This window comes from Niveibacterium microcysteis (genome assembly GCF_017161445.1).
GTDB lineage: Bacteria > Pseudomonadota > Gammaproteobacteria > Burkholderiales > Rhodocyclaceae > Niveibacterium > Niveibacterium microcysteis.
The window spans coordinates 2,235,919-2,293,252 of record NZ_CP071060.1 but is presented as its reverse complement, the minus strand read 5'-3'; the positions used below and the strand labels follow the sequence as shown (position 1 = coordinate 2,293,252).

54 protein-coding genes (2 of these 54 running past the window's edge) are annotated in these 57,334 nt (G+C 62.8%); 30 read left to right on the top strand and 24 right to left on the bottom strand.

Going from position 1 to position 57,334, the window contains the following annotated elements; all coding sequences use genetic code 11:
- The 9 genes from JY500_RS10390 to JY500_RS10350 all read left to right on the top strand — a co-directional run.
- On the top strand, positions 1–1,969 hold the 3' portion of the coding sequence (locus tag JY500_RS10390) for a type VI secretion system Vgr family protein (protein ID WP_206256295.1). Its footprint begins 155 nt before the window's first position; only the last 1,969 of its 2,124 coding nucleotides appear in the window; the start codon falls outside the window, past its left edge; its stop codon occupies positions 1,967–1,969.
- Between the two features lie 128 nt (positions 1,970–2,097).
- On the top strand, positions 2,098–3,111 hold the full coding sequence (locus JY500_RS10385) for a DUF2169 family type VI secretion system accessory protein (protein ID WP_206256294.1): 1,014 nt from the start codon (positions 2,098–2,100) through the stop codon (positions 3,109–3,111).
- Positions 3,027–4,163, top strand: a complete 1,137-nt coding sequence (locus tag JY500_RS10380; protein WP_206256293.1) for a beta-ketoacyl synthase N-terminal-like domain-containing protein — start codon at positions 3,027–3,029, stop codon at positions 4,161–4,163. Before JY500_RS10385 ends, JY500_RS10380 begins: the two co-directional genes overlap by 85 nt.
- A 79-nt stretch (positions 4,164–4,242) precedes the next feature.
- Positions 4,243–4,563 (top strand): DUF4150 domain-containing protein, encoded by a 321-nt coding sequence (locus JY500_RS10375; protein WP_246479868.1) that lies wholly within the window; start codon positions 4,243–4,245, stop codon positions 4,561–4,563.
- Positions 4,564–4,693: 130 nt separating this feature from the next.
- Positions 4,694–5,134 (top strand): hypothetical protein, encoded by a 441-nt coding sequence (locus JY500_RS10370; protein WP_172199753.1) that lies wholly within the window; start codon positions 4,694–4,696, stop codon positions 5,132–5,134.
- Positions 5,135–5,279: 145 nt separating this feature from the next.
- Positions 5,280–6,350 (top strand): hypothetical protein, encoded by a 1,071-nt coding sequence (locus JY500_RS10365; RefSeq protein WP_206256292.1) that lies wholly within the window; start codon positions 5,280–5,282, stop codon positions 6,348–6,350.
- A gap of 39 nt (positions 6,351–6,389) precedes the next feature.
- On the top strand, positions 6,390–8,135 hold the full coding sequence (tagH, locus tag JY500_RS22365) for a type VI secretion system-associated FHA domain protein TagH (protein ID WP_343073481.1): 1,746 nt from the start codon (positions 6,390–6,392) through the stop codon (positions 8,133–8,135).
- A gap of 19 nt (positions 8,136–8,154) precedes the next feature.
- Positions 8,155–8,943, top strand: a complete 789-nt coding sequence (locus tag JY500_RS10355) for a PP2C family protein-serine/threonine phosphatase (RefSeq protein ID WP_206256290.1) — start codon at positions 8,155–8,157, stop codon at positions 8,941–8,943.
- Positions 8,944–8,966: 23 nt separating this feature from the next.
- The gene (locus tag JY500_RS10350) at positions 8,967–9,617 is read left to right on the top strand and encodes a glycine zipper domain-containing protein (RefSeq protein WP_246479867.1); all 651 of its coding nucleotides are present in this window, start codon (positions 8,967–8,969) and stop codon (positions 9,615–9,617) included.
- A 115-nt stretch (positions 9,618–9,732) separates the two neighbouring features.
- On the opposite strand, the gene JY500_RS10345 is transcribed toward JY500_RS10350, so the two are convergent.
- The 6 genes from JY500_RS10345 to tssJ form a co-directional block, all read right to left on the bottom strand.
- Entirely contained in the window at positions 9,733–11,751 is a 2,019-nt protein-coding gene (locus JY500_RS10345) for a serine/threonine-protein kinase (protein WP_246479866.1), read from the bottom strand.
- A 23-nt stretch (positions 11,752–11,774) separates the two neighbouring features.
- Entirely contained in the window at positions 11,775–12,431 is a 657-nt protein-coding gene (gene tagF, locus JY500_RS10340; protein ID WP_206256289.1) for a type VI secretion system-associated protein TagF, read from the bottom strand.
- A 2-nt stretch (positions 12,432–12,433) separates the two neighbouring features.
- A complete protein-coding gene (gene tssM, locus JY500_RS10335) occupies positions 12,434–15,985 on the bottom strand; it encodes a type VI secretion system membrane subunit TssM (RefSeq protein ID WP_206256288.1) in 3,552 nt (1,183 codons plus the stop codon).
- Between the two features lie 19 nt (positions 15,986–16,004).
- A complete protein-coding gene (locus JY500_RS10330) occupies positions 16,005–17,222 on the bottom strand; it encodes a DotU family type VI secretion system protein (RefSeq protein ID WP_246479863.1) in 1,218 nt (405 codons plus the stop codon).
- 203 nt (positions 17,223–17,425) lie between these two features.
- Positions 17,426–18,763 carry a type VI secretion system baseplate subunit TssK gene (gene tssK, locus JY500_RS10325; RefSeq protein ID WP_206256286.1) on the bottom strand — a complete coding sequence of 446 codons (1,338 nt, stop codon included), beginning with the start codon at positions 18,761–18,763 and terminating at the stop codon, positions 17,426–17,428.
- Positions 18,764–18,784: 21 nt separating this feature from the next.
- On the bottom strand, positions 18,785–19,264 hold the full coding sequence (tssJ, locus tag JY500_RS10320; RefSeq protein ID WP_206256285.1) for a type VI secretion system lipoprotein TssJ: 480 nt from the start codon (positions 19,262–19,264) through the stop codon (positions 18,785–18,787).
- 212 nt (positions 19,265–19,476) lie between these two features.
- Here tssJ and JY500_RS10315 point away from each other — a divergent pair, with 212 nt between their 5' ends.
- The 12 genes from JY500_RS10315 to JY500_RS10260 all read left to right on the top strand — a co-directional run bounded on the left by JY500_RS10315 (position 19,477) and on the right by JY500_RS10260 (position 29,368).
- Complete coding sequence (locus JY500_RS10315; RefSeq protein WP_206256284.1) at positions 19,477–20,757, top strand: OmpA family protein; 1,281 nt, start codon at positions 19,477–19,479, stop codon at positions 20,755–20,757.
- Positions 20,758–20,922: 165 nt separating this feature from the next.
- Positions 20,923–21,228, top strand: a complete 306-nt coding sequence (locus JY500_RS10310) for a BufA1 family periplasmic bufferin-type metallophore (RefSeq protein WP_172199709.1) — start codon at positions 20,923–20,925, stop codon at positions 21,226–21,228.
- A 6-nt stretch (positions 21,229–21,234) separates the two neighbouring features.
- On the top strand, positions 21,235–22,119 hold the full coding sequence (bufB, locus tag JY500_RS10305) for an MNIO family bufferin maturase (protein ID WP_246479861.1): 885 nt from the start codon (positions 21,235–21,237) through the stop codon (positions 22,117–22,119).
- Positions 22,116–22,892, top strand: a complete 777-nt coding sequence (locus tag JY500_RS10300) for an HvfC/BufC N-terminal domain-containing protein (protein WP_206256283.1) — start codon at positions 22,116–22,118, stop codon at positions 22,890–22,892. The genes bufB (JY500_RS10305) and JY500_RS10300 overlap by 4 nt, the downstream gene beginning before the upstream one ends.
- Complete coding sequence (locus JY500_RS10295) at positions 22,889–23,431, top strand: DoxX family protein (RefSeq protein WP_246479859.1); 543 nt, start codon at positions 22,889–22,891, stop codon at positions 23,429–23,431. Before JY500_RS10300 ends, JY500_RS10295 begins: the two co-directional genes overlap by 4 nt.
- A gap of 94 nt (positions 23,432–23,525) precedes the next feature.
- Complete coding sequence (bufA2, locus tag JY500_RS10290) at positions 23,526–23,786, top strand: BufA2 family periplasmic bufferin-type metallophore (protein WP_172199703.1); 261 nt, start codon at positions 23,526–23,528, stop codon at positions 23,784–23,786.
- Positions 23,787–23,858: 72 nt separating this feature from the next.
- Positions 23,859–24,695, top strand: a complete 837-nt coding sequence (bufB, locus tag JY500_RS10285) for an MNIO family bufferin maturase (RefSeq protein WP_206256282.1) — start codon at positions 23,859–23,861, stop codon at positions 24,693–24,695.
- Positions 24,692–25,465 (top strand): HvfC/BufC N-terminal domain-containing protein, encoded by a 774-nt coding sequence (locus tag JY500_RS10280; RefSeq protein ID WP_206256281.1) that lies wholly within the window; start codon positions 24,692–24,694, stop codon positions 25,463–25,465. The genes bufB (JY500_RS10285) and JY500_RS10280 overlap by 4 nt, the downstream gene beginning before the upstream one ends.
- A gap of 74 nt (positions 25,466–25,539) precedes the next feature.
- Entirely contained in the window at positions 25,540–26,127 is a 588-nt protein-coding gene (locus JY500_RS10275; RefSeq protein WP_206256280.1) for an LOG family protein, read from the top strand.
- Positions 26,128–26,202: 75 nt separating this feature from the next.
- Positions 26,203–26,898: an HAD family hydrolase gene (locus JY500_RS10270; protein ID WP_246479857.1), complete on the top strand. Its 696-nt coding sequence runs from the start codon at positions 26,203–26,205 to the stop codon at positions 26,896–26,898.
- 79 nt (positions 26,899–26,977) lie between these two features.
- Positions 26,978–27,790, top strand: a complete 813-nt coding sequence (locus JY500_RS10265; protein ID WP_206256278.1) for an esterase/lipase family protein — start codon at positions 26,978–26,980, stop codon at positions 27,788–27,790.
- A gap of 15 nt (positions 27,791–27,805) precedes the next feature.
- Positions 27,806–29,368, top strand: a complete 1,563-nt coding sequence (locus tag JY500_RS10260) for a wax ester/triacylglycerol synthase family O-acyltransferase (protein WP_206256277.1) — start codon at positions 27,806–27,808, stop codon at positions 29,366–29,368.
- Here the strand turns inward: JY500_RS10260 and JY500_RS10255 are convergent, their stop codons facing one another.
- The 5 genes from JY500_RS10255 to JY500_RS10235 form a co-directional block, all read right to left on the bottom strand.
- Complete coding sequence (locus JY500_RS10255; RefSeq protein ID WP_206256276.1) at positions 29,369–30,574, bottom strand: sodium ion-translocating decarboxylase subunit beta; 1,206 nt, start codon at positions 30,572–30,574, stop codon at positions 29,369–29,371.
- 10 nt (positions 30,575–30,584) lie between these two features.
- A complete protein-coding gene (locus tag JY500_RS10250; RefSeq protein ID WP_206256275.1) occupies positions 30,585–30,965 on the bottom strand; it encodes a biotin/lipoyl-containing protein in 381 nt (126 codons plus the stop codon).
- Between the two features lie 8 nt (positions 30,966–30,973).
- Positions 30,974–31,315 (bottom strand): hypothetical protein, encoded by a 342-nt coding sequence (locus tag JY500_RS10245; protein ID WP_206256274.1) that lies wholly within the window; start codon positions 31,313–31,315, stop codon positions 30,974–30,976.
- Between the two features lie 7 nt (positions 31,316–31,322).
- The gene (locus tag JY500_RS10240) at positions 31,323–32,876 is read right to left on the bottom strand and encodes an acyl-CoA carboxylase subunit beta (RefSeq protein ID WP_206256273.1); all 1,554 of its coding nucleotides are present in this window, start codon (positions 32,874–32,876) and stop codon (positions 31,323–31,325) included.
- Between the two features lie 115 nt (positions 32,877–32,991).
- Complete coding sequence (locus tag JY500_RS10235; RefSeq protein WP_172199670.1) at positions 32,992–33,381, bottom strand: hypothetical protein; 390 nt, start codon at positions 33,379–33,381, stop codon at positions 32,992–32,994.
- A 145-nt stretch (positions 33,382–33,526) separates the two neighbouring features.
- On the opposite strand from JY500_RS10235, the gene ompR reads away from it, so the two are divergent.
- The 6 genes from ompR to JY500_RS10205 are packed head-to-tail and all read left to right on the top strand — an operon-like array spanning position 33,527 to position 37,616.
- Positions 33,527–34,255, top strand: a complete 729-nt coding sequence (gene ompR / locus JY500_RS10230) for an osmolarity response regulator transcription factor OmpR (protein WP_172199667.1) — start codon at positions 33,527–33,529, stop codon at positions 34,253–34,255.
- A 13-nt stretch (positions 34,256–34,268) separates the two neighbouring features.
- Complete coding sequence (locus JY500_RS10225) at positions 34,269–35,621, top strand: ATP-binding protein (protein WP_206256272.1); 1,353 nt, start codon at positions 34,269–34,271, stop codon at positions 35,619–35,621.
- Between the two features lie 29 nt (positions 35,622–35,650).
- Entirely contained in the window at positions 35,651–36,187 is a 537-nt protein-coding gene (locus tag JY500_RS10220; RefSeq protein WP_206256271.1) for a septation protein A, read from the top strand.
- Entirely contained in the window at positions 36,187–36,486 is a 300-nt protein-coding gene (locus JY500_RS10215) for a YciI family protein (RefSeq protein ID WP_206256270.1), read from the top strand. The genes JY500_RS10220 and JY500_RS10215 overlap by 1 nt, the downstream gene beginning before the upstream one ends.
- Positions 36,486–36,767, top strand: coding sequence for a BolA family protein (locus JY500_RS10210; RefSeq protein ID WP_172199639.1), 282 nt, complete (start codon positions 36,486–36,488; stop codon positions 36,765–36,767). Before JY500_RS10215 ends, JY500_RS10210 begins: the two co-directional genes overlap by 1 nt.
- Before the next feature lie 18 nt (positions 36,768–36,785).
- A complete protein-coding gene (locus tag JY500_RS10205) occupies positions 36,786–37,616 on the top strand; it encodes a peptidylprolyl isomerase (protein WP_172199636.1) in 831 nt (276 codons plus the stop codon).
- 56 nt (positions 37,617–37,672) lie between these two features.
- Here the strand turns inward: JY500_RS10205 and yoaA are convergent, their stop codons facing one another.
- The 13 genes from yoaA to JY500_RS10140 all read right to left on the bottom strand — a co-directional run bounded on the left by yoaA (position 37,673) and on the right by JY500_RS10140 (position 52,610).
- A complete protein-coding gene (gene yoaA, locus JY500_RS10200) occupies positions 37,673–39,631 on the bottom strand; it encodes a DNA repair helicase YoaA (protein ID WP_206256269.1) in 1,959 nt (652 codons plus the stop codon).
- 66 nt (positions 39,632–39,697) lie between these two features.
- Positions 39,698–40,810 carry a cell division protein ZapE gene (gene zapE, locus JY500_RS10195; protein WP_206256268.1) on the bottom strand — a complete coding sequence of 371 codons (1,113 nt, stop codon included), beginning with the start codon at positions 40,808–40,810 and terminating at the stop codon, positions 39,698–39,700.
- 75 nt (positions 40,811–40,885) lie between these two features.
- Positions 40,886–42,310: a dihydrolipoyl dehydrogenase gene (gene lpdA / locus JY500_RS10190; RefSeq protein WP_172199627.1), complete on the bottom strand. Its 1,425-nt coding sequence runs from the start codon at positions 42,308–42,310 to the stop codon at positions 40,886–40,888.
- Positions 42,311–42,328: 18 nt separating this feature from the next.
- On the bottom strand, positions 42,329–42,655 hold the full coding sequence (locus JY500_RS10185) for a PspC domain-containing protein (protein WP_206256267.1): 327 nt from the start codon (positions 42,653–42,655) through the stop codon (positions 42,329–42,331).
- Between the two features lie 13 nt (positions 42,656–42,668).
- Entirely contained in the window at positions 42,669–43,922 is a 1,254-nt protein-coding gene (gene odhB / locus JY500_RS10180; RefSeq protein WP_206256266.1) for a 2-oxoglutarate dehydrogenase complex dihydrolipoyllysine-residue succinyltransferase, read from the bottom strand.
- 36 nt (positions 43,923–43,958) lie between these two features.
- Positions 43,959–46,805: a 2-oxoglutarate dehydrogenase E1 component gene (locus tag JY500_RS10175; protein WP_206256265.1), complete on the bottom strand. Its 2,847-nt coding sequence runs from the start codon at positions 46,803–46,805 to the stop codon at positions 43,959–43,961.
- 155 nt (positions 46,806–46,960) lie between these two features.
- Positions 46,961–48,253, bottom strand: coding sequence for a citrate synthase (gene gltA / locus JY500_RS10170; protein WP_172199615.1), 1,293 nt, complete (start codon positions 48,251–48,253; stop codon positions 46,961–46,963).
- Between the two features lie 53 nt (positions 48,254–48,306).
- On the bottom strand, positions 48,307–48,543 hold the full coding sequence (locus JY500_RS10165; protein ID WP_172199612.1) for an FAD assembly factor SdhE: 237 nt from the start codon (positions 48,541–48,543) through the stop codon (positions 48,307–48,309).
- Between the two features lie 7 nt (positions 48,544–48,550).
- On the bottom strand, positions 48,551–49,246 hold the full coding sequence (locus tag JY500_RS10160; RefSeq protein ID WP_172200772.1) for a succinate dehydrogenase iron-sulfur subunit: 696 nt from the start codon (positions 49,244–49,246) through the stop codon (positions 48,551–48,553).
- Positions 49,247–49,283: 37 nt separating this feature from the next.
- Positions 49,284–51,056, bottom strand: coding sequence for a succinate dehydrogenase flavoprotein subunit (sdhA, locus tag JY500_RS10155; RefSeq protein WP_172199609.1), 1,773 nt, complete (start codon positions 51,054–51,056; stop codon positions 49,284–49,286).
- The gene (gene sdhD / locus JY500_RS10150) at positions 51,057–51,404 is read right to left on the bottom strand and encodes a succinate dehydrogenase, hydrophobic membrane anchor protein (protein WP_172199606.1); all 348 of its coding nucleotides are present in this window, start codon (positions 51,402–51,404) and stop codon (positions 51,057–51,059) included.
- 3 nt (positions 51,405–51,407) lie between these two features.
- Positions 51,408–51,803 carry a succinate dehydrogenase, cytochrome b556 subunit gene (gene sdhC, locus JY500_RS10145; RefSeq protein WP_172199603.1) on the bottom strand — a complete coding sequence of 132 codons (396 nt, stop codon included), beginning with the start codon at positions 51,801–51,803 and terminating at the stop codon, positions 51,408–51,410.
- A gap of 78 nt (positions 51,804–51,881) precedes the next feature.
- Entirely contained in the window at positions 51,882–52,610 is a 729-nt protein-coding gene (locus JY500_RS10140) for a GntR family transcriptional regulator (protein WP_172199600.1), read from the bottom strand.
- A 194-nt stretch (positions 52,611–52,804) separates the two neighbouring features.
- Between JY500_RS10140 and JY500_RS10135 the strand changes: the two genes are divergently transcribed.
- The 3 genes in view from JY500_RS10135 to acnB are tightly spaced (at most 45 nt apart) and all read left to right on the top strand, a layout consistent with a single transcriptional unit that may run on beyond the window.
- Positions 52,805–53,797: a malate dehydrogenase gene (locus JY500_RS10135; RefSeq protein WP_172199598.1), complete on the top strand. Its 993-nt coding sequence runs from the start codon at positions 52,805–52,807 to the stop codon at positions 53,795–53,797.
- A gap of 19 nt (positions 53,798–53,816) precedes the next feature.
- Positions 53,817–54,908: an HpcH/HpaI aldolase/citrate lyase family protein gene (locus tag JY500_RS10130; protein ID WP_206256264.1), complete on the top strand. Its 1,092-nt coding sequence runs from the start codon at positions 53,817–53,819 to the stop codon at positions 54,906–54,908.
- 45 nt (positions 54,909–54,953) lie between these two features.
- Positions 54,954–57,334 carry the 5' portion of a bifunctional aconitate hydratase 2/2-methylisocitrate dehydratase gene (gene acnB, locus JY500_RS10125; protein WP_206256263.1) on the top strand. Its footprint extends 211 nt past the window's final position, so 2,381 of the gene's 2,592 nt are visible here — the first part of the coding sequence; the start codon lies at positions 54,954–54,956; the stop codon falls past the right edge of the window.

Sequence of the window (57,334 nt, the reverse complement as noted above, 5' to 3'; positions counted from 1 at the left end):
GAAAACCGTCACCATCAAGGTCCAGGTCGCCGAGCGCAAATTCCGGGAGTTCAGCGGGTTTGTCACTGCAATGGCACAAACCGGCATTGAAGGCCGTTTTCACCGCTATCAGCTCACGGTACGCCCGTGGGCTTGGCTCTTGTCACGCACGGCTGACTGCAGAATTTTTCAACAGAAGAGCATTCCAGACATCATCAAAGCGGTATTTGCCGACCACGCCGTAGCAGATGTCGAGTATTCGCTCTCCGATTCGTATCCGACACGCGAATACTGCGTGCAGTATCGCGAGACGGACCTCGGGTTCGTATGCCGGCTGATGGAACAGGAAGGGATCTACTTCTACTTCAAGCATGCAAACGGCCGGCACACGATGGTGGTGACGGACTCGTACGCCGGACACCGCGCACAACCTGGCTTCGAGACGGTCGATTTCGTCCCGCATTCCGATCGCGGTGTCGAGGCGCGCCCCGGCTTGCGCGGCTGGCGTCTGCAACGCGAGATTCAGCCGTCAAAATACGCCGTTACCGACTTCGACTTCACAAAACCGGGGGCCAATCTCCTGGCGAGCAAGGCCGGTTCGATTCCGGGAAAACACGCGCAGGCGGATCACGAGGTTTTTGACTATCCGGGCGAATATGTCGCGCGCTCCGAGGGTGAGCGACTGGCGCGCGTGCGCATCGAAGAACTACGTCACCAATACGAAGTCTGCAGCGGCAACGGCAATGTGCGTGGGCTCACCACGGGCGCGCTGTTCAAACTCGCGGAATATCCGCGCGAGGATCAGAACCGTGAGTACCTGATCATTGGCGCGAGCTACGCGATCGAGCATGCGGGCCATGAGTCGACGGACGACGAGGGTGATCGTTTCGAAGTATCGATCACAACGATTCCGAGTCGCCAGCCTTACCACCCGCCGCGTACAACGCCGAAACCGTTTGTACAAGGCCCGCAAACCGCGATTGTGGTCGGCCCCTCAGGCGACGAAATCTATACCGACCAATACGGCCGCGTAAAAGTGAAGTTCCACTGGGATCGCTATGCAACCGGCGACGAAAACAGCTCGTGCTGGATTCGCGTATCACACCCCTGGGCCGGCAAGAACTGGGGCATGGTGGCGATTCCGCGTATCGGTCAGGAAGTCATTGTCGAGTTCCTGGAGGGCGACCCGGATCGCCCGATCATCACCGGCCGCGTCTACAACGCCGAGCAAATGCCTCCGTACGAGCTTCCGGCAAACATGACGCAAACCGGTATCAAGACCCGCTCAACCAAGCAGGGCGGGCCGGCCAACTTCAACGAGATCCGATTCGAGGACAAGAAAGGCGAGGAACAGGTCTACATCCACGCCGAGAAGAATCAGGACATCGTTGTCGAGAACGACGAGACCCATCAGGTTGGACACGATCGCACGAAAACGATCGGCAACGACGAGACCACACACGTCAAGCACGACCGAACCGAGACTGTCGATAACAACGAGACAATCACGATCGGGGTCAATCGTACGGAATCGGTTGGCAAGAACGAGTCCGTCACCATCGGCGCCGAGCGCACCCTCGATGTCGGCGCCAACGCAAGCACCACGATCGCCAAGAACAGAAGTATTTCAGTCGGCGCTGATGAGTCACACGATGTGGGTGCGAATCGCCAACGCAACGTCGGGAAGAATGAAACGATCAACATTGGCGCTGATCTGAGCGAAACGGTAAGCAAGAACGTCACCGTCAGCATCGGCGAAAACCAGTCCGTATCGGTCGGCAAGGACGCGCAGGCTCAGGTTGGCAAGAAGTACTACCTTGAGGCGGGCGATGAAATCACCCTCAAGACAGGTGATGCGAGCATCACGCTGAAGAAGGACGGCACGATCACGATCAAGGGCAAGGACATTACGATTCAGGGCAGCGGCAAGATCGGCGTCAAAGCATCGGGCGACCTGGTGATGAAGGGCTCCAAGATTGCGAACAACTAGCAGGACACGAATGCTGTCTGGTGTTCCGGGCCTCCACGGTATGGAAGTCAGTTTGAGCGACACCCAAATCCCACGGGCCTTGAGTGGTCGATGCGTTTCTTCAAACCGCCAGCAACCTACGGAACACGATGCTTCAAGTCGATAACCGTACACCCTTTGCCGCGCTGCTTTCGGTCTTCCCGGCTCCATCCGGGGTAGAGACCGCATACGGTGCGGTCAAGATCACGTACGACCTCTCGACAGGCCGGCCGGTGCCCTCGCCCCGCCAAGCCGGGTTCCTTGCGGCCGACGTCTATTGGGCCGACCCCGCGGAGAGCTCGCTGCGTGCGGCGGGCGACGTTACACTGCTTAAACCATCGACGGATGTCATGTTGATCGGCCGAGCCGTCTCGATCACCGGGCCCGTACCAGCGATGGATGTGCGTATGCAGGTGGGGTCGGTGCAGCAAGCGCTGCGCGTAACCGGCGACCGTGTCTGGCTCCGCGACGGAAAGGCTTGGCGTGTTAGCGAGCCTCTACCGTTCGATCGCATGCCCTTGCGTTGGGAGTTTGCCTTCGGCGGCAGTTCGCCCGCCGATCCAAATCATCCGTTGGAAAATGAGCCCCGCAATCCAGTGGGCCGTGGGTTCGTCGCCTCATGGGAAACCGAACTTGAAGGGCGTCCGCTTCCGAATATCGAAGACCCGGGCAACCTGATGACGACGCCGTACGACCGCCCGACGCCGGTAGGCTTCGCCCCGCTCGCTCCGGCTTGGCTAGGGCGTCGCCAGTACGCGGGCACTTACGATGCCGCTTGGCAAAAAGGCCGCGCCCCACATCTCCCGCTGGATTTCGATCCACGCTTCCTTCACGCGGCGCCCTCTACGCTCGTACCCGCGAGGCGCTTCGTTGGCGGCGAGCCAGTGGCCTTGCATGGTGTAGCCGCCAGCACGCTAGCGTTCGATCTTCCAACTCCTGACGTTGAACTTGCGTTTGACTTTGCCGGCGCAGAAATCGCTGCGGAGGCGCATCTCGACACGATCTTGTTTGAGCCCGATCTCGCTCGCATGCAGATGGTGTGGCGCGCCCCGCTGGTGGTGGACAAACGTCTGCTGAAGCTCAAACGCTTCCAGGTAAGCAACCCGCGAGGTGCGAGGCGATGAAATGCGCAATCCTGGCTGCTGGCTGCATTACCCCGGGCGGATTGACGCTTGCCGAAACCGCAGCGAGCACCCGTGCTCGCGTAGCCCGCTTGAAAGCAATTGACTGGCTCGACCGTCGATTCGATGCATTCGTGGTTGGGCGCGTCTCCGACGATGGCCTACCGGAACTCAATGCTGCCCTCGCGGCGCAAATGCGTCCGAGCCGGGAGTCGCGGATGCTCCAGTTGGCGCACGCGGCGTTGGCTGATGTCGTCCGCGATTTGCCGCCGCAAATTGAGGCGCCCCCTCTACTGCTCGCGTTGCCGGAACATCACACCACCATCGCCATTGAGCCCACACGCTTTCTGCAACGGCTGGCCCTTCAGGCCGGCCCCTGCTTTGACCTTGGCAACAGTATTGCCGCACCACGCGGACGTGCCGCGGGGGTAATGGCAATCAAGCAAGCGCTACAGCGCATCGAAAGCGGTCAGTCCAAATTTGTCCTGGTCGGTGGCGTCGATAGCCTTGTCGATCTCCACTTGCTGGGAACGTTCGATCGCGAGGATCGCATCCGCGGCGAGACCATCAGTGACGGTTTCTCGCCTTCTGAAGGCGCTGCTTTTGTTCTGCTTGGCGATGCAGACACCACTCGAGCCTACGGCATCCCGGCATTGGCCCACGTAAATGCAGCGGCGATCGGTCAGGAGCCGGGCCATCTGTATTCTGACGAACCGTATCTCGGCGAGGGGCTTGCTAGCGCTGTAAGCAGTGCGATCGACGCGGCAGAGCTCCCGACGCAAATCGCGAGCGTTTTCTGCACCTTCAACGGCGAGCGCTACTGGGCCCGAGAGTTCGGTGTAGCACGCATCCGGAACGCCGCAGCCTTTGCGGACGATGCCGCTATGGAGCACCCCGCCGAGTGCTTTGGCGACCTTGGCGCGGCCCACGGTGTCGCACTTGCGGCACTTGCCGCACATGGCATCGCGCGGGGCTACCGACGCGCACCAGCGCTGGTCTATGCTTCATCCGACCACGCCGATCGCGCCGCAGCCATCCTGGATCGCGCCGCATAATCAGCCGGAGTAACCGTCGATGCCATGCACCGTTCACAACATCCAAGGGTTCGCCCACAAAGGCAGCGGAGGGATGAGCATGGTATTTCCCGACGTCTGCAAGACGCCTGCCCCACCTGCGCCGCCAATTCCGATTCCGTATCCAAACATCGGCAAGTCCGCCGATACCACCTCGGGCACCTCGACGGTCAAGGCCGACGGCAACATGGTGATGGTCAAGGGCGCAAAGTACATGATGAGCGCCGGTGACGAACCGGGCACGGTCGGTGGCGTCATGAGCGGCACCTTCAAGCAGGAGTGCGAATTCCTGATGTACTCCTTCAATGTGATGCTGGACGGCAAGAACGTGTGCCGCATGGGTGACCCGCTCTGGCACAACAAGAAGAACATCTGCGGGTGATGGTATGACGCAGGTTGGCATGCGGACACCAGCCGATCGTGGCAATGGCGAATCGCCGCAGCCTTCCCGCGCGGCAAAGCATTGGAAAGCGCAATACGTCCACACTCTACCGAGCAGAGGCTGACAAGCCATGACAAAACAGAACAGCAGCGTCGTCGCACTTCCGGTCAATGGCCCTCGCCCGGCACCCGGTACCCGCCGTTGCAGCCTCACGCAGATCTCGGAAGACGGCACGCTTTGGGTGCGCGATGAAGCTTGGGCGGAGCGCCCTTGCGACTGGCTGGATACCCACGCATTGCGAGTCGACGCACTCAACGTGGGTGACACCGTGCTCGTCCAGTTCTTTGATGGTGACGCGCGCGGCGTCGTACTCGGCCGCGTTGGTCCGTACCGCGCACCTTCGCCGGCCGCCCGATTCACGCTTGAAGCGACCGAGGTGCTCACGCTCAAATGTGGCGATGCGACACTCGATCTGCGTGCCGACGGCAAGGCCGTGTTGAAGGGCGACGATGTATTGATACGCGCGCGTGGCCTGCAGCGCATCAAAGCCGGCAGTGTCTCGATCAACTGAAACCATGCGCACGACGCCGCTGATTCGTCGTAGGGAATTCATTCCGGAGCTCGCCCAAACCCACGCGGAAGAGCTTGCCTATCTATGGCATCGCCGTCGTTCCGCGATTCGGTCATCCACACTCACGATCAGAGACTTCGGTGACTTGAACGAACGCATCGAAGCCCACCTCGAAGGGCTTCTGCTTTGTGCTGCTTCACTACCGGAAGTTGTCGGCGAACGGCTGGGTCTCGACGACCGCGATGAGGTGTTTGCGGGGGCATGGCCCCTGCTACGCAGCGGAAGCCCCGAGGCCGCGAAGACTGTTCTATCGGCCTTTGCCGTCGCCCAAGGCGCGCGACTGTATGGGTTGCGTGATGCGCTGGGTATGGCTTCCCAGCTGCACACCGAAGCCACCCTGCGTGCCGCGTTATCACACGGCAGCCCTGCGCACGCTGCCGCCGCCGCCCTCGCGCTTGCGATGCAGCGCCGACTTGATCCGGCCGACTCACGCCTCGCTCGTCTGCTAGACGACCCTACCCCGGCGATCGCAGTGCAAGCCTGGCAAGCGTTGCTTCAAGTCGACACGGCGGCGAATCCCATCCCGCGGCCCTACGCTGCGGCAATCGGCCACGAGAACCCGGAACTCCGTGCGGCCGCGCTGGAGGCTGGCATATGGCGTGGCGAACCCTGGGCGCCGACGGTTATACGCAAGCTTGCGGAAGCCGGTAACGCACTCGGCCTTGAATGGTTCATGGCAGTGGGTGATGCGACCGGCGCGGAGGGCCTGCTGAAAGCCCTCGCGCCCCAAGCGAACGCGAGGCACTGCAAACTCGCCTCGCGTAGCGGACATCCAGCCGCAATCCAGAATCTGCTCGAATGGATGTCGAGCGAAGACCCTTCAGCCGCTGCGGATGCGGGCGCAGGTTGGTTTCGCGTCACTGGCTTTGACGTCGAGGGCGAGCGGGCAAGCGTGCCGGTCGGACCGGAGGCGGACGAAATCGATCGCGAATTCGCTCCGGAGGTCCGTCTGCCCGATCTGGCGCGGGCACGGCAGCAATGGGCAGCAAACGGTGCCCGTTGGCTTGCCGGCGCACGTTGGTGCCGTGGCCATGACATTGGCGTCAGCCTGTCCTCGGCCGCACAGCGGACAATCGACCTGGAGGCCAGATGGGACTTTGGCGCCCGCGCAGCGCTCGCGGGCGCGCGCGTATTTCCGCCGCCGCCAGCCATTTAGCGACAAGATCACTTTATTCAGCGAGCAAGACTTCAAGCTATGCGTCTCACGGTACTGACCTTCAAAGGTTCGCCACCACCAAGCCCAATTCAGGTTGAGTTTGGCCCTCAGGGAGGATCGATCGGGCGGGAGCCGGGGAACCATCTGGTGTTGCCCGACCCGGAACGACACATCTCACGCCTCCACGCGCAAGTGCTCTGCGAAGGCGGCGTCTTCTTGATCGAGGATCACGGCGGCAACCCCACCCTGATCAACGGTCGGCCCGTCGGGCGCGGAAATCGACAGCCAGTCAACGATGGCGACACGCTCGCAATTGGTGGCTATGAGTTGCGTGCCGAGGCGACCCGGGCGCCGGCACCGTTCGTCACACCGGTCAACACCCCTACCATCGCAAGCGACCCCTTGGGGCTCTTTGGTGGGGGGCCAAGTTCGGATCCGTTCGCTACACCGTCGCCAACCCCAGTGGTTGCCATCCCGCCGTCGCAGGCCGCGCGTCAAGCTGCGCCGATCGACGACCCGTTCGCGGTCTTCATGGCGGCTGCGCCCGCGCCAACGCCTGCGCCGGCCGTTCAAGCCCCGATGGCGGACCCGTTTGCGCCTCCGCCTCCCCCGCCGAAACCGGCACCACCGCTGGGGATGGATCTCAACCTTGCGCCTGCAGCCAGCGTGGACGATCTATTCGGACTGGGCCCGACGAACTCAGCATCCGATCCATTCGCGGGCACGGCACTTTCAGCGCATAGTGCGCCGCCAGCCGCCAGCAGCAACGCGGCCGATCCCTTGGCGCTATTTGGCGCTGCACCCGCAGCCGGCCCCACGCCGGCACCGCTTCGCGACGACGCGCCGATGCTGGCCGAGAATTTCACGCCGCCGAAACCAATCATCCCCACAGCAGCCCCTGTTCCAGCAGCGCAAGCGCAAGTAGCCGCACCAGCCTCGCCCACAGGCGACGCCACGCCACCGGCGGGCATCGTTGTGTCCTGGACCGAGTCACCGCTCCAGGCGTCTACGCCGACGCCGCCAGACACCCATGAACGGGTCGTTCCCGGCCCGGCCGCCGCGCCGGGGGTATCGGTACGCATAGAACCGGCGATAGTCGCGCCCATGGCCCCACCGGCACCAGCGCCAGCTGCACCAGTATCGCCACCGGCGATGGCAGCGAAAACGCCTGCGCCTGGCGCGGCGCCGGACGAGCTGCTTGCTGCATTCCAGCGGGGTCTTGGTTTCCCGCTGCAGTTGCCGGAGGGCATGACACCGGACCGCATGGAACAGATCGGGCGCGTGCTGCGCGAGTCCGTATCGGGCACGATGGCCTTGCTGACAGCGCGCGCGCTCACCAAACGAGAGATCCGTGCGGAAGTGACGATGATCGTCAGCAAGGAGAACAACCCCCTCAAATTTGCGCCGGATGTCGAGTTCGCGCTCGTCCAGCTCCTGGCACCGCAGGGGCGTGGTTTCATGGAGCCCGTTAAGGCCATGCGCGACGCCTATGACGACCTGCGCTCACATCAGTTCGGTTTCATGGCGGGCATGCGCGCAGCGCTAACCGGCGTGCTCGAACGCTTCAAACCCGAACAGCTTGAGGGGCGGATCAGCGACCGCGGCTTCCTTGACAACGTCCTGCCTGGATCACGGAAGGCGCGCCTTTGGGATCTCTACGAACAGCACTACGCCGACATCTCCCGCGAAGCGGAGGATGATTTCCAGAATCTCTTCGGGCGCGCGTTCCTGCGCGCGTATGAAGAGCAGATCGATCGACTCGCGTCCGAACCCGGTCGCGATTGACGCAACGGCGGAGCTATTGATGCTCAAGCTCGAGACAGCGTACCTGACCGACCCCGGAGGCCGTTCGCGCAATGAGGACGCGTGCGGTTATTGGAGCTCCGAGACACGAGGTTGCTGGGTCGTTTCCGACGGTGCAGGCGGCCACGGCAGCGGCGATATGGCCTCGCGCCTGGTGGTCAGCCGCATTCTGGAAGCCTTCTCGGCGGACCCGGCGATCAGTTCCGATCGCGCCGTTGAACTGTTGCGCGGCGCAAACGATGCGGTCATTCACGCCAAGAGAAGTGGTGCGACGCAGGACGACATGCACGCCACGGCCGCGATGCTGTTGATCGATCGCGAGCGGGACGAGGCCATCTGGGGGCATGCAGGCGACACCCGCATTTACCTGTTCCGCGACGGCAGGGTCGCCTACTGCACACGCGACCACAGCCTGGTTCAAAACCTCATCGACGCCGGCTATGGCACCACTGAGATGATTCGCAGCCATCCGCAGCGAAGCCTGCTGACTTCGGCGATCGGCTCGGCCGAGGCAATTGAACTGTCGGTAGCAGGCACGCCGCTCAAGATTCAGTCGGGCGACACATTCCTCATGTGCACTGACGGATGGTGGGAGTATGTTGAAGAAACAGACATGCTCTGTCTGCTTGAACTGGCGAGCACCCCCGCCCACTGGCTAAGCTTGATGAGTGAGGCGCTGCGCGCCAAAGTAAGTAGCGGCAACGATAACTTCACCGCTGTATGCGTCGTTGTCGGTTCGGGGGAGCCGACAACAACGATCATCATGCCGGACAGCACGCCGGCCGAGTGACACGCCTTTCCCGGAGCGAAAACATGACAACACGAATCCGAATCCTGAGTGCTGCAATAGTCCCGATCTTCCTTGGCAGTTGCGCGAGCATGGACGAAAAGACCCAAGGCGCGATGATCGGCGCGGCAATCGGCTGTGCGGCTGGCGCCGTTCTTGCACAGGTCACCTCGAACGACCCGGGCACGGCATGCGCAGCCGGCGCAGTGGTTGGCGGCTTGATTGGCTACCAGCGCGCGCGGAGCCACGAGATCGAGGAAGCGCAAAAAGCCGCGCAGGCGACGACAACGGTTGAAGGTGCGAAGGCTGCGCCGGTGCAAACCGATGTCGTGCAGGTCACCGATAAGGAGACCGGGAAAACGGAATCCGTAAAGGCGTTCAAGTCGGTTTCAGTCGATATCCCCCTCAGTCAGGTCAATACGGCAGACGGCCGGGAAGCGATGCGCAAGTTGAACGACTACGCCCGTAAAGTCGCAACCGATCGGGGCGAGACGGTCGAGATGACGATCGCGATGCCGCCGGACAAAGCGGGCCGCAGCAAGGTCGCCGCACAGCAGACGCGCGAAGCGGCTGGCAAGGGCGCGGTGGTGCGCAGTGTGGTAACCGATCCGCGCACACCGAGCAACGTGCAACGCGTCACCATCGAGGTTAAGAATCCGGCGCGGATTGAAGTGTAAACGCCCGCATCCTGCGCCATCGCAGAAGACCGTTTAAGCTCCTCATCAACAGCGGCGCCTGCGCGTAATCACCGCAGGCGTCATCCAACTGGCAGGCAGCAAGCCTGCCCACACTTTACTTCTTGCCGCCAAGAAGCTGATCGAGATCCTTGTTCAGCTTCTTCATGTACTCCGCTTCCGATTCTGCGCCGGGCTGTTGAGCTTGTGACTTTGGCTTGGACGCCTGCGGCGCCGGTTTTTCGGCTCGCGGCGCAGGCTCTGCGGGTTTCCGAGCCTGTGGCTCGGGCGCCACATCCGTTTCGCTCACGGTGAAGGTCGCCACGCCATAGTTCGGTGCGCACGCCGATGTTCCGTCCGTGCAATGCAGGGTGCCCGCCAATGCAGCTGCGCCGCTTCGCTGCAACGCAGCTTCCACCGCGCTAATTGGGGCAACCCCAATGCCATCGCGCGTTTCAAGCGACAGCTGGTCGAACTCACGCGGCGATTCGGAAACGATGCCGATGACCTCCCAGTCCCCCTTTGGCTGATCTGCGTCGAAGGTCCAGTTTTCACGCGGAAAACGCATCGGTTTGCCGGCAGCAATCCGGTTGTCCGGGTCGAGTGCATTCGGGTAGATCCGGGAGAGAGTGCCGGCGCCCTTGTCGTGCAACAGCACATACACATAGCCGCCCCGATTCGAGCGCAAGCTGAATGTGAGGGCGTCCTTGCCGATCACGACTGGGCTCTTGACCTTGTCGATCATCACACCAATGTCCGCACTCGCGCCCGCCTGAAGGGCCTGCTCAGCGGCGGACAGACTCACTGGCCGCGAAGGTGCAGGTGGCGCAACCGGTGCAGACTGCACGACTTGCGTTTCGGCAGTCACGGGTGCCGACTGAGCCGCAACCGCTGGCGCCGACGTTGCGGCCTCCGGTTTTGGTGTCTCGGGTGCACCGCCACGACCAAAAAGAAAGTAGGCCCCGATACCCAGCACCGCCAGGCTGCCTGCGGCGGCGCCGATCCAGACGCCATTCGGCCGTTTCGACGGCGTGGCTGCCTCTGCTGTGGCACCACCGCGTGACGAGGCTTGCGCAGTCGGTTGAACGACCGTCACCCCGGTGTCGCGCTTGCTCGCAGTGGGTTCGGCGTTGGCGATTGGTGCGCTGGTCGAGGCAAATAATGGCGAGCTGCTGCTGAATCCAACCAGTGCGCGCATGTCTGCGATCGATTGCGGGCGGTCTTCCGCTTTTACTGCCAAGCAGCGATCAATTCCGCGCAGAAAAGCGTCGTCGTAACGTCCTGCGGCAAGTTGCGCGAGGGGTTCGAAGTTGTCCTGCATCATCCGACCGACTGAGGGCGGCGGTGTGCGTCCGGTGATCATGAAATAAACCACCGCACCAAGCGCGTAGATGTCGGTCCACGGCCCTTGCTTCATGCCCGGCATCTCGGCGTACTGCTCGATCGGTGCATAACCCGGCTTGAGAATCACGGTGAGCGCCTGGGTCATGTCACCGATCACGCGTCGTGCGGCACCGAAATCGAGCAGCACCGGACGGTCGTCGCGGAGCAACATGATGTTGTCCGGCGCGATATCGCGGTGGTAGCAGTTGTCATGATGGATGATCTCGAGCGCATCCATCACCGGCGAGAGGATCTTTCGAATCCAGCTCTCGTCCGGCGCGCCGTTGCGGGCCTTGAGCGCATCGCGCAGAGTGATGCCGTCGTAGAAGGGCATCGCCATGTAGGCGGTGCCGTTGGCTTCCCAGAACCGATACACCTTCACCAGCGCAGGGTGATCGAACTGGGCGAGCAGGCGCGCTTCGTTCACGAAACTGCGGCGACCTACCTCGAAGGTTTCGCGGTGGCGCTCGGAGCGAACCGCTACCGAGGCATCGGTAGCTCTTGATGCCAGAGACGACGGCATGTATTCCTTGAGCGCGACCTTGCGCTCAAGGGAGTGGTCGTGCGCGAGATAGACGATCCCGAATCCGCCCTCGCCCACCAGCCCAACAACCTCGAACTCGCCAAGGCGTGTGCCGATTGGGAGTGCGTTCTGCGAGTGCGATTCGCGTTGCGGTGGAGGTGGCGCGGGGATCGCCGCTGCGCCGCCGAGAACTACGGTCTTGTCGTCGTTTGTATCTGACACTGGATTCATCCACGAGTCCGCCGATCAGTCCGCTATTGCGGGCCAATCATGCTGCCGAAGCGCGTCGTTGAGGGCAATTGAAGATGTAAGGTGGCGTTGCCGGCGCTCCGCCACCATAGGCTATAGCCAGCAAGCAAGCGCGCCAACACGCTATCAGCGAGCGTCGCGAGATCGGGCCCGCTGACATCCCGAGTTATTTCGACCACGGAGGCGCGTTGCAACAAGGCGGTAGCGGAATCCGATGACACGTCAGGGAAGAATGCCGGGCAACCAATCAAGGCTAGATCCGCTTCAAATCCATCAACCGTGGCGTCGTGCGACAAGCACCGTCGTGCGGCCGCTTCAACGCGGTCCAGCCATGGCGTGAGCGACACGACCGCGGCGCGATCCAGAGCCACCCCATCCAGCGGCACACACACGGTCAGCGGAAAGTATCGCCCGACCCGATCCACCGATGGCACGATGAGGCCAGCCCAGCCACGCGGGCCAATCACGCCAGGGCTCAACACAAAGCGCCATACCGGCGCGGTGAGATAGCAGTCCAGCCAGTTGGCCCCGAGCACGCGCTGGCTCTCCAGCATGGCCTGTTGCAGCCAGTGATCCCACGCCGCGACGAATTCGGCATCCAAGCGTCGCTGTGCGAAATCCCCGAGAGCGGGCAGTTTTCCGTACCAGCCGGCTGCTTGCATGCTCAGAGGCCGGCGGGGCACCGGAACTCGTTCAAGTCGCGAAGACGGAACGGGTTCTGCACACTGCTCGCAGTGACTTCGAAGGCCGCAGTACGACCGTCAACGTCGAAGACGACGCGGAATTTCTCTGGCGCGCCGAGCCCTTCCACCTTGGCTTTGTCGAACAGCCGGAACAAAGCCCATGGCCCTTCAGTGTTGAAGCCGGAGGCACCGCTCGGACCCGCCGGAGCGATCTGCACCCGCGCGGCCAGCCCGCCCTTGGCACCTGGCCACTGAATCGATTGCAGCACCTGCGGACCATGCGCATAGCGCACCAGTTGGCCGTCGACATCCAGCGTGAACTGAGTAATCGCGGGGTCCATCTCAAGCGGCTTGAAATCGAGCCGGATCGAGCCACCACTGCGGAAGAAGACGTCGCGGATCGTTGCCGCGCGCTGGAACTGGATCAGGCTACCCGATCCTCCGAGCGATTGCTCCTGAACCTTCTTGAAGCTCCAGGGTCGCGTTGAAATGTCGACGTACTGCGCGAGGTTCTTCTGGAAGAAATCGTCCATGAGACCACCCGGCGCGAACAGGCGGGCAAAGTCCTCACGGGTGACATCACGGTTGCTACCCTTGACGAAGGGATAGCGCCCCTCGATGGCCTGCTCGCAGAACTGTCCAACCTGGGCGCCAACACTCGCGGAGAGGTTCTCTCGCGTTGCGGTAAGCGCCTGCGTAGTACCTGCGGCGGAGAGCTGCTGCAGCATCGAGCGGAGTGGCTCCGGCATCCGGGCGCTTTCGGCCTTTACCCGCACCCCGGTGTCGCCGGGAGGTGGTGCAACCTTGTCGCGCAGGGCCGTCTCGGTCGCCGTGAGGGTCACGTAGACATCGTTGAGCAGCGCCGTGACAGCGTCGATCGGCGCCGCCTTTCCATCGCCCGTTACAAGCGCGCGAATCTGCGCAAAACGATCGTCCACGAGGCTTTCGAGCGCGGCGCCGGAGGGCGCCGCCGGCGCCGCGTCTCCCATGCCGAGCATCTTGCCAAGCTCTTGTTTGGCGCCACTCAGCTTCTCGCCCGCCTTGTCCACAACCGATTTGTCCTCGGCTCGGCGCGTCAAGGTCGTTTCGCGCGACGCAGCCCGCAGGAACTTCGGAAGAGGCGAGTCGGGCGCCGACAGGACGCGAGCGACCTGAATACTCTGCTGCAACGAAGCCGAGCGGATCAAGGTCACGTCGGCCAGGAATTCTTCCCAAACCTTGCCGTAGTCTGCGAGGTACAAGCGACGCACGTCTTCCGATACCTTGGCCGCGTCGCCGCCTTGTTGGGCCTCGGTGCCGAGCACCCAACCCTGCTCTTCGGCGAGTTGCTTGGAAACCCGGCCGACCTCCCGGTCAAAGCCTTTGTAATAGCCGTCATAGGTGTAGAGCCCGGGCACCCCGCTCGACAGCGGTTGGCCACTCTTGCGGACGAAGACAAGCGCTGCTGAGGGCCCGGCCGCGCGTTCAACGGTGAACGCCGGGATGTCGTTGCCTACACCTTGGCGCTTCAACCGGCTATAGATCCGTGCCGCAAGCGACAGGCGCAGGAGTTGGTTGCGCGCCTGCGCCACCAACGCCGCGTCGGCCTCAACCGGAGATGCAACCGGCCCTTCCGAGAACAACGCGTCGAGGTGGGAAGCGAGTGCCGCACGCTGGTCGCTCGTAGTCTTCTGCGGCAAATTACGTTCCCAATCGAGAGCGATCCACGCCTTCAATGCTTCTGCATCGAAATGGGCGGTCTGATGCAGCATCAGGTAGGTTTTGAGCGCCTCGTAGCTGAACTCAAGGTTATTGCCGTCGAGACTGCCTCGAAGTTGGGCTTCAACACGGTTGGAGATCCGCGGCAAAAGCACGTCGCGCAACAGACTTCGATAGGCCTGCTCCCCCGCAGCGTCCAGTTTGTCGCCCTGCCCCAAGCCAAAACCCAAAGACAACGGGGAGCGCCCGTCCGGTCTGGATGCGGTTTGCGACACGGTCTTGACAGACCCAAGCAGCGGGATGATCCCTACGATGTCATCGATCGGTGCGCTCCCTGCAGCGGAAACCGCCGGTGCGATTTCTGCGACGCGCGCATCCACCTCATTCACATAGCCACGGTTGCCGATAAAGCTCAGCGTCCAAGCCAGAAGCAGCCCGAGCGTCACCAAGCCGATCGCACCAAACCCGGCGAGACGAAGCAGACCGCGCTGACGCTCCCACTTAAGGTTGGTGCCGCCCAAACGCTGCTCGGCAAACACCACCTCGCGCAACAAACGCGTCAGGAAGAAGCTCTTGCCCGATCCGGCCTGCGGCGGCAGCACGCGCCGCTCCAACCCGAAAGCACCGCCAAGGCTTGCGAGGACGCGGTCGATCGGGTTGCCCTCTTGGGTGCCACTGGTGAAATAGACGCCGCGCACCATCAAGGGATGGTCAAAGCCCGACGGCGCGAGCACTTTGTCCAGGAAGTCGCGCAGCAAGCGCGAAGCCGCCGCGAACTGCTGCGGGAACGCCGCGATCGCGCCACGGCGGACGAGGTCACGTTCGGTTTGCAGGCGGTCAAGCAACAAGCCATCGACCCGGGCCTGAAGCCCCTGCAGGCGGGTTGAGAGGTCCTGTGCATCCACCCCCTGTGCATCCGGGGCGAATGTTGTGCCCCAGACCTGGTCCCGCGCTTCCTTGCTCAGATCACCAAAGTAATCGGTGAAACCCGCAATCAAGTCCGCTTTCGTCACCAGCACGTATACCGGCAGACGAACGCCCAATTCGGAATAGAGTTCCTGAATGCGCGTGCGCAGGGCTTGCGCGTGAGACATTGCGGCCGCTTCGCCCTGCGTGAGCAAGTCGCCTAGCGAAATCGTGAGCAACACGCCATTCAAGGGTTGGCGCGGCCGATGCTTCTTCAGCAGCGCCAAGAAGCCCTGCCATGCGGTGCGGTCCGCAGCCTGATCGGAATCCTGCGTGGTGTAGCGACCGGCGGTGTCGATCAATACCGCTTCATCGGTGAACCACCAATCGCAATTGCGAGTACCGCCTACCCCTTTGATCTGATGGGAACCAAGCTTGTCCGCCAACGGAAAGCGCAAGCCAGAATTGACGAGTGCCGTCGTCTTTCCGGAACCTGGTGCGCCGATGAACACATACCACGGTAGCTCATACAGGTAACGACTGGAGCCGAGTGAGGCGAGCTTCGCAAAGGCGCCATCCTTCTTCGGCCCGCCGATCTGACTGTGTTTGAGGACCGCGACGCCCTCGGCAAAACGTTGGCGCAGCACTTGAACTTCGGGTGAGTCGCCCTCCGCACCGCCGTGGCTTGCGAGCCCGTCGAGCAACTGCGCGTTGTTCTTTCGGGCCCGCCACTTCACGTATGCAAACCGCCCGACGACGATCAGCACCGCCAGCGCGATCAACGTCCATCGAACCCATTCTGGCTCAAGCGGCGCATGGCCGGCGATCGCGATCAGCGGGCCGACGAACCAGATCACCAGCACCAGGGCCAACAGCCCGAGCAGGCCCAATACCACCGGATGCAACAGCGCCTTGAAGAAGCGTTTCATCGGAAGACCTGTACCCGTTTCAGATTCCGCCAGCGGCGGGGAAAACGATGATTTCGACGCGACGGTTCTGCGCGCGCCCCTCGGTCGATTCGTTGGAGGCGACCGGCTCGCTCTCAGCCCTGCCCTCGGTCTGAACGCGTTGACCGCCCTTGAGCTTTGGCGCAAGCGCCTCGCCTACTGCATCCGCCCGCGCCTTCGACAAATGCCAGTTGGAAGGGAAGCGGGCCGAACGAATCGGCCGATTATCGGTATGCCCGCGCACCAGCACTGAACCTCCGACCTTTGCGACCGCGGCGCCAACGCGATCGAGGATTGCGACGAAGCTCGGCGACAAGGTCGCGCTGGCCGGCTCGAACAAGCCGTCACCCTGTGCGGTGACAATGCTGCGGTCCGAAAGATCACGCACAACCACGCGTCCGGCGTTGATGTCCTCCTGCAACAGCTTCGCAAGTCGATCCGGCGCAGCGACCTGGACCGGCTTTGCCACCACGGGCGCCGGTGGTTTGACGCGAAGCGCAAGAATGTTTGAGAAGGTCGGGTCGGATTGCCGGTTCAGCGCGAAAGACAGCGCGACGAACACGAGCCCAAGCACCAGCGCGCTGAGCGCCGCCACCGCCCATATCGGCACACTGTCACGTAGCGGTTTTCGGCTCGTCGCAGTCGTGCGCCAGTTTGGTGACAACTCGCGGTCTGGCTCGCCACGCGCCTTGGCAAGCATCTGCGCTAGCCGTTCGCGTACTTGGTCCAGCTGCGCGCGCCCATTCTGCAGCACGCGGTAACGCCCTTCGAATCCAAGCGACAGCACGAGGTAAAAGAGCTCCAGAAGCGGCCGATGCTGATCCGGTTGCTCGGCAACCTTGCCCAACAGCTGGAAGAACTTCTCGCCCCCCCAAGCTTCGTTATGGAACTGAACCAGCAAGCTGCGCTGCGCCCACAACTTCTCGCCCCAAGGGGTATTGGCAGCGGTCTCGTCGAGGAAGGTGCAGAGCGCATAGCGCGCAGCGACCACGTGCTCGTTCTGAGCACCCCGCGCACGTGCGCGGTTCTCGAATTCTTGCATCGCCCGCCAGAGCATTTCGCGAAGGCCAGCCGGATCAGAGTGGGTGGCCTGCCGAAGTTGCGGCACAAGGTTCAGCAAAGGGGTCGCGGCCGCCACCAAGGGATTGAGGCCCGTATCCCAATCGAGCGCGCCCAGTTCGACCCTGTCAAAGCGCCCGCCCGAGGGAGGCGGCGGCACGTATGCCGGCTGCGCAGCGGCAGCCGCCCGCGCACCCGGGGAGGGAATAATCAGCGTTCGGTCTGAGGGCATCTGCCCGAAGGGATCGTCTTGCGCCATCGCTTGTCACCCGTTCCAGTGGCCGGCCCCAGCGTATGGGTGCGGCATTCGATGATGTGTCGTATGGGGGCGCTCACCTGCCCCGCAAGCGGGGCAGGCCGGCATTAGGCGCGGATCGCCCACAGCGAGAGTTCCAGCCCGGGGAAATCACCCGCCACGTAGATGCCCAAACCGCCTGAAGTGTCGAGCTGCTTCCAGAGCTCGCCACTGTTGTCGAGCTCAAAATACGAGAACCCCGCGTGATAAGGCAGCTGACGCGGTGCAACCGGCAGTGGTCGCAATGCGATACCAGGCAGCTGCAGATTCACGAGCTCGCGAATCCGCTCCACCGGCCCGAGTTTCGCCTGGGTCGGGAAGCGCGCACGCAATGCCTCGCCGGGCACCTGGGCGTTCACTGCGAGCACAAAGCCCGCCTGACGCAGCAAGCCGCGGTCGGCAATCATGCCCACGTAGCGCCCTTGCTTGTGATCCTGCAGTTCGATCGGCACCGCCGTCTGTTCCAGCACCGTCGCAAGGCCTCGGCGGATTTCCCGCATCAGGGGGAGGAAGCACTGGTCGAGCGCGTCGTGCGTATAGGCAGGAAAGTTCTCCGGGCGTCGCTCCGCACGGGTCAGCGTCGCCAGCTCGCCCGCCAGCTCCAGCATCCGTTCATGTAGACGCTCGGGATGCAGCAGGCTGAGCTGCGCGAACTGATCGAGTACGGGTTGATGGCGGTTCGCAATCATCAGGAAGATGAAGTCCGCGAACTCCGAGACGCCACCAGCGCCCGGCTGTGCAAGCCGCGAGGCAAGCGCGTCACCACGCTGCCGCAGCAATGCGCAAATTTCCTTGAGGTAGGCGCCGAGCACGCTGGAAACCTTGCACCCCAGTACCGGCGGGACGTAGCCGCGATCAAGCAGGAGGCTGTTGTCCGCCCGGCGTTCGGAAACCCGCACGACCCCAATGCTGACGAACGCCTCGGTCAGCGGACCAGCCAACTCGAGACGCAGACGCGGATGGCCGACTTCGATCGGCACCGTACCCGCATCCGCGGTGTGCGCATCGAGCACGTTTGCCTCGGCCGGTTCGTATCGCGCCAGGCGTGTGGCAGCGTCAGCTTCCCCTGAGACTTCGACAGCCTGCGGGCGCCGCAGCGGCAAGGCGAGGCAGACCAGCGCGTCTTTGCCGTCCGCCGGGAAATCAAACGGTGGCGGAGCAAGATCTATCGTCGGGCAATCAAACGGCGTCCCATCGGGCAGGATGCCTCGCGCTTCAAGTATCGCGACCTTGCCTGCAGCCAGCGCAGCCTCGTCGATGACCAGGTGACTGAACCCCCAGAAATGCGCAGAGACCGGACGGGTACGCGCCTCGACCCACCATTCGGTATGGCGGTCCTGCTGCTGGAAGTGCTGCGGCTGGAGAAACAGGCCTTCGGACCAAACAACCTTGCTGAACCAGGACATGAGGTTTTCCGCGCAACGAACTCAGGGTGTAGGGGTGATCGTTACACGGTCGCGCTGCACAGCAACCGTGAAGGCGGTCGTCTTGTTTGCGGGCACTGGTACGACGGCGCGCCATTGCGTCTTGTTCGGGTCGCGGTAGGCGACGAAGACACCAAGCACCTTCGCTTCCGCTTGCGGCGCCAGACGGCTCTGGATGCGCTCGCCGGGGCGCACGGTAACCTCCTCGCGTGACACCACGGTGGCGCCAAGCGTCTTGTCGTCAGCGTCGAATAGCGAGAAGAAATCAGCGGCCTCAAACGGGCCAGAGTTGCCAAGCAGGTAGTAACGCACCACAACCGGCGTCGCGCGGCCCTTGGCGTCTGGGTTGACCGCGCTGTCTGCGGCCACGGTGAGTTGCACTATCGTCGGGGGCGGTGGCGGGCCAAGGCCCTTTCCACCGCAGGCTGCCAGCGTCGCGCAGAGCGTTGCAACGAGCAGGGATTTCGGTGACACGAAGTTCATGCAGTTCTACCCTCGGAGAGTTGCGTTCGTCATCAGTGCCAAGCGGATTATCACGAGCCAACGCGCCGGCTGCAACGACAGCTTGCACACCACACGCAAGGTTTACGCAGTGCTGGCGCAGCGGGCCAACTCCTGCTACCAATCAGGAAGGGCGTAGGCGAGCGTTCGCACTGCCAGCATCTCGTCGTTCATGCACTCACTGGAGGGATGCCATGTTCCTGCGAAACAGCCTTGATATCGGGCGCGGCCTGCGGGTGGCGTTCAAGCTTTTCCTACTGTGCGCTGGGCTGGCAGGCTGTTCAAGCGGTGGCCCTGCCCCGAGCGCAACGGCAACCGAGCCGCCGCCAGCTCCGCCCGCGGCGGCAACGCCACCCGCACCGCCGCCACCGCCGACGCCGGTGCCATTCGAGCAGGCATTGGAGCGGGCGGCCGACGCGCTATTTGGCAGTGTTGCCGCGGCAGGTAACGGCACGAAGCACTTGGTGGTCATCGACCCGCTGATCGACGGCGTAACGGGCGAGCAAACGCAGGCGACCCGCCAGATGCAGGCGCGTCTGGCCAAGATCGCGCATGAACGCTTTGCGCAATTCGAGATCCAGCCCTTCACGGTGGATAACCTCAAGCGCAAACCACTGGTCTTGATTGGCACCTTCACCGGCATAGATGGTCAAGGCAAACCGCAAGGCGTCCGCGAGGCCTACCGGATTTGCCTCGCGCTTGCGGACCTCGACACCCGTACGCTTGTCGGCAAGGGTGTGGCCCGAGCGAAACCCGAGGGTGTAGACATCACCCCGCTGGCCTACTTCCGCGATAGCCCTGCCTGGGCGCTGGACAGCGTGACCGAGGGCTACATCAAGACCTGCCAGGGCAGCAAGATTGGCGATCCGATGGATGGTTTCTATGTCGCACGGATCGTCTCGGCGGCAAGCGTGCAGCGCGCGATCGATGCCTACAACGCCGGCCGCTACCGCGAGGCGCTCGAAAGCTACAGCGTTGCAATGCAGGCTGCGGCCGGCGATGAGTTGCGAATCCTCAACGGGGTCTATCTGGCCAACTGGAAACTCGGTCGCAAAGACGCCGCTCGCGTCGTCTTCCAACGAATCGTGGATTTCGGCCTGGATCGGAAGCGCATGGCGGTGCGCTTCCTGTTCAAACCGGGCTCAACATCCTTTGCGGCGGACCCCACTTTCGGCAGTGCGTACCCCTTCTGGCTCTCTGAGGTGGCGCAGCGGACTGCGCAGCGCTCGGCCTGCCTTGAGATCGTCGGGCATACAAGCCGCAGCGGCCCGGAACCCTTGAACGAGCGCATCTCGGTGCTGCGCGCGGAAGCGATCAAGCAGAAGCTTGAGGCCAGCGCCCCTACCCTGCGCAATCGCACGATAGCCAACGGCGTGGGCTCGCGAGAGAACCTCATCGGTAACGGACGTGATGATGCGAGCGACGCGCTCGACCGCCGCGTCGTGTTCAAGGTGATCGACTGCGCGGCCAGCTGAACCAAGGGCGGCGCAATTGAGTGCCGTTGTGTTCGCGCGCAATGATGGGATGCGGCTATGTAAATTGATTTCGGGTATGTAAGGAAGTGCGGGCTGGGCCGATCCACTGCGATACGAGCAGCCCGCAGACGCGGGCGCTCCTCACCTATCGTCAAGGAGTCCCACATGTCGCGCAATCACGCACTTGCCCCTTTTTCAGCCCTTTGCATTGCCGCAGCGCTCGGCGCGGCCCTCTCACAGACAGCGTCCGCCGCAGAAGCAAATGACAAGGAAAAGTGCTTCGGCGTCGCGCTGAAGGGCAAGAACGATTGCGCCGCCGGCGCCGGCACAAGCTGCGCCGGCACGTCGCGCGTCGATTTTCAAGCTGACTCATGGCGATACGTGCCCAAGGGCACGTGTGAAAAGACACCGTCGCCCACATCACCCACCGGCTTCGGGCAACTCAAGGCGTTCAAAGCCAAAAAGGCGTGACTCGCGATGATGCCGCTTGTCGACGCACACGGCCGCCGCGCCGCTGGCTTGCCCATCGGCGCTGGTTTGGGGCTCAAGCCGCAACACCTGCAGGATGCGCGCGAAGATTGCGGCCGCTGCGTGTTCTTTGAAGTGCACGCCGAGAACCATCTCGGCGCCGGTGGGCCCGCGCACCGGATGCTCGAATGGATCAGCGCCAACCACGCCCTGTCGATTCACGGCGTTGGCCTCTCGATTGGCGGTGCAACATTGGATGCAGCGCACCTCGAGCGCGTTGCCACGCTCGTCGCGCGATACCAGCCGGCCGCATTCTCCGAGCATCTCGCGTGGTCCAGCCACGCAGGCGAGTTCCTGAACGACTTGCTGCCCTTGCCGTACGACGAAACAACGCTGGCGCGGGTGTGCCGCCACATCGATCAGGTGCAGACTCGACTGGGTCGGCAGATTCTGATCGAGAACCCCGCCACCTACGTCGAATTCGAATCCAGCACGATGAGCGAGGGCGCGTTCATCAGCGCGCTTGTGGCGCGTTCCGGATGCGGCCTCTTGCTAGATGTGAGCAACGCGTTCGTGTCGGCCAACAACCACGGACGCGATCCGTGGGCTGACATCCTGGCTCTGCCACTCCATGCGGTCGGCGAAATTCACCTGGCGGGCTTTGCCACAGAGATTGACGACACCGGCGTCGCTTTGCTGATTGACGCCCACAATGGTCCTGTAGGTGATCGCGTCTGGGCGCTCTATCGGAAGGTACTCGAACGGATTGGCCCGCGACCGACCTTGATCGAGTGGGACAACGCGTTACCCGGTTTCGACCGCTTGCTGCAGGAAGCCCGGCGTGTCGACCTCACGCTTGCCAACGCTGGCCGCTGCAGATCGGACGCAGCATGAGCGCGCTGGAATGCTTCGCCAGCGCGTTGCACGACGTTGGTGATTGCTCTGCGTCCGGTCTTCGCGATGCTGGGCAACTATCGCTATCGCGGCGCATGGCAGTCCATCGCAACAATCGCGTACTCGGCCTGATTGGTGCACTGGAAGACAGCTTTCCGGTGACCAGCCAACTGCTCGGTACTGACTGCTTCCGCGCCATCGCGCGCGACTTCATCCACGTAAGCCCGCCGCAATCCCCTGCCCTGTTCGAATACGGCAACGCGCTGCCAGCATTCCTCGCGGGGCTCGAAGAACTCGTCGATTACCCGTATCTGGCGGATGTGGCACGACTGGAATACCAGCGCGTGCAGGCTTGGCATGCTGCCGATGCAAGCCCACTCACTGCCGCCGACTTCGCCCGTTGGCTAGCGCAACCAGAGCTGCTGCCCAGCCTTCGTTTCAGCCTGCTGCCGTCTGCTTCCCTTGTTCGTTCGCACTGGGCCGTCGGCAGCATTTGGCTGTCGCATCAGGGGGAACTGCCCATGCAAGGCGTTGATGTGAGCACCCCCGAATTGGTACTCGTCCTGCGGCCGGATGATCGTGTCGTGTTGCACGTCATCAGTGAGCCGGCAGGCGCGCTGGTCGAACGCCTCCTCGCCGGTGATTGCCTGGCGGAAGCGATCGCCGGTGCGACCCAAACAACGCCCACATTCGACCTACGCGAGTACTTTGCAAGCCTGATCGCGTGCCGCTGCGTTGCGGCGATCACCCCAACCATGGAGCTACCCACATGATGCCTACCGCTTCAACATCGAGCGTCGCTAGATTCGCGCACGCGGCAGTCGGTTTAGCCGAGCGGATTCCAGATTCTTTGTTCTGCGCACTTGGGCGATTCTCGATCGCAGCGGTGTTCTGGAAATCGGGGCAAACGAAAGTGGACGGCTTTGCAATCGACCTGATTGACCGAAGCGTCACCTTCGGCTGGCCGCGGCTTTCCGAATCGGCCGTCGCCTTGTTCCGCGACGAATACCGACTGCCCCTGCTGGATCCCGCACTCGCTGCAACCGCAGCGGCGTTTGCCGAGCATCTGTTCCCGATCTTGTTACTGATTGGGCTCGGCACCCGATTCGCTGCAGCGGCGCTCCTCGGCATGACGCTGGTGATCCAGCTCTTCGTCTATCCGGATGCCTATCCCACCCACGGCGTTTGGGCGACGGTGCTGCTGGTACTGATCGCCCGCGGTGGCGGCTATTTGTCGCTCGACCATCTGGTCTCAACACGCTTGGGCCGCGTGCAGTCCATGCCGGAAAGAAATTCCGGCGCCGCTGTGTAAGGAATCCGCCCCTGGTCCGATCACCTCACTTGCACACCTGGTGCAATCGCAGCCGATCCCAATCGGCGACAACCCGCTACAGAGAGGAAACATCATGATCAACGCAAAATCCGGAATCGCCATTGCAACCGCCGCCGCAGCCCTGTTCGCGCTGGGCGCTGCACCGTTGAACGTCGCGGCGGCCGAGGACATGGGCGTCAAGTGTGTCGGTGGCAACAGCTGCAAAGGTCACTCCGAGTGCAAGACCGCAAAGAACGAATGTAAGGGCCAGAACTCCTGCAAGGGCCAGGGCTGGACCAAGACGAAGACTGCAGCTGAGTGCACCCAAGCCGGCGGCAAGGTCGACAAGTCCTGATGCGAACACGCCGGCACCCGAGTCGTCGCGGTGCCGGCACCCCAGATCAAATACAGAGGGATCGCTCACACAATGAACCATGCGCTGCACGGGTTCGGACTCGGCCTCAGGGTCGAGCACTATCGAGACTTCCTCGAAACGCGGCCTGCCGTCGACTGGCTTGAGGTCATCAGTGAGAACTACATGGTGCCGGGCGGAAAGCCGCTGCACTATCTCGACGCGATACGCCGCGACTATCCGATGGTGATGCACGGCGTGTCGCTTTCGATCGGCTCCACCGACCCGCTCGATCGCGACTACCTCGCTGCACTCAAGGCCCTCGCAAGCCGTGTGGATCCCGCGTGGATTTCCGATCACCTGTGCTGGACCGGCGTTGACCATCAGAACCTCCACGACCTGCTGCCGATGCCCTACACCGAGGCCGCACTGCGGCATCTGACGGAGCGTATCGACCAGGTACAGGACTACCTTGGCCGCCAGATCTTGCTGGAAAACGTCTCAAGCTACATCGCGTTTGCGAACGATGAAGTGGCTGAGTGGGATTTCCTGTCGGAGTTGGCTCAGCGCGCGGACTGTCTCTTGCTGCTTGATGTGAACAACGTATACGTCTCCAGCGTTAACCACGGCTTCGATCCGCGCCGCTTCATCGATCGCCTGCCGGGCGATCGGGTGCGTCAGATCCATCTGGCGGGCCACGAAGATCATGGCGACTACCTGATCGACACGCACGATCACCCGGTCTGCAACGCAGTGTGGGATCTCTACGCCTATGCGGTTGAACGGCTCGGCCAGGTGCCAACGATGATCGAGCGGGACGACAACATTCCGGCGTTGCCCGAGTTGTTGGCGGAGCTCGATCAGGCACGCGCCATTGCCTCGCTTGCAGTCTCTACCAAGGTGGCCACATGACCACGTTGCTCGATCAGCAGCGCGTATTTCGCGCCAGCTTGCTTGCGGAGACCTGCCCGCAAGCGCTGCTCGCCGCCGGTCGTACGCCGGTCGAGGCGCGCTTTGCGATCTACGCGAATGCCTATCGTGGCCGCATGGTCGCCGCGCTGCGCGATAACTACCCGGTGCTTGCCGCAGCACTTGGCGATGAAGCCTTCGCGAACCTGGGCGTGGACTACCTCCGCGCCCATCCGTCACGGCATCCGTCGATCCGGTGGTTCGGCGACGCCCTGTACGATTTCGTCACCCGTGAGCCGGAAGCACTACCTCACCCTGCCCTGGCCGACCTGATCCGCATGGAGTGGGCTGTGCGGCACGCTTTTGATGCCGCGGATTGTGCGATGTCCGACCTGCGCCAACTGGCGGCCTATCCGCCCGACCACTGGCCATCTCTACGGTTCGCAGTGCATCCAAGCGTATCCGTGCTGACACTGGAATGGTTGATCGAACCGCTCTGGCACCAATTGCAAGCCGACCCGGATACCGAAAGCGAAGCGCCCGAGCGTTCGGCGCACGCGTTGCTGGTCTGGCGACACGGGCTCGCGGTGCAATTTCGCAGCCTCGGCGGACCCGAAGCCAAACTGCTCGATGCTCTGGGTGGCGGGGAAACGCTCGGCTTCGCCTGCGAACATGCCTTTCCAAGCCGACCAGCGGATACCGCCGCCCAGGATGTCTTGCACACGCTATCGGCACTCATCCAGCAAGGTGTATTGATCCTGCAAGGCGAGTGAGGCGGGCCATTTCATCCCCCTGTTGCGCGAGGCGAGGCATACTGCCGCTCCCTCAAGCAAGACGGTTTGATCAGATGAAATCCATTTGCGTCTTCTGCGGTGCGCGTTCTGGCACGCGCCCGGTTTATCGGCAATCCGCCATCGCGCTCGGCAAACTGCTCGCCGAACAAGGCATCGAACTGGTGTGGGGTGGCGGTGACATCGGCCTGATGGGCATCGTGGCCGATGCGAGCCTCGAGTCGGGTGGGCGCGCTTTCGGCGTGATCCCCGATTTCATGGTTGAACGCGAACTGCAACACCGCGGCGCCACCGAGATGGTGGTCGTAGACTCCATGCACACCCGCAAGGCGGCGATGGCTGATCGCGCCGAAGGTTTCATCGCCCTCCCTGGCGGCTACGGCACACTGGATGAACTATTTGAGATCCTCACCTGGGGCCAGCTGCACATCCACCGCAAGCCGATAGGTTTGCTCAACGTGGAAGGCTTCTACGAGCCGCTGCTTGCCATGGTGCGGCACATGGTCAAGGAAGGCTTCGTGAAGCCGGAGAACCTCGATCTGTTCTGCGTCGGTGATACGCCAGCAGCCCTGCTGGCCGCGATGCGTGCGTGGCGCGCGCCGGCTGGCGACTGGGTGCCACCTCTGAGCCCCCAACAGGGCTGATCGGCGCTACGCGGCGCCGTCACATTGCCGTGATACACGCCGGCCAGAATCAGGGCATTGTCGGAGACGATGCCCATGTACAGCAGCGAACGACTGATCCTGTTTGACGCAGACGGCACCACCGTCGATGCCTTCGCGGCGATCGATCTCGCCTTTGCCCGCCATGGCATGGAAATTGGCGACCTCGAACGCTTCCAGAAGCGGCGCAAGCTCTTCAAGTACCTTGGCGGAATCAAGGAGTTTCCGGGCAACCTCAAGAAGCAGTTCGGCAAGCAGACCCGCAAGCAGGTGCTGGCAACGCTGACCGACATCTATCGCGACGAGGCCAGACTCTATCCGGGCATGGCCGAGCTGCTACGCGAGTTGATCGCTACTCCGGGCCTGCGGGTCGGTCTCGTCACCCGCAACGTCACCTTCGAACCTGCGCACACGTTGCGGCGCCTGTTTGCGCGGCACGATGTAGACCTGACTGCGCTGGACTTCGTCGCATGCCTTGCCCTCGGCGACGATAAGCGCCATCCGTTCCGCGTGGCGCGCGAACGGTTCGGCATCAACCCCGCGCGCAGCTATGCGTGTGGCGACGAGTTCAGCGACTTCAGTGCTGCGGTCGCCGCCGGCATGCACCCTTTCATCGCTGCATACGGGTTTGAGGACCACAAGCGCCTGACGAAGAAGTTCGATGTCCCCGACGAACTGATCTCCCGCACCCCGGCGGAGATCTGCTCGCGCGTGCGCAACGCGCTGGATCTGGAGCCGGCTGGCACCACCTGAGCCCGAGGCCGGCAGAAAATGTCTGCCGCACGACCGCTGCCTTTGCAATCAGTCCGGTTGTGAAACAAACTGTCTGGTCATGACGACCCGACACAGTCACGCCGGCACGCCGAACCCGCTCCATTCGTTGATCGAGCCGCGCGCGCTGCTCGAAATTGCAGCCCTGCCCGCCGGGCTGCCGCTGCTTGCCAGTGCAGAGCGAGGCGATGGCCACCCTGTCCTGCTGTTGCCCGGCTTCCTCGGCGACGAGGGCTCCCTGCTCGCGCTCAAGTACTTCCTGCGCAACCGTGGCTACGACGTGCAAACCTGGGGCCTCGGGCGTAATCTTGGCTTCCAGACGCGTCACGCCAACGCGTTACAGCAAAAGATCCGCTTCATGCACTTCAAGAGCGGCCGCAAGGTCAGCCTGGTCGGCTGGAGCCTCGGTGGCATGTTCGCCCTGTATGGCGCCAAAGCAGCGCCGGAATGCGTGCGCAACATCATCACGCTGGGCAGCCCTGTCAGCATGGGGCCCGAAGGCAGCCAGTCACCGCCGCTGGTAAAAGCCATCTATCGACTGATCGCCCACCCGCTTGGCACGCACGGCCACCTGGCGCAGCCCAAGGCCCGCGACCTGCGTGAGCAGAAACGGATGCCGATTCCGATGAGCTGCCTGTATTCGCTCAGCGACGGCGTGGTGCCGCCACAAGAGGCCACCATCGATGGCGACCCAGCGCTGCACGAGAACATTCGCGTACCGGGCAGCCACCTTGGTCTGGCCTTCAACGCTGTTGTGCTCAACATCGTGGCCGATCGGCTCGCACAACCGGAAGGCGACTGGCACCCTTACGAACCGACCGGCTTGACCGGCCGCCTCTACCGGCTGTTGACCCACAAGTCACTGCCGCTCTGAAGCCACAACGACGCCATGCGACAACTCAGCGAACACGATGCCGCCTTCCTGTACTCGGACTCGGCGCATGCCAACTCCAACGTCACGCTGATCCACATCTACGATCAGTCGACGGCGCTCGGCGGGCGGGTTCGCTTCAAGGACATCCTCGCGCACATCGAAGGCCGGCTCCACCGCTCGCCCATCTTCCGGCAGAAACTCAAGCGCCTGCCCTTCGACTTCGATTTTCCGTATTGGGTCGAAGACGATAACTTCGATCTGGAATTCCACGTCCGCCACATCGCGCTGCCCAAGCCGGGTGACTGGCGGCAGTTCTGTATCCAGGTTTCGCGTATTCACGCCCGCCCACTGGACCTCAACCGGCCGCTTTGGGAAATGTACGTCATCGAGGGGCTGGACAGCTTCGTGGATCTGCCTCCCGGCAGCTTCGCGCTGGTGACCAAGCTTCACCACGCCGCGCTGGATGTGGAGGAAGGCAGCGAGATCACGTCCTTGCTCCACGACACGACGCCCAAACCGCATCCGCCCGAACCGCCTGAGCCCTGGTTCCCGGAAACACCGCCGGGAGAACTCTCGATGATGGCGCGCGGGCTCGTCGGAAGCGTCTGGCCACCAAGCCGCCTGGTCCGCCCCGGCCTCAACCTCATGCGCACCCTGGCGCCAATGGTGACCACATTCGTCAACGACGTGCTCAACCGCCCGGCGCGGATCGCACTCACGCGCTTCAACGCGCCGGTTTCCCCGTACCGGGCCTTTGAAACCCGGCGTTTCCCGCTCGATGATTTCAAGCGCATCCGCGATCTCGTGCCCGGCGCGCGGATCAACGATGCAGTGCTGGCGGTATGTGGCGGTGCGCTACGCCACTTTCTCGACATGCAAGGCGAATTGCCCTCAGTAAGCCTGTGGGCCATGGCGCCGGTCTACATGCGTGATGCGGAAAGCGAACCGGGCGCACGTCGGGAGGTGGCGTGGATTCGCGTTCAGCTCGGCACCGACATCGCCGACCCGGTCGAACGCCTGCGCGCAATTCACGAACAGACCGCCAGCGAATTGATGGAACGTGGTGTCGGCGCGCGTGAGCTGACGGACAGCCGCTTGCATGCCTCAGCCGCCACGCTCGCATTCACCAGCAAATTCCTGACTCGCGCGGCAATGGAGGTCGACAAGCGCGCGCCGCGCGCGAACTGCACGATCACCAATGTGCCAGGGCCGGATGAACCGCTGTACCTGATCGGTGCGCGGATGACGTATTTCTCCGCCCTGATGCCAATCACCGACGGGCAAGGTCTGGTATTCGCCGTCACGAGCTACGACGACAAGATCATCGTGTCGCCGACCTTCTGTCGTGAACAGATGCCAGAGCCGGAAGTCTTCGCGCAAAGTGTGCGAGACAGCTTCCAGGAGTACCTGGCGATCGCCGACGCACGCCGCGCCACCAAGAGGGCGACCCCGACACGCAAGAAGGTCGCCAGCACCAAGCTGATCCGTACCGGGCGCCCGGAAGCAACGGTCTCGTCGCGCCCAGCCTCACGCGCACGCGCTGCCGCGAAGCCGCGCGGCGCTGTTCAGAAAGACTGATCAGCGCAGCAGCGCGACGTAAATACCGGCCAGCACGGCCGTCGTGATGACGCCGCTGATATTGGCGCCCAGGGCCTGCGGCAAGATCATCGCAGTGGGGGAAGCATCCGCTGCGAGCTTCTGAACCAGCTTCGCCGTCGTCGGCACGCAACTCACGCCAGCAACGCCCACCATCGGGTTGAAGCGGCCGCGGGTGAAGAAGTACATCGCATAGCCTCCCGCGAGCCCGCCGAGGGCAGACAGCAGCAGCGCCAGCATGCCCAGCAACAGAAGCTTGAGCACCACCGGGTCGAGCAGCGTACCGGCTTCACACAGCACACCCAGCGTGAGGCCGAGGAAGAAGGTCGCACCATAGAGAATCTGTTCCCCCAGCAACACCGTGTAATGCTTGAGGCCCGCCTCGCGCACGGCAACACCGATGAATAGCGACAAGAACAGTGGCGCCGCGACCGGAAATAGCAGGCACAGCAGTACGCACGCGGCAACCGCGAAGATCAGCTTGTGACCGGCGCTGATCTGCTTCACCGGCCCGTCGTCCATTGAAATGCCTCGCAGCCGTTCCGGCACAAGCGCCTTGATGATCCAGGGATAGGCGCCGTAGGTGAGGCCCAGGTAGAGGTAGCCGACTACCGTGATCGGCACGAACAAGTCGCGCGCCAACACCAGCGAAGCAAACAATACCATTGGCCCGTCTGCGCCGCCAATCAACGCAACCGATGCGGACTGCCCCGGCGTCATCCCCATCGCCATCGCGATCGGAAAGACGACCACCGTGCCCAACTCGGCACACAGCGCGAGAAACATGCTCTGGAACGGCCGCGCCATCACGTACCCGACATCGAGCAATACGCCAATGCCCATGAAAACAAGGCACGCGATCAGGCCGTTGCTGAACATCAGCGTATAGATCGGTTGCAGCCAGTCGATCTGCAACTGGTTCATCACTGCGTCCGTGCCGTTCGCGAGCGGATCGACGAACAGCGTGCCAAATGTACCCGGTTTGATGAACAGCACACCGGCGTTCACGGCGGCCATGCCGAGCCCCATCGGGATCATCAGAAGCTCTTCAAGTATCCCCCGCTTACCGAGCCAGACCAGGACACAGCCGAGCACGATCAGGGCAATGCGGCCCAGCGCGATCTTCGGTTCCGCCGCAATGAGTGTCGCCACCCCCTGAAACAGCTGCATGCTCAGTATGTCGTGCATCGCGCTTCTCTCAGCCGAGCCGCAAGAGCACTTGCCCGGCAGACACCGTATCGCCCGCAGCAACTTCAATCGACGTCACCGTTCCCGCGCTGCTGGCAAAGATCGCGTTCTTCATTTTCATCGCCTCGATCGTTGCGAGGCGATCGCCTGCCGCGACACGTTGGCCGACTTTCACGCTGACCTCATCGACCGTCCCGCCGAGGTGGCTGACCACCGCACCCTGGGCCGGCGGCGACGCAGTCGGTGCGGCAGGCGCACTGACGACGGCCGACGAAGGCTGCGCAAAGGCCTGCGCTGGCGAAGGCAGTGCAGTCTGCGGCGTGCCGTCCAGCTCCTCGACGGTCACCATGAATACCTGACCATCCACCGTTATGCGGAAGCTGCGCTCCATGCTTTGCCTCACTGACTGGGAGAGCGACCCGGCGAACGGGCCAGATGATGGGAATCGTGCTGGGCTGCGCGCGCGCCGGACACCCATGTGTGTCCACGCTCGGCGGTTTCGATGCGAACGATCCGGTAGTTGCCCAGGATCTCGTTGAGTGCAGCGCTGATGGCGGCCACTTGAGTTGCCGTCGGCGATGTGGGCTGAGGCGTCACCGAAGGCGGCGCGGAGGACACCATCGTCACCTGCCGGCGTCGTGTCACATCGAGCGTCACCACAAGCAGATGGATGAGCCCCGCAACGGCAAAGCTCACAACTGCAGCGAGCAAGTAAATCTGGATCGTGATCGGCAGACTCATGGCGGCGTTACAGCGGAATGTTGCCGTGCTTCTTGGCCGGCCGGCGTTCGCGTTTGGCCAGCGTCTTGCGCAACGCAAGCCGCAGCGCAGCCCGGGTCTCGGCAGGCTGGATCACATCCGTGATGTAGCCGCGCGCGGCGGAGGCATACGGCGACGCAAACTCAGCGCGGTAAGCCGCGGCATATTCCGCCGCCTTCTCTGCGCGATCCTCGGCCTGTTCAATCTCGCGACGGTAGAGCAGCTTCACCGCTGCGTCTGCGCCCATCACGGCGATCTCGGCAGTCGGCCAGGCGAACACCATGTCCGCGCCCATCTCCTGGCTACACATCGCGAGGTAGGAACCGCCGTAGGCCTTGCGCAGCACCAGCGTGATCTTCGGCACCGTGCAGGATGCGTATGCGAACAACAGCTTCGCGCCATGCCGGATGATGGCCCCCCGCTCCTGCTCGACACCGGGCAAAAAGCCCGGCACATCGACAAACGTGACCAGCGGAATGTTGAAGGCATTGCAGAAGCGGATAAAACGCGATGCCTTGTCTGACGCGTTGATGTCCAGCGCCCCGGCCATTACCTGCGGCTGGTTCGCGACGATGCCGACAACGACGCCGCCGATTCGCGCGAGCCCGACGATGATGTTGCGCGCAAAGCTCGCATGCACCTCAAGCAGCTCGCCATCATCGACGATGCGGCGGATCACGGCCGGCATGTCCAACGGCTCGTTCGCCTGATCCGGAATCAGCGCATCGATCGCGTCGTCGTGTGACAGATCCAGCCCGGGATCGAGCCGGTGTGGTGGATCTTCGGTGTTGTTGGCCGGCAGATAGGAGAGCAGCGAACGGATGATCGCAATCGCGTGCGCATCGTCCTCAGCAAGGAAGTGAACATTGCCGCTCACTGCCGCATGCATCTCGGCACCGCCGACTTCGTCCATCGTCGTCTCGTGCCCCGTCACAGCCTTGATGACCTCAGGGCCGGTGATGAACATCTGCGCATTGCGGCGCGTCATCACGATGAAGTCCATCAGCGCCGGCGAATAAGCGGCTCCACCGGCACACGGCCCCAGTACCGCCGCGATCTGCGGCACCACTCCTGAAAGCAGTACGTTCGCGTAGAACACTTCACCGTAGCCAGAAAGGGCCTCGACACCTTCCTGAATACGGGCGCCGCCCGAATCCTTGAACGCAACGAGCGGAATGCCCTGCGCCAGCGCGAAATTCATCAACCGGACGATCTTGTTGGCGTGCGCCTTGCCCAGCGTGCCCGCGCAGACGGTGAAGTCCTGGCTGAACGCGGCAACATGCTGCCCGTCGACAAAGCCGGTGCCGGTGACCACCCCGTCGGAGGGGAGTGTCTTACCTTCCATGCCGAAGGCATGCGCATCATGCGTTACATGAGCGCCGAATTCCTGGAAAGTGCCTTGCTGGAAAAGCGTGTCGAGGCGCTCGCGAGCGCCTAACTGGCCTTTCTTGTGGCGCTGCTCAAGTTTGTCGGCACCGCCCGCAAGCAGAATGGCTGCGCGCCGCTCCTCAAGGAGCTGTGCCAGTTTTGGGGGAAGAGTCATGACGGCCTCGCGTTCCCGCAGCCGCCTGCATTGGGCGGCTCACGCAGGACACGCTACGCCGCAGCGAGTGTCGTCCGCTTGACAGTCATCAATCCCGGAAGGACAAATGCACCAATCAGCGGCCGTAGAGGTCGCGGGCGGCGCCTTGCAGGTCCCGGCGGAGTTGCCGGCGCTCTTCCGCACTAAGCCGCCTTACCGCGGGGGTGGGTTCGCTGTCGTAGCGCGCATCAAGCCTGCCGGGTCGCCGGCTATCGTCAAAGCGATCGGCCTGGTGTTCGCGCCAGTCATCCCGGCGCTGCTCCTGACGCTCGGCCCGTAACTCTTCACGCAAGCCTGACTGCGTTGAACGTTTCTCGAAGTTGTGGCCAAAGCGTAAGCCCTCGGCCACCGCTGGATGAGCGAACGCCAGCAGCAGTGCTGTAAAAGCCCCGCTTCCCACGCTCCGCCACATCACCTTCACCATTCGAATCCCCTGCTTGTGCGGGATGACATCCACGCTTTTCATGGACGCATCTTCACCGCTCGCCGCGAATGATATGTTTGGCGATGGCCGTTCCTTGTTACGAGGTGTTTCATGTCGCACTTTCCGCAACGAACCTTTACCTGCCATGCGCTGGCGACCGCGGCGATGAGCCGTTAGCATGTAGCCCATGGAAACCAAAGAACGCCACCGTATCCTGATCGTCGATGACGATGCACGCCTGCGCAACCTGCTGGAGCGCTATCTTGAGGAACAAGGTTTCGGCGTGAAGGCCGTGGCCGACGCCCCGGCCATGGACCGCGCGCTGACCCGCGAACACGCCGACCTGCTGGTGCTGGACCTGATGCTGCCGGGCGAAGACGGCCTTTCCATCTGCCGCCGCTTGCGCGGCAACGGCAGCGAGCTGCCGATCATCATGCTGACCGCCAAGGGCGACGAAGTCGATCGTATTGTTGGCCTCGAAATGGGCGCTGACGACTACCTGCCCAAACCCTTCAACCCGCGCGAGCTGGTGGCGCGAATCCACGCCGTGCTGCGCCGCAAGCCACGCACGCCGCCGGGTGCGCCAGCCGAAGACGAAGAGGTTGTCAGTTTTGGTCGTGTCACGGTCAACCTCGGCACGCGTTCGCTTACGCGTGACGGCGAGGAAATGCCGCTTACAACGGGCGAGTTCGCGCTGCTCAAGGTGCTTTTGCAGCACCCGCGTCAGCCGCTGTCGCGCGACAAACTGATGGAACTGGCCCGCGGTCGGGAGTACGACGCATTCGATCGCTCGATTGACGTGCAGATCTCGCGTCTGCGCAAACTGGTCGAAGAAGAGGCTTCAAGGCCCCGTTACCTGCAAACGGTCTGGGGCTTTGGCTATGTCTTCGTGCCGGATGGTCAGCGCAGCAGCTGACGCCCATCGTTAAGTGGTGATTCGCTTTGCGCCCAGCAGCCTGCTGTGGCGCACCTTCTTCCTGATCGCGCTGCTGATCGGCCTCGCGCTGGCTGCGTGGTACCAGCTATTCGTGCGTTTCGAATCGGAGCCGCGCGCACGCCAGCTCGGCCAGATGTTGGTCAGCGTGGTCAATCTGACTCGCGCCGCGCTCGTCAACGCCGATCCGCTGCTGCGCCTTGCGCTGTTGCGCGATCTGTCGGTACAGGAAGGGATCCGCATCTACCCAGCGGAACCCGGCGACGAGCTGGGGCCGCTTCCCGATTCCCCGACGATTCGTGTGATCGCCGCCGAAGTCAGCCGCCAGCTCGGCAGCGAAACCCGTTTCGCCGGCAGCCGTGAAGGCATCGAAGGCATCTGGGTCAGCTTCCGGATCGATCCGGATGATCCGAACGATCTGTTCTGGGTGATGTTGCCGCGCGAGCGCTTTGAACGTGTCCGTACCGCTGAATGGCTGGGATGGGGCATTGCCGCGGGCATTCTCGCGATGCTGGGCGCTTACCTGATCGTGCGGCGCGTTGCCGGGCCGATGGCGCAAATTGCGGCGGCGGCACGGATGGTGGGTCGTGGCGAGCCACCGCCTCGCCTGCCGGAAGAAGGCCCGAGCGAAATCAACGAAGTGAGCCGCGCGTTCAACCAGATGTCGGAGAGTCTCGCGCAGCTCGAATCCGACCGTGCGCTGATCCTCGCGGGGGTATCGCATGACCTGCGCACGCCGCTCGCACGCCTCCGCCTCGGGATCGAGATGACCGGCGCGCATCCGGACGACATTGAAGCGATGTCCACCGACGTTGAGGAAATGGACAAGATCATCGGGCAGTTCCTCGATTTTGCTCGCGGCAGCGCCGATGAATCGATGGCCGAACTCGACGGCGCTGCGCTGGCAAACGACCTGATTCAGAGCTATCAACGGCGGGGCCTGGCAAATGTCGTAGCCGGCGAGATCACGAGTACCACGCTGCCATTCCACGGAAAGCCCAAAGCGCTGCGACGCGCAGTTTCGAATCTGATCGACAATGCCCTTCGCTACGCCGGCCACGAGAAGCCCGTCGAAGTGGGCTGCGAACGTCGCGGCGGGCAACTGGTCTTCTCGGTCAAGGATCGCGGCCCCGGTATTCCGCCTGACCAAGTCGAGCGCCTCAAACGCCCCTTTACCCGCCTTGAGGCTGCGCGGACCGATGCGATGGGGTCCGGCCTGGGGCTTGCGATCGTCGATCGGGTCGCACGGGCCCACGGCGGACGTCTGGATCTGCTGCCGCGTGAAGGCGGCGGACTGGCTGCTCAAATCCTGGTTCAGCAGGCTTTGCGCACCACAAGCAACGCGTAACGACGACATCGCTATAATGGCCGGCTGATATGAAGATACTTTTCGACCTTTTCCCCGTTCTGCTGTTCTTCATCGCCTACAAGTTCGCCGACATCTACGTCGCGACGGGTGTGGCGGTGGCAGCAACGGTACTGCAGCTCGCGTGGGCTTATTTCATCCATCGCAAGGTCGAACCGATGATGTGGTTCTCGGCCGTTGTCGTTGTGATCTTCGGCACGCTGACCTTGGTACTGCACGATCCGACGTTCATCAAATGGAAGCCGACGATCATCTACTGGGGCATGGCCATCGCGATGATCGTCACCCAGTGGGGATTTCGCCGCAATCCGATGCAAGCGATCTTCGGCTCTCAGCTGGAACTCCCTGAAGAGGCCTGGAGCAAGCTGAATTACTCCTGGATGGCGTTCTTCGCTGCGATGGGCGTGATCAACATCGCAGTGGCTTATCGCTTTTCTGAACAGACCTGGGTCAACTTCAAGCTGTTTGGGGGGACCGGGTTGATGCTCGTTTTCGTGGTGGTGCAAAGTCTGATGCTTTCGCGCTACCTTGATGAGGAAAAGAAGTAATGCTGTACGCCCTGATGGGTGAAGACACCCCGAACAGCCTCGAAAAACGGCTCGCTGCACGCCCCGCTCATTTGGCGCGCCTCCAGGCGCTTGCTGATGCTGGCCGCTTGCTGTTGGCCGGCCCAATGCCTGCAATCGATAGCCCTGATCCGGGCCCCGCAGGTTTTGTCGGCAGTCTGATCGTCGCAGAATTTGCGAGCCAAGCCGAAGCCGAGGCCTGGATCGCACAAGATCCGTACGTGGCCGATGGCGTCTTTGCCAGCACCGTCGTTCGACCCTTCAAGCGCGTACTCCCCTGATGACCACCCTGATCGACGAAATCCGGTCGCGTCTGACCGAACTGGATCCGCTTGCGCTCACGCTCGAAGACGAGAGCGCACGCCATGCGGGCCATGCCGGGGCCGCGGGCGGCGGCGGGCACTTTCGCCTGCACATCGTTTCTCACCAGTTTTCCGGCAAGTCGCGGATCGCTCGCCATCGCGCGGTGTATGCACGACTCGCCGACATGATTCCGGCCAGGATTCACGCGCTAGCCATCGACGCGCGAACCCCGGATGAATCTGCCTCACCCCACGCTTGACCAAACCAGAGGAACTCCATGAAACGTGAAATCAGCCGACTGCTCGTCGGTATCGTTGCCGCCGCGATCTCGGTTGCGGCCTCCGCCGATGACAAGGCTGCCGCAAAACCGGCTGCCGCTCCGGCTGCCAAGTCTTCTGGCCCCGTTGCTACGGTGAATGGCGTTGCCATCCCGCAGGCACAGGCCGACCTGTTCATGCAAGAGCAGATGCAGCGCGGTGCGCCTGACAATGCTGAAGTGCGCAACGCGATCCGCGAAGAGTTGGTCCGTCGTGAAGTGATCGCCCAGGAAGCGAAGAAGAAGGGTGTCGACAAGAACCCGCGCTTCCAGACCGCAATGCAGCTGATGCAGCGCTCGGCCCTGGTCGGCGCCTACCTCGAAGACTACGTCAAGACGCATCCGATTCCGGAAGCCGACGTGAAGAAGGCCTACGACGAGCTCGTCGCCAAGAGCGCCAAGAAGGAATACAAGGCCCGCCACATCCTCGTCGAGAAGGAAGACGACGCCAAGGCGATCATCACCAAGCTCAAGGGCGGCGCCAAGTTCGCCGACCTAGCGAAGGACAGCAAGGACACCGGCTCCAAGGACAACGGTGGCGACCTCGGCTGGAATTCGCCGGATGCCTACGTGAAGCCGTTTGGCGAAGCGCTCGGCAAGCTTCAGAAGGGCAAGTACACGACCGAGCCGGTCAAGACCGATTTCGGCTACCACGTGATCCTGCTGGACGACTCGCGTGACGCGACGCCGCCGGCCTATGACCAGGTCAAGGCCAACATCCAGCAGCGTCTGCAACAGCAAGCCGTCGAGAAGCACATCGGCGAGCTGAAGAAGGCCGCCAAGATCCAGTAAGCGGATTTCTACGCATCAACAAAACGGCCCTTGCGGGCCGTTTTGCTTTTGTGTGCTCAGTCCGTTCTGGCCGGCGGCGGTAGCGTCTCGAGAAAGGCAACCGCGTCGGACGAGCGACGCGTGCGAGCCATTGGCGGCAGGCTTTGCCAGACACGTCGGCCATAGGGTTTGTCGATCATTCGCGGGTCGCAGATCATCAAGACGCCGCGGTCGCGCTCGGTACGGATCAGGCGCCCTGCCCCCTGCTTGACGTTGATCACCGATCGCGGCAGCTGGTAATCCATGAAGGGGTTTCGCCCCTCAGAACGCATCCATTCGATACGCGCGGCCAGCACCGGATCATCCGGCGGTGCGAAGGGCAGCTTGTCGATCACGACGAGCGAGAGCGCATCGCCCGGCACATCGACGCCCTCCCAGAAACTCTGGCTGGCAACCAGCACGGCGTTACCCAACTTGCGGAAACGCTCAAGCAATTCGCTGCGCGAGCCCTGCCCTTGCATCAGCAAAGGAAAATCCAGCGCCTCGCGCTCAAAACGGCTCGCAAGCTGCTCATGGATGCGCTGCATCGCGCGTAAAGCCGTACAAAGGACGAAGGTACGCCCCTGAGCAGCGCGAATCGCGGGCAACGCCGCCTCGACTACCGCATCCACATAGCCAGGGCTGTTCGGGTCGGGCATGCCTTCCGGGGCGTACAGCAAGGCCTGCGTGGCGTAATCGAACGGGCTGCCCCACACCGCGGTGTCGGGTGGCGGTTCCAGCGCGTCGAGGCCGAGTTCCTCGCAGTAGTGCCGGAAATCGCGCCCAACCGCGAGCGTGGCCGAGGTAAAGATCCACGAACGCGCGGTGCCTTCCAGCTGTTTGCGGAAGAGTCCGGCCACATGCAGCGGTGTGGCGTTGAGCGACGCAGACTGGCTGTACACCTCGGCCCAGCGAACGATTTCCGGCCCCGGCGGCATACGCCAGCGCGTGATGCGTTCCGCGATTTCGGAGGTGCGCTGCCAGCAGCGTTCAAGGCCCTCGGAGCGTTCAGCCTGCGTTTCGAGCAGGGCGGCAAAAGCGTCCATCTCCCGAACCAGTGAATCGAGCGCCGGCTCGAGGCCTTTCAAACTGCCGAGTTGATTCCACCCGAGCCGTTGGTTGTCACCGGGGAAGGCCAGCCGCAGATCGCGGGCCGCCTTTTCCAGCGTGCGGGTCGCATCCTGCAAGGGCATGAAATCCTTGGCGCCGGCAATCGCCTCGTTGCGAGTGTCCCGCGCGAGATCCAACAGTTGCCCGGTCGAGATACTCTCGCCGAAGAACAGGCTGGCCGTCTCGGGCAGTTGGTGCGCTTCGTCGAAGATCACCGTGTTGCAGGCCGGCAGCAACTCAGCGAGACCGGTGTCGCGCAGCATCACATCAGCAAAGAAGAGGTGGTGATTGACCACCACGACCTCGGCTTCTTGCGCAGCGCGGCGCGCGGCGAGGACGAAGCATTCCTTGACGCTCGGACAGTCCTGCCCGAGGCAGTTGTCGCGTGTCGAGGTGACTTGTTGCCACACCGCAGCGTCTTCGGAAACGTCCGGGCACTCGGCCTTATCGCCGGTTGAGGTGTGCTTGGCCCAGCGTACGATTTTGGGCAAATGCAGTGCATCTTCGCGGGTGGCGAATCGGCCATCGCTCTGTGCCCGCTCCAGGTGATAGTGGCACAGGTAGTTCGCACGCCCTTTGAGCAGCGCGACGCTGACCGGCACGCGTAGCGCGTCGCGCACCGCAGGCAGATCGCGATGGAACAGCTGGTCCTGCAGCGTCTTGGTGCCGGTGGAGACGATCACCTTGCCGCCGGAGAGCAGCGCCGGCACAAGGTAGGCAAAGGTCTTCCCGGTGCCGGTGCCGGCTTCGGCGACGAGCACCCGATTGCCCTTGATGGCGTCGGCGATCGCCTGCGCCATCTCGAACTGTTGAGGACGCGGCCGGTAACCGGCAATGCGTTGGGCGAGCGCGCCGTCTTCGGCGAAGTAGCTGGAGAGTTCTTTCATGGCGGCGGGCGCGTGGGTCGGCGATGTTAGCACGGCCGATGTATGACCCTGGCCGCCGCGGGCCGATCACACTGGGCGATGGCGCTCCGCCAGATACTCGCGCGAGCGCATCTCGATCAGGCGCGATACGGTGCGGGGGAATTCCTGCGCATTCGGCCCCTCGCGATAAAGATCAGGCGCTTCGGCTGCCGCGCTGATGATCAGCTTCACACGGCAGTCGTAGAGCACATCGACAAGCCAGGTAAAACGCCGTGCCTCGTTGCCATTGTCGCGCGTCATGACCGGAATGTCGGACAGGAATATCGTGTGGTAGCGCCGAGCAAGGTCAAGGTAGTCATTCTGCGAGCGAGGGCCACCGCAAAGCGTGGCGAAATCGAACCACACGGTGCCTTCATGCAGGCGCCGTACCGGAATCTGGCGATCGAGCAATTCGATTTCGCCCGGCATACCCTTGCCACCGGCCACCTGTCTGAATTCATTGGCCAACTGCTCGTCCGCATTGGCGCCTGCTGGCACGATGTAGATGTTCATGCGCTCAAGCGCGCGCAAGCGGTAGTCCGTGCCCTGATCAACTTCGAGCACATCGAAACGCCGCTTGATCAGGTCAATCGTTGGCAGGAAATTCTGCCGTTGCAGCCCATTCGGATAGAGGCCGTCCGGCGGGTAATTCGAGGTCATCACGAACACCACACCGCGTGCGAACAGGGCGTCCAGCAGACGGCCGAGAATCATCGCGTCGGCGATGTCGGAGACGTGGAACTCGTCGAAGCACATCAGCCGCGTTTGGCGGGCAATCGTCTCGGCCACGCGAATCAGCGGGTCTTCGTTGTCCTTGAAGCTGCGCAGCAGCTCATGCACTTCCCGCATGAACGCATGGAAGTGCACCCGACGCTTGCGCTGGTAAGGCACCGCGTCGAAGAAGCAGTCCATGATGAAGCTCTTGCCGCGCCCAACCCCCCCCCAGAGATAGACGCTGCGTGGCGGGTGCGGGTTGAACACCAGCTTGCGCAAGCGCGTTCGGCGAACTGCCTTGAAGGCCAGCAGATCGGTGTAGAGATCCTGCAAACGCGCGATGGCGCCGCGTTGTGCCGCGTCGGCCTTGTACCCACGGGCCTTCAGCAGGGATTCATAGGCGTCGCGGACGCCAAATTCAGGAACGTTGAGGATGCGGTGCGGCATGGCTGCTGCGTATCGAAATAGAAAACGGCCGTTCTCGGTCGATAGACCGGTGAACGGCCGTCCGGTTGCAATGCTTTAGAAGTGCAGCGAACGCTTGTCGACTGCCAGCGCGGCTTCGTGCATCACTTCCGACAGGGTCGGGTGGGCATGAGCGGTGCGGGCCAGGTCCTCAGACGACGCGCCAAACTCCATCGCAACGACCGCCTCGGCGATCAGCTCCGACGCGTTGGTGCCGATGATGTGAGCACCGAGGATCTGATCCGTCTCGGCATGCGCCAGAACCTTCACGAAACCCGTGGTGTCGCCCTGCCCCAAGGCACGGCCGTTCGCCATGAACGGGATTTGGCCCGCCTTGAACGGAATGCCTGCGGCCTTCAGATCCTGCTCGGTCTTGCCGACCCAGGCGATCTCCGGCTGGGTGTAGATGACCCACGGAATCGTGTCGTAGTTGCAGTGCCCCGCCTGACCGGCGATGCATTCGGCCACCATGACGCCCTCTTCCATGCCCTTGTGCGCCAGCATCGGCCCCCGCACCACATCACCGACCGCCCATACGTTGCGTAGATTGGTCGAGCAGTGATCGTCGACTTCAATTCGGCCACGGGCATCAAGCTTGAGCCCGACGGCTGCTGCGTTGAGCCCTTCGGTATTCGGCGTACGGCCCACCGCCACGACCAGCTTGTCGAACTCAAGGACCTGGTCGCCTTCGTCGTTCTCGTACTTCACGGAGACCGTGTTGGGGCCGGTCGTCACTTCCTTGATCTGCACGCCAAGCTGGATGTTCAAACCCTGCTTCTTCGTGAAGACCTTCCAGGCCTCCTTCGCCACCGCCTGATCGGCTGCCGCCAGGAAGTCCGGCAGCGCCTCAAGAATGGTGACCTCGGAGCCAAGGCGCTTCCAGACGCTGCCCATTTCAAGGCCGATCACGCCAGCACCGATCACGCCCAGGCGCTTCGGCACGGACTCGGTCTTGAGCGCGCCTTCGTTGTCGACGATGTTGACGTTGTCGACCGGGATCCCCGGCAGATGCCGCGCACGCGAGCCGGTGGCAACGATCACATGCTTGGCGACGACATCTTCGTTGCCAACCTTCATCTTCCAGAGGCCGTCGGCCTCCGCGACGAAGCTGCCGTGACCGGCAAGAAAGGTGACCTTGTACTTCTTGAACAGCCCTTTGATGCCGCTGGTGAGCTGCGTAACGATGTTGTCCTTGCGGCGGATCATCGAGGGCACATCGATCGACACACCTTCGACCTTGATGCCATGCATCACGAAGGCGTGGGTTGCGTGATCGTAGAGTTCCGACGAATACAACAGCGCCTTCGACGGGATGCAGCCGACGTTAAGGCAGGTGCCACCCAGACGCGGCTCGCCTTTCGGATCGGCATACGCCGCAGATTCGCAACAGGCTGCTTTCAGCCCCAGCTGCGCCGCACGGATGGCGGCGACGTAACCAGCGGGCCCGCCGCCGATCACCAGTACATCGAATTCCTGAGCCATTGAACGCTCCGATCGTGATTACCCGGCGTTCTCGTCGGGTACAAAAATCCAGCAGAGGACGTAGGCGAACACACCTACACCGGCGAAGCAGGCCATCAGCACCCACAGCAGGCGCCAGACCCACGACTCTACCCCGGTCATCCGGCCGATGCCGCCGCAGACGCCACCGATCCAGCGGTCGTCACGCGAACGGCGCAATCCGTTGATCGCCGCCGACCCCGCAGCGTTGCTGCGGGGTGCTTCATCGCCCAGGAGGCGCGCTTTCGCCGCAGCGAACTCCGCGTCCGTCAATGCTCCGCTTTCTTTCAGCTGGTGCAGTTTGGCGATTTCATCGGCGACGGACATTGATTGCCTCCGGTCAGATTTCCAGCAGCAGACGCGCCGGATCCTCCAGTGCTTCCTTCATGGTGACCAAGCCGAGCACTGCCTCGCGGCCGTCGATGATCCGGTGGTCATACGACATCGCAAGGTAGTTGATCGGACGGATCACGACCTGACCGTTCTCAACCACCGGACGATCCTTGGTGGCATGAATGCCGAGGATCGCCGATTGCGGCGGGTTGATGATCGGCGTCGACAGCATCGAACCGAAGATGCCGCCGTTCGAGATCGAGAAGGTGCCACCGGTCAGGTCTTCGATGGAAAGCTTGCCATCGCGCGCCTTGGCGCCGAACTCGGCAATCTTCTTCTCGATTTCCGCCAGCGTCATCTGGTCGGCGTTGCGCAAGATCGGCACCACCAAACCGCGCGGCGAACCCACGGCGATACCGATATCGAAGTAGCCGTGATAGACGATGTCATTGCCATCGACCGACGCGTTCAGCACCGGGTACTTCTTCAGTGCCGCAACCGCGGCCTTCACGAAGAAGGACATGAAGCCCAGCTTCACGCCGTGCTCCTTCTCGAACTTCTCCTGGTACTTCTTGCGCATCTCCATCACCGGCGCCATGTTGACCTCGTTGAACGTGGTCAGGATGGCGTTGGTGGCTTGCGACTGCAGCAAGCGCTCGGCAACGCGGGCGCGCAGGCGGCTCATCGGCACACGCTGCTCCGGACGATCGGCCAGCACCGATTCCACCGCCACCGGTGCCGGCGGCTGCGGCAATGCCGACGCCGTGGAGCCAACTGCCGGGAGGCTTGACGGCACCACCGCCGCCTTGGTGACGGTGTGGGTCGTCGTACCCAGCGCATCCGCCTTGGTTACACGGCCGCCAGGGCCGGTGCCCTGCACGTTCGATGCATCGACGCCCTTCTCCGCGAGGATCTTGCGCGCCGCCGGGCCCATGCCCGACGGTGCGGTAGCCGCAGCAGCAGCGGGCGCCGGTGCTGCGGCCGGGGCCGCAGTCGCGGCGGGCGCAGAGGCGCCTGCGGTCGCTTCGGTGTCGATCTGTGCGATCAGGTCACCACTGGTAACGCTCGAGCCGTTGCCCTTGATGATCTTGACCAACACGCCGGCCGCCGGCGCCGGGGTCTCGAGCACGACCTTGTCGGTCTCGATGTCGATCAGGTTTTCGTCGCGGGCAACCGCGTCGCCTTCCTTCTTGTGCCAGCTCACCAGCGTCGCTTCGGACACCGATTCGGAAAGCTGCGGGACTTTCACTTCGATCAGCATTTTTTCTTCCCTCTATGTGCTTTCTGACGCGCCAGCTCAACGGCTCGGAGCGACGTCCTGATTCAGTTCACCGAACGCGCCCTCGATCACCGCCTTCTGCTGCACCTGGTGCTTGGCGTAGTAGCCGACCGCCGGCGATGCCGAGGCCGGACGGCTGACGAGGTAGAGGTGGTGGCTCTTGCCCAGCGAGCGGGCGAGATGCTGACGGGAGACGATCCAGTACCAGGCACCCTGGTTACGCGGCTCTTCCTGACACCACACCACTTCCTGCGCGTTGGGGTATTTGCCAAGCTCTTCGGCAAATGCCTCATTCGGGAAGGGATAAAGCTGTTCGATACGTACGATGGCGGTGTTCTGGATGCCCTTGGCACGCCGTTCGGCAACCAGCTCGTAGTAGATCTTGCCGGAGCACAGCACCACGCGCGTGACGGCCTTCGGATCCAGCGGATCAACCTCGCCAATCACCGTACGGAAACGGCCATCCGAGAGTTCATCCAGCGTCGAAACCGCGTCCTTGTGGCGCAGCAGCGACTTCGGCGTCATCACGATCAGCGGCTTGCGGAGCTTGCGCACCATCTGACGGCGCAACAGGTGGAAGATCTGCGACGGCGTCGAGGGTACACAGACCTGCCAGTTGTTCTCGGCACACAGCTGCATGTAGCGCTCAAGTCGCGCCGAAGAGTGCTCCGGCCCCTGCCCCTCATAACCGTGCGGCAGCAGCATCGTGATGCCCGACAGACGGCCCCACTTTGCTTCGCCCGAGCTGATGAACTGGTCGATCACCACTTGGGCGCCGTTGGCGAAGTCGCCGAACTGGCCTTCCCACACAACCAGGTGATTCGGTTCCGCAGTCGCGAAACCGTACTCGAACGCCAGCACGGCGTTCTCCGACAGCACGGAGTCGATGACCGTGAAGGGCGCCTGGTTTTCCTGGATGTGCTGGGCCGGCACATAGATGCCTTCGTCCCACACTTCGCGGTTCTGATCGTGCAGCACTGCGTGGCGATGGAAGAAGGTGCCACGCCCGGCATCCTGACCCGACAGGCGCACGCCGAAGCCTTCAGCCACCAGCGACGCGTAAGCAAGGTTCTCACCCATGCCCCAGTCGAGCGGCAGCTTGCCCTCACCCATTGCCTTGCGGTCTTCAATGATCTTCGCCACACGCGAGTGCAGCGTGATGCTGGAAGGCACGTCGGTCAGGCGCTGCGCGAGGCGGCGCAACTCGGCTTGCGGCACCGAGGTGTCGCACTCGTCGGTGTATTCCTTCTTCAGGAACGGCGACCAGTCCTGCGCGAACTTGCGGGTGTAGCCAGACAGCACCGGGTTGTAGAGCAGCTCACCGCGGTCGAGTGCGGCGCGGTACTCGGTGATCATCTGGTCCGGTTCGTCCGGGCTGCACACGCCAAGCCCGACCAGGCGATCCGCGTACAGCTTGCGCGAGCCCGGATGCGCATTGACCTTCTTGTACATCAGCGGCTGCGTGACCATCGGCTCGTCCTGCTCGTTGTGGCCGAGCTTGCGGTAGCAGATGATGTCAACCACGACATCCTTCTTGAATGTCTGGCGGAACTCGACGGCGATCTGACAGACCAGCGCGACCGCTTCAGGGTCGTCGCCGTTGACGTGGAAGATTGGCGCTTCGACCATCTTGAACACGTCGGTACAGTAGATCGACGAACGCAGATCGCGCGGATCGGAAGTGGTGAAACCGATCTGGTTGTTGATGACGATGTGGATCGTGCCACCAGTGCCAAAACCCCGCGTCTGCGAGAAGTTCAGCATCTCCTGATTCACGCCCTGCCCCGCCACCGCCGCATCGCCGTGGATCAGCACCGGCAGCGCGCAGAGTTTCTCCGCTTCAGAGCGGCGCTGCTGACGGGCATACACCGAGCCCTCGACCACCGGGTTCACGATTTCGAGGTGAGACGGGTTGAACGCCAGCGTCAGGTGCACCGGGCCTCCGGGCGTGCTGACATCGGACGAGAAGCCCATGTGGTACTTCACGTCGCCGGCGGACAGATCCGCCGCGTGCTTGCCCTCGAACTCCGAGAACAGCATCGCCGGCTGCTTGCCCAGCGTGTTGACCAGCACGTTAAGGCGGCCACGGTGGGCCATGCCGATCACGATTTCCTGCACGCCGGCGGTACCGGCATGGTTGATGATCGTGTCCATCGCAACGATGGCCGACTCGCCGCCTTCCAGCGAGAAGCGCTTCTGGCCAACGTAGCGGGTGTGGAGGTACTTCTCGAGCGTTTCCGCTGCGGTCATCCGTTCGAGAATGCGCTTGCGCTGCTCGACGCTGAAGTTCGGGCGGCTGCGGTTCGGTTCCAGCTTGCTCTGGATCCAGCGCTTCTGACCGATGTCAGAGAGGTACATGTACTCCGTTGCAACGGTACCGCAGTAGGTCTCGCGTGCGGATTCAAGAATCTCGCGCAACGTTGCCTGCTGACCGTTGGGGAAGTGGAAGGAGCCAGTGTTGAACTGCTGGCTCAGATCCGCTTCGGTGAAGCCATAGAACGAAGGTTCGAGCTCGGCGATCTGCGGGCGCTCCTGGCGCTTGAGCGGATCGATCTGTGCCCAACGGTTACCGAGGAATCGATAAGCGTTGATCATCTGGAGCACGCCGATCTGACGCTTGTCGGCGATACCGACGGCGGAGGTCGCGAGCTTGTTCTGCTTCGCCATCTGGGCGAAGGATGCAATGACCGGTGCGTGGGCGACGTCGCGCGTCACGGCACCAGGCATGTTCTGCAGGGCATCGAAATAATCTCGCCACTGCTCGGGAACGCTGGCCGGGTTATCGAGGTAGGACTCGTAGAGTTCCTCGATGAACGGCGCATTGCTCCCGAACAGATAGGAGTTGCCCATAAACTGTCTCATCATTGGAGCCACCTGTCTTTCTGCGGGTGAATGAAGCACGCCGCACAGCGATCCGGTGGAAGCCACTCACACCGGAAAAAACGGGACGGGGAGACTCTCCCCCCAGATCGTCAGCCCGCCCCGCGGTCAAACACTGTTGCGACTTGCCATCTGCTGTGTCAGCGCAAGCCGATCGGGGTAACGTCGCGCTTTGCGGCGCCCACGTAGAGCTGACGCGGACGGCCGATCTTGTAGTCGGCGTCGGTAAGCATTTCCTCCCACTGGCTCATCCAGCCAACGGTGCGCGCAAGGGCGAAAATGCAGGTGAACATCGAAGTCGGAATCCCCAGCGCGCTCTGCACGATGCCGGAGTAGAAGTCGACGTTCGGGTAAAGCTTCTTCTCGACGAAGTACGGATCTTCCAGCGCGATGCGCTCGAGTTCCATCGCAAGCTTGAACAGCTTGCTGTCGTGCAGGCCGAGCTCGTGTAGCACTTCGTGACAGGTCTCGCGCATCAGCTTGGCGCGCGGGTCGTAGTTCTTGTACACGCGGTGACCGAAGCCCATCAGCTTGAAGGAGTCGTTCTTGTCCTTCGCGCGCTTGATGTACTCGCCAACGCGCGACACATCGCCGATCTCTTCCAGCATGTTGAGGCAAGCCTCGTTCGCGCCACCGTGGGCGGGGCCCCACAAACAGGCGATACCGGCCGAGATGCACGCAAACGGATTGGCACCGGACGAGCCAGCCAGACGCACGGTGGAGGTCGATGCGTTCTGTTCGTGGTCGGCGTGCAGGATCAGGATGCGGTCAAGCGCCTTGGCCAGCACCGGGTTCGGCACGTATTTCTCGCACGGCGTACCGAACATCATGTGCATGAAGTTCTCGGTGTAGTCGAGGTCGTTGCGCGGGTACATGAACGGCTCGCCAACCGAGTACTTGTAGGCCATCGCAACGATGGTCGGCATCTTCGCGAGGATGCGGTGGAAGGACACCGTGCGGTGTTCCTGATCCGAGAAGTCAGCCGCATCATGGTAGAACGCCGACAGCGCACCAACCACGCCCACGCACACGGCCATCGGGTGCGCGTCACGGCGGAAGCCCTGGTAGAAGCGGGTCAGCTGTTCGTGAACCATCGTGTGACGCTGGATCGACTTCACGAACGCTTCTTTCTGCTTCACGGTGGGCAGTTCGCCCTCGCGCAGCAGGTAGGCGGTTTCGAGGAAGTCGCACTTCTCGGCGAGTTGCTCGATCGGGTAGCCGCGATACATCAGCTCGCCCTTGTCGCCGTCGATGTACGTGATCTTCGACTGGCAGCTGGCCGTAGACAGGAAGCCCGGGTCAAAGGTGAAGTTACCGGTCGAGCCGTAGAGCTTGCGAATGTCGATGACGTCCGGCCCGTGTACGCCAGACATCACCGGGAATTCGACGCTATTGCCATCGATGGTCAGCGTAGCGGTGCGTTGAGTCGTCATGATTCGTCCCTTCTGTGCCAGTGATTGCAGTAATCCATCGGATACCGCGCCCGTCATGCCTGACGGATGGCGGCGATCAAGCTTTTCCATTCTTCGACCGGGCATTCCTCCCGGCCGCCAACCCATTTCCACAGCTCAATATCGTCCGTGGTGAGCATGTCGAGCAGCGTTTCAAGCTCGGCGTCGCTCAGGGCATCGAGATGCTTCGCGTAGTAACGCGTGAAGAAGATGTCGAGTTCCAGCAGGCCCCGGCGGCTACGCCACTTCACGCGTTCCTTGAGTGCGCTCATCGTGTGCTCAGACGGCCCTGCGGACCATCATGTCCTTGATCTTGCCGATCGCGCGCGTCGGGTTGAGACCCTTCGGGCACACATCGACGCAGTTCATGATGGTGTGGCAGCGGAACAGGCGATACGGATCCTCGAGATTATCGAGGCGTTCGCTGGTCGCCTGGTCACGCGTGTCGGCGATGAAGCGGTAGGCGGCAAGCAGACCGGCGGGGCCGACGAACTTATCCGGGTTCCACCAGAACGACGGGCAGGAGGTCGAGCAGCTCGCGCACAGAATGCACTCGTACAGCCCGTTGAGCTCTTCACGGTCTTCCGGAGACTGCAGCCGCTCGCGCTCGGGCGGCGGGTCGTTGTTGACGACGTACGGCTTGATCGAGTGGTACTGCTTGAAGAACTGGGTCATGTCCACGATCAGGTCGCGGATCACCGGCAGTCCCGGGAGCGGGCGCAACTGCACCGGCTCTTTCAGCGATGCGATATCGGTGAGGCAGGCCAGCCCGTTCTTGCCGTTGATGTTCATCGCGTCGGAGCCACACACGCCTTCACGGCATGAGCGGCGGAACGAGATCGAATCGTCCTTGGCCTTGAGCTTGACCAGCACATCGAGCAGCTTGCGATCGGTCGCGTCGACTTCGATCGACACGTCCTGCATGTACGGCGCTGCGTCCTTGTCCGGGTCGTAGCGGTAGATCTGGAATTTCATAGTACGGTTTGCCACGCGTGGTTCCTCCGATGGCAGATCAGTACGCGCGCTTCTTCAGCGCGATGGTGTCGACGGTCAGCGGCTTCATCACCACCGGCTTGTAATCAATGCGATTGCCGTCGCGATGCCAAAGCGTGTGCTTGAGCCAGTTGGCGTCGTCACGGCCGTCCGGCGTTTGCGGCGTGTCGGTCGCATCGTCGCGCACATGGGCGCCACGCGACTCGGTACGGTTGTTCGCCGAGATCATCGTCGCCTTGGCGACTTCGATCAGGTTCTCAAGCTCCAGCGCTTCGGTCAGCGCGGTGTTGAAGACCTTGGACTTGTCCTTGATTTCGGTGCGCTGCACCAGCTTCTCGACTTCAAGGATCTTGTCGACGCCGCTTGCCAGCATGTCCTTGAAGCGGAACACGCCGCAGTGCTTCTGCATCGTCTGTTGCATCTGTGCGCGAACATCGTGCACGTTGGTGCCGCCGCTCTGCGTCAGCAGGCGATCAACACGCGCGACTGAGCGATCAATTTCGGCTTGCGGGATCTCAGGCTGTGCGCTGCCCTGCCCCTTGATGTACTCCACCATCGTCTCGCCCGAGCTCTTGCCAAACACCAGCAAGTCGAGGAGCGAGTTGGTGCCGAGGCGGTTTGCGCCGTGCACCGATGCACACGCGCATTCGCCTGCGGCGTAGAAGCCGGGCACCGAGGCACCGTCGACGACGACTTCACCGCGGTAGTTGGTCGGAATACCGCCCATCTGGTAATGGCAGGTCGGTACCACCGGAATCGGCGCGCGGATCGGGTCGACGTTGGCGAACTGGATCGAGATCTCGCGGATGCCCGGCAGGCGCTTGTTGATGACGTCCGGGTCAAGGTGCGTGATGTCGAGCAGCACGTGATCCTTGTTCGGGCCGCAGCCGCGACCTTCGTTGATCTCGGTGACCATCGCGCGGGAGACGACGTCACGCGAGGCAAGATCCTTCGCGTTCGGCGCATAGCGTTCCATGAAACGCTCACCCGAAGCATTGCGCAGGATGCCGCCTTCGCCGCGCACGCCTTCGGTGATCAGCACGCCCGCGCCGGCAACGCCGGTCGGGTGGAACTGCCAGAACTCCATGTCTTCGAGCGGAATACCGGCACGCGCCGCCATACCCAGGCCGTCGCCGGTATTGATGAAGGCGTTCGTCGAGGACGCGAAGATGCGGCCCGCACCACCGGTTGCGAACAGCGTCGCCTTGGCCTGGAACACCACGATTTCCGAGGTTTCCATCTCCATCGCGATCACGCCGAGCACGCGGCCGTCCGTGTCGCGCAGCAGATCCAGCGCCATCCATTCAACGAAGAACTGCGTGTTCGCTTTCACGTTGCGCTGGTAGAGCGCGTGCAGCATTGCGTGGCCGGTACGGTCAGCGGCCGCGCAGGCGCGGCGAACCGGCTTGTCGCCGAAGTTCGACATGTGGCCACCGAAGGGGCGCTGGTAAATCTTGCCCTCGTCGGTACGGTCAAACGGCATGCCGAAGTGCTCAAGTTCCACAACCACTTCGGGCGCCTTGCGGCACATGAACTCGATCGCGTCCTGATCGCCCAGCCAGTCCGACCCCTTGACGGTGTCGTACATGTGCCAGTGCCAGTGGTCGGGCTCGGAGTTGCCGAGCGACGCCGAGACACCGCCCTGCGCCGCAACGGTATGCGAACGAGTCGGGAAGACCTTGGACAGCACCGCCGTCTTCAGGCCAGCCTCGGAGAGCTGAATTGCGGCCCGCATCCCGGCGCCACCCGCGCCGACGATCACCGCATCAAACGTACGCTTAGCGACTTTCACTTACAGCCTCCAAAGAATCTGGGCTGCCCAGCCCGCATAGCCGATCAGCAGGAAAGCGACGACCGAGTGCGCAATCAGGCGCACACCGACCGGCTTGATGTAATCCATGAAGATGTCCCGAACGCCGACCCACGCATGGAAGAACAGTGCGAGCCAGAACAGGAAGGTCGCGAAACGCATGAACCCGCCCGAGAACATGGCGCGCCAGGCTTCCGCAGAGAATTCCGGCAGACAGAACAGGTTGACGACGAAGAAGACGGTGTACAGCGCCATCACCGTGGCCGTGACGCGCTGAGCAAGCCAGTCACGCAAGCCGTAGTGGGCACCAACGACAATTCGGTTTTGCATGGCTTACCCCAGGAAAATCTTGGCGCCGATCAGCACCGTAAGAGTCAGGCTTACTGCCAGCACCGCGCCGGCGCTCTTGCGCGCGGTCGGCAGATCGAGGCCCTTGTGCATGTCCAGCAGAAGAAAGCGGATGCCGGCGCAGAAGTGGTGCAGATACGCCCACAGCAAACCAAACAGCACCAGTTTCACCAGCGGATTCGCAACCACCGATTTGGCTTGCGCCATAGCCTCGGGGCTGCCAACGCTGGAACCAAAGAGCCACAGCAAAACCGGCAGCATCAGGAACAAACCGGCGCCGCTCACGCGATGCAGGATCGATACGAATCCGGGCAGCGGCAGACGGATCACCTTCAGGTCGAGATGCTTGGGTCTCGGTTTCTTGATTGTTGTATCTGACATGCTTCACCTCTCACAGGGGCGCGTCGCTGGACTCGCCGTTCTCTTGCCTGCAACCGGCCAACCGGCCCGATTACAGCCTCAACTCAGTTCATTCAGGTAGTAGTGCTCGGCGGTGGAATACAGGCCGCGACGCCATTCCACCGGTTTGTCCCCATACGTATAGGCAACGCGCTCGACCGACAGCAGCGGCGAGGCTTCCGGCACACCAAGGGTTTCTGCGACATTGCGGTCGGCCGCTACCGCGCGGATCTTTTCTCGCGCATGCAGCATCCGCACCCCGAAGCGGGACTCGAACAGGCCATAGATCGAGCCCTGCCAGTCGCGCAGCATTTCGATATTGAGTCCGGAGAAGATCTCCCCCGGCAGGTAGATTTCATCCACCACGATCGGCTTGGATTCGTGCTTCAGAACCCGCCGAATGATGATGATCGGTGCCGACAGTTCGATGCCGAGATTGCGCGACGCTTCCTGCCCCGCCTTGGCGCGCCAGCAGTCCAGCGGCTCACTCTTGAGCGGAACGATTTCACCGGACAGCGGCGTCAGACGCAGGAAACGGAACAACGCGCGCGGGTCCGCGTGCGAGGCAACGAACGTGCCTTTGCCCTGACGACGGATCAGAAGGTTGTCCGCAGCCAGCTCATCGATCGCTTTGCGAACCGTTCCCTGACTGACCTGGAAACGCACGGCGAGCTCTTGCTCGCTGGGGATAGCTTGACCGGGACGCCACTCCCCCGACTCAAGCGCCTGAATCATCAGGCGTTTGATCTGCTGGTAGAGCGGGCTGAAGGTGGGCGACAGGTTCACCATGACCGCATTCAAGCACAGAAAAATCGGTGTGTCTATAATGCATCTCCTGTCTTATATAAGACATAAGTTAGCTTTTGACACTGTGAGATTTCTGGCCTACGATGATAGCCACATTGCCGCCGGCAGGCGCCGCGGCGCCCTATCAGAACCTGCGCGCAGGGCCGCGCTCTCCAGCATAGATAAAGGAGTCACACATGGCCAAAGCTCCCGTTCGCGTCACCGTCACCGGTGCCGCCGGTCAGATCGGTTACAGCCTGCTGTTCCGCATTGCCTCGGGCGAAATGCTCGGCAAGGATCAGCCGGTGATCCTTCAGTTGCTGGATCTGCCCCAGGCCCAGAAGGCGGTCAAGGGCGTGATGATGGAGCTGGAAGACTGCGCGTTCCCGCTGCTCGCCGGCATGATCGCCACTGACGATCCCGCTGTTGCGTTCAAGGACACCCAAGTCGCGCTGCTGGTTGGCGCACGTCCGCGCGGCCCGGGCATGGAACGCAAGGACCTGCTGACCGAGAACGCCAAGATCTTCACCGTTCAAGGTGCCGCAATCGGCCAGTACGCTGATCCGAACGTCAAGGTGCTGGTCGTCGGCAACCCCTGCAACACCAACGCCTACATCGCCAAGGCAACGGCTACCAAGTTCGGTCGCGTCAAGCCGGGCAACTTCACTGCCATGCTGCGCCTCGACCATAACCGCGCGCTGTCGCAACTCGCCGCCAAGTCCGGCCGCGATGTGTCGAGCCTGAAGAGCCTCGTCGTATGGGGCAACCACTCGCCGACGATGTACGCCGACTACCGCTATGTCACCTCGAACGGTGACAACGTCAAGGCGCTGATCAACGACGAAACCTGGAACCGCGAAACCTTCCTGCCGACCGTCGGCAAGCGCGGTGCTGCGATCATCGAAGCGCGTGGTCTGTCGTCCGCCGCCTCGGCCGCCAACGCCGCCATCGACCACATCCGTGACTGGGTGCTGGGCTCGAACGGTGAATGGGTCACCATGGGCATTCCTTCCGACGGCTCCTACGGCATCCCGGAAGGCATCATCTACGGCTTCCCGGTCACCACGGCCAACGGCGAATACAAGATCGTGCAAGGCCTGGAGATCGACGAGTTCTCGCGTGACCGCATGAACTTCACGCTGAAGGAACTCGAAGAAGAGCGCGCAGGCGTCGCAGACCTGCTGGCTTAAAGCGAACGGCGTCGGGCTCATGGATAACGTACGCCCCGAGGAAACCACGGGCCGCCCCGAGTTTCCTGGCGCCCCCATCGGGGGCAGGTCGCCGAATGGCGACCGCGGGCGCTCACCGCTCCATCCCGATGCCGTGCTGTTCGCCGGCGGCAGGCCGCTGCCGGCGATCCCCGCGGTGGACCATTACTGCGGCTCCGAAAAGAACATGCGCAAGGCGATCGCCTTGCAGCAACAGATGGGCCCGCTCTTCGACATCACGCTCGATTGCGAAGATGGCGCCCCCGCTGGCGCTGAACGCACCCACGCCGAGCTGTGCGGCGGCCTGATCGCAGGCGCCGACAATCTGTTCGGACGCATCGGCGCACGCATTCACGATGTCACACATCCGAGCTGGCACGACGACCTTGAGATCATTCTCGGTCGCGCCGCCGACCGGATCGCGTTTGTGACCGTACCAAAGGCTCGCGGCGCTGCGGATGTGGAAACAGCGCTCGCCGCCCTGCGCAATATCGAATCGCGCCTCGGTCTCAAGCGTGAGATACCGCTGCATGCGCTGGTCGAGACGCATGGCGCCTTGCATCAAGCGTGGCAGATCGCCGCCCTGCCCGGCGTCGAAACGCTGGATTTCGGCCTGATGGATTTCGTCTCGGAACACCACGGTGCGATTCCCGGTTCGGCAATGCGCTCGCCAGGGCAATTCACGCACCCCATGGTGGTGCGCGCCAAGTGCGAAGTCGTCGCTGCAGCAATCGCTCACGGCGTGATTCCGACGCACAACGTGACCACCGTACTCGACGACGCGCAGGTCGCCTTCGATGATGCGCGCCTCGCTCGTAACGACTTTGGCTACCTGCGGATGTGGAGCATCCACCCCGCGCAGATTGAGCCGATCCTGCAAGGCATGCGCCCAGCCGCCGATGAAGTAACGGAGGCCGCTGGCATCGTTTGTGCTGCGCAGGACGCGAACTGGGGACCGATCCGCGTCGGCACACGATTGCACGATCGCGGCTCGTTCCGCCATTACTGGAATTTGCTCGTGCGCGCCCGGTCTACCGGGATGACGCTGCCCAGCGAGGCCGAGCAACGGTTTTTCACCCCCAACCCCAATTAACCGAATGCCGAACGGCATCCTGACAGCAAACCGGAGGACCTCACCGTGCTAGAAGCCTACCGCCAACACGCCGCCGAACGCGCCGCCCTTGGAATCCCGCCGCTTGCGCTGGATGCCAAGCAGACGGCCGACCTGATTGAACTGATCAAGAACCCGCCGGCAGGCGAAGAAGCCTTCCTGGTGGAGTTGCTCACCTACCGCGTTCCGCCCGGTGTGGATGATGCCGCGAAGGTCAAGGCCAGCTTCCTGGCCGCCGTTGCGCATGGCGACATCAAGGTCGATCTGATCTCCAAGGCCAAGGCCACCGAGCTGCTGGGCACCATGGTGGGCGGCTACAACGTCCACCCGCTGATCGAGTTACTGGACGATGCCGAAGTCGCAGGCGTCGCCGCCGAGGGGCTGAAGAAGACACTGCTGATGTTCGACTTCTTCAACGACGTCGCAGAGAAGGCCAAGGCCGGCAACGCCAAGGCCAAGGAAGTGATCCAGAGCTGGGCTGACGCCGAGTGGTTCACCACGCGCCCGGAAGTGGACAAGAAGATCACCGTCACCGTGTTCAAGGTGCCGGGTGAGACCAACACCGATGACCTGTCACCGGCGCCGGACGCATGGAGCCGCCCCGACATCCCGCTGCACTACCTCGCGATGCTGAAGAACACCCGCCCGGATGCGGCCTTCAAGCCCGAGGAAGACGGCAAGCGTGGCCCGATCCAGTTCATCGAAGACCTGAAGAAGAAGGGTCACCTGGTCGCCTATGTTGGCGACGTGGTGGGCACTGGCTCCTCGCGTAAGTCCGCGACAAACTCGGTGATCTGGGCCACCGGCCAGGACATTCCGTACGTGCCGAACAAGCGCTTCGGTGGGGTCACGCTCGGCGGCAAGATCGCGCCGATCTTCTTCAACACGCAGGAAGACTCCGGCTCGCTGCCGATCGAAGTCGACGTCTCGAAGCTGGAGATGGGTGACGTCGTTGACATCCTGCCGTACGACGGCAAGATCCTGAAGAACGGCGAGACGGTGGCCGAGTTCAAGCTCAAGTCCGACGTGCTGTTCGATGAAGTGCGCGCTGGCGGCCGTATCAACCTGATCATCGGCCGTTCGCTGACCGGCAAGGCGCGCGAGTTCCTCGGCCTGGGCGCCTCGACGCTGTTCCGCCTGCCCAAGCCGCCGGCGGAATCGAAGGCTGGCTTCACGCTGGCGCAGAAGATGGTTGGCCGCGCAGTTGGCCTGCCCGAAGGCCAGGGCGTGCGCCCCGGCACCTACTGCGAACCGAAGATGACTACGGTTGGCTCGCAGGACACGACCGGCCCGATGACGCGCGACGAGCTGAAGGATCTGGCCTGCCTCGGCTTCTCTGCCGATCTTGTGATGCAATCCTTCTGCCACACCGCGGCCTACCCGAAACCGGTTGATGTGAAGACCCACCGTGAGCTGCCGGCCTTCATCAGCAGCCGCGGCGGTGTTGCGCTGCGCCCGGGCGACGGCGTGATCCACAGCTGGCTCAACCGCCTGCTGCTGCCGGACACCGTGGGCACCGGCGGCGACTCGCACACCCGCTTCCCGATCGGCATCTCCTTCCCGGCGGGCTCGGGCCTCGTGGCTTTCGGCGCCGCCACCGGCGTGATGCCGCTGGACATGCCGGAATCTGTGCTGGTGCGCTTCAAGGGCCAGATGCAGCCGGGCATCACGCTGCGCGATCTGGTGCACGCGATCCCCTACTACGCGATCAAGGCCGGTCTGCTGACCGTCGCCAAGGCCGGCAAGAAGAACGTGTTCTCGGGCCGCATCCTTGAAATCGAAGGCCTGCCGGATCTGAAGGTCGAGCAGGCGTTCGAGCTCTCGGACGCGTCGGCTGAACGTTCTGCCGCCGGCTGCACGGTCAAGCTGAACAAGGAACCGATCATCGAGTACCTCAACAGCAACATTGTGCTGATGAAGAACATGATCGCCGACGGCTACCAGGACAAGCGCACGCTTGAACGCCGCATCAAGGCGGTCGAGGCATGGCTGGCCAACCCGAACCTGCTCGAAGCGGACAAGGATGCCGAGTACGCCGCGGTGATCGAGATCGACCTCAACGATCTGAAGGAGCCGGTGCTCTGCTGCCCGAACGATCCGGACGACGCGAAGCTGCTGTCCGAAGTCGCCGGCGCGAAGATCGACGAAGTGTTCATCGGCTCGTGCATGACCAACATCGGCCACTTCCGTGCGGCGTCCAAGCTGCTCGAAGGCAAGCGCGATATCCCGGTAAAACTGTGGATTGCGCCGCCGACCAAGATGGATGCTGCCGAGCTGACCAAGGAAGGCCACTACGGCGTCTTCGGCAGCGCCGGCGCGCGCACCGAAATGCCGGGCTGCTCGCTGTGCATGGGTAACCAGGCACAGGTACGTGAAGGTGCGACGGTGGTCTCCACCTCGACGCGTAA

Excerpts from the sequence above, each read along its gene's own strand:
- bufB (WP_246479861.1), top strand. The coding sequence starts at position 21,235 with ATGATGCCGCTTGTCGACGCACACGGCCGCCGCGCCGCTGGCTTGCCC.
- JY500_RS10235 (WP_172199670.1), bottom strand. The coding sequence starts at position 33,381 with ATGAAAAGCGTGGATGTCATCCCGCACAAGCAGGGGATTCGAATGGTG.
- JY500_RS10270 (WP_246479857.1), top strand. The coding sequence starts at position 26,203 with ATGTACAGCAGCGAACGACTGATCCTGTTTGACGCAGACGGCACCACC.
- JY500_RS10240 (WP_206256273.1), bottom strand. The coding sequence starts at position 32,876 with ATGACTCTTCCCCCAAAACTGGCACAGCTCCTTGAGGAGCGGCGCGCA.
- JY500_RS10250 (WP_206256275.1), bottom strand. The coding sequence starts at position 30,965 with ATGGAGCGCAGCTTCCGCATAACGGTGGATGGTCAGGTATTCATGGTG.
- gltA (WP_172199615.1), bottom strand. The coding sequence starts at position 48,253 with ATGACGACTCAACGCACCGCTACGCTGACCATCGATGGCAATAGCGTC.
- tagF (WP_206256289.1), bottom strand. The coding sequence starts at position 12,431 with ATGCAAGCAGCCGGCTGGTACGGAAAACTGCCCGCTCTCGGGGATTTC.
- JY500_RS10215 (WP_206256270.1), top strand. The coding sequence starts at position 36,187 with ATGCTGTACGCCCTGATGGGTGAAGACACCCCGAACAGCCTCGAAAAA.
- bufA2 (WP_172199703.1), top strand. The coding sequence starts at position 23,526 with ATGATCAACGCAAAATCCGGAATCGCCATTGCAACCGCCGCCGCAGCC.
- lpdA (WP_172199627.1), bottom strand. The coding sequence starts at position 42,310 with ATGGCTCAGGAATTCGATGTACTGGTGATCGGCGGCGGGCCCGCTGGT.
- yoaA (WP_206256269.1), bottom strand. The coding sequence starts at position 39,631 with ATGAAAGAACTCTCCAGCTACTTCGCCGAAGACGGCGCGCTCGCCCAA.
- JY500_RS10160 (WP_172200772.1), bottom strand. The coding sequence starts at position 49,246 with ATGAAATTCCAGATCTACCGCTACGACCCGGACAAGGACGCAGCGCCG.
- JY500_RS10355 (WP_206256290.1), top strand. The coding sequence starts at position 8,155 with ATGCTCAAGCTCGAGACAGCGTACCTGACCGACCCCGGAGGCCGTTCG.
- JY500_RS10350 (WP_246479867.1), top strand. The coding sequence starts at position 8,967 with ATGACAACACGAATCCGAATCCTGAGTGCTGCAATAGTCCCGATCTTC.
- JY500_RS10185 (WP_206256267.1), bottom strand. The coding sequence starts at position 42,655 with ATGTCCGTCGCCGATGAAATCGCCAAACTGCACCAGCTGAAAGAAAGC.
- JY500_RS10130 (WP_206256264.1), top strand. The coding sequence starts at position 53,817 with ATGGATAACGTACGCCCCGAGGAAACCACGGGCCGCCCCGAGTTTCCT.
- JY500_RS10175 (WP_206256265.1), bottom strand. The coding sequence starts at position 46,805 with ATGATGAGACAGTTTATGGGCAACTCCTATCTGTTCGGGAGCAATGCG.
- JY500_RS10280 (WP_206256281.1), top strand. The coding sequence starts at position 24,692 with ATGACCACGTTGCTCGATCAGCAGCGCGTATTTCGCGCCAGCTTGCTT.
- ompR (WP_172199667.1), top strand. The coding sequence starts at position 33,527 with ATGGAAACCAAAGAACGCCACCGTATCCTGATCGTCGATGACGATGCA.
- JY500_RS10265 (WP_206256278.1), top strand. The coding sequence starts at position 26,978 with ATGACGACCCGACACAGTCACGCCGGCACGCCGAACCCGCTCCATTCG.
- JY500_RS10260 (WP_206256277.1), top strand. The coding sequence starts at position 27,806 with ATGCGACAACTCAGCGAACACGATGCCGCCTTCCTGTACTCGGACTCG.
- JY500_RS10275 (WP_206256280.1), top strand. The coding sequence starts at position 25,540 with ATGAAATCCATTTGCGTCTTCTGCGGTGCGCGTTCTGGCACGCGCCCG.
- zapE (WP_206256268.1), bottom strand. The coding sequence starts at position 40,810 with ATGCCGCACCGCATCCTCAACGTTCCTGAATTTGGCGTCCGCGACGCC.
- tssK (WP_206256286.1), bottom strand. The coding sequence starts at position 18,763 with ATGTCCTGGTTCAGCAAGGTTGTTTGGTCCGAAGGCCTGTTTCTCCAG.
- odhB (WP_206256266.1), bottom strand. The coding sequence starts at position 43,922 with ATGCTGATCGAAGTGAAAGTCCCGCAGCTTTCCGAATCGGTGTCCGAA.
- JY500_RS10205 (WP_172199636.1), top strand. The coding sequence starts at position 36,786 with ATGAAACGTGAAATCAGCCGACTGCTCGTCGGTATCGTTGCCGCCGCG.
- tagH (WP_343073481.1), top strand. The coding sequence starts at position 6,390 with ATGCGTCTCACGGTACTGACCTTCAAAGGTTCGCCACCACCAAGCCCA.
- JY500_RS10375 (WP_246479868.1), top strand. The coding sequence starts at position 4,243 with ATGGTATTTCCCGACGTCTGCAAGACGCCTGCCCCACCTGCGCCGCCA.
- tssM (WP_206256288.1), bottom strand. The coding sequence starts at position 15,985 with ATGAAACGCTTCTTCAAGGCGCTGTTGCATCCGGTGGTATTGGGCCTG.
- JY500_RS10370 (WP_172199753.1), top strand. The coding sequence starts at position 4,694 with ATGACAAAACAGAACAGCAGCGTCGTCGCACTTCCGGTCAATGGCCCT.
- JY500_RS10310 (WP_172199709.1), top strand. The coding sequence starts at position 20,923 with ATGTCGCGCAATCACGCACTTGCCCCTTTTTCAGCCCTTTGCATTGCC.
- JY500_RS10385 (WP_206256294.1), top strand. The coding sequence starts at position 2,098 with ATGCTTCAAGTCGATAACCGTACACCCTTTGCCGCGCTGCTTTCGGTC.
- sdhC (WP_172199603.1), bottom strand. The coding sequence starts at position 51,803 with ATGTCAGATACAACAATCAAGAAACCGAGACCCAAGCATCTCGACCTG.
- bufB (WP_206256282.1), top strand. The coding sequence starts at position 23,859 with ATGAACCATGCGCTGCACGGGTTCGGACTCGGCCTCAGGGTCGAGCAC.
- tssJ (WP_206256285.1), bottom strand. The coding sequence starts at position 19,264 with ATGAACTTCGTGTCACCGAAATCCCTGCTCGTTGCAACGCTCTGCGCG.
- JY500_RS10295 (WP_246479859.1), top strand. The coding sequence starts at position 22,889 with ATGATGCCTACCGCTTCAACATCGAGCGTCGCTAGATTCGCGCACGCG.
- JY500_RS10165 (WP_172199612.1), bottom strand. The coding sequence starts at position 48,543 with ATGAGCGCACTCAAGGAACGCGTGAAGTGGCGTAGCCGCCGGGGCCTG.
- JY500_RS10210 (WP_172199639.1), top strand. The coding sequence starts at position 36,486 with ATGACCACCCTGATCGACGAAATCCGGTCGCGTCTGACCGAACTGGAT.
- JY500_RS10135 (WP_172199598.1), top strand. The coding sequence starts at position 52,805 with ATGGCCAAAGCTCCCGTTCGCGTCACCGTCACCGGTGCCGCCGGTCAG.
- JY500_RS10245 (WP_206256274.1), bottom strand. The coding sequence starts at position 31,315 with ATGAGTCTGCCGATCACGATCCAGATTTACTTGCTCGCTGCAGTTGTG.
- JY500_RS10345 (WP_246479866.1), bottom strand. The coding sequence starts at position 11,751 with ATGAATCCAGTGTCAGATACAAACGACGACAAGACCGTAGTTCTCGGC.
- sdhD (WP_172199606.1), bottom strand. The coding sequence starts at position 51,404 with ATGCAAAACCGAATTGTCGTTGGTGCCCACTACGGCTTGCGTGACTGG.
- JY500_RS10220 (WP_206256271.1), top strand. The coding sequence starts at position 35,651 with ATGAAGATACTTTTCGACCTTTTCCCCGTTCTGCTGTTCTTCATCGCC.
- JY500_RS10315 (WP_206256284.1), top strand. The coding sequence starts at position 19,477 with ATGTTCCTGCGAAACAGCCTTGATATCGGGCGCGGCCTGCGGGTGGCG.
- JY500_RS10140 (WP_172199600.1), bottom strand. The coding sequence starts at position 52,610 with ATGGTGAACCTGTCGCCCACCTTCAGCCCGCTCTACCAGCAGATCAAA.
- JY500_RS10300 (WP_206256283.1), top strand. The coding sequence starts at position 22,116 with ATGAGCGCGCTGGAATGCTTCGCCAGCGCGTTGCACGACGTTGGTGAT.
- JY500_RS10255 (WP_206256276.1), bottom strand. The coding sequence starts at position 30,574 with ATGCACGACATACTGAGCATGCAGCTGTTTCAGGGGGTGGCGACACTC.